We start from the raw sequence: 57671 nt of genomic DNA, 5'->3' as shown, positions 1-57671 counted from the left end.
GAAGCAAGTAAACATTACGCATTGCAAGTTGTGACACGTAAAGGCGAAAAAGATAGCGAAAAAATCAAGGTTTTAAAAGAAGCGATGACAACAAAAGAAGTTGCTGAATACATCAAGAAAAATTCTAAAGGTGCCAATATTCCTGCGTTTTAATGAATAGAAAAAATGAAGCCTCTTTTTTGAGAAGCTTCATTTTTTTCTTTTCCTTGATTTATAGTATAGTTAATAGGAAGGAGGTGCCGGTGTGGTCGAATTATTTATTTTAATGATGGAACGGGTGGGCTTAATTATTTTACTGGCCTTTCTTTTAGTGAATGTGCCTTATTTTAAGCGTGTTTTATTAAGTCGTGAAAAAATGTCTTCAAAAGTTCAATTGATTTTGATTTTTGGTTTATTTGCTATTATTTCTAATTTTACAGGTATCGAAATCGCTAAGAATCAGATTGTTCCCAATAATTTACTAACCTATTTAAGCAGCAATGCTTCCATTGCGAATACGCGTACGTTAGTAATTGGCGTTTCTGGATTAGTGGGTGGTCCGATTGTCGGCAGTGCGGTTGGTTTAATTGCTGGCTTTCATCGGGTTATTCAAGGCGGGGGGCATAGTTTCTTTTATGTGCCTGCTTCTTTAATTGTTGGCTTAATTGCCGGTTTTTTAGGGAGCCGCATGGCAAAGCAAACCGTTTTTCCGTCTGCCGGCTTTTCTGCCATTGTCGGAGCGTGCATGGAAATGATTCAGATGATTTTTATTTTCTTTTTCAGCGGTGATCTATCGGATGGGGCCACGTTGGTTCGTTTTATTGCGCTGCCGATGATTTTGTTAAATAGCGTAGGAACGTTCATTTTTATGTCGATTCTAACGACGACATTGAAACAAGAAGAGCAGGCCAAAGCGGTTCAGACGCACGATGTTTTGGAATTAGCAGCGGAAACACTGCCATATTTTCGAGAAGGCCTCAATAAAAATTCCAGCAAAAAAGTTGCGGAGATTATTAAGCATTATACAAAAGTCAGTGCGATTAGCATGACAAACAGTCATCAAATTTTAGCTCATGTTGGCGCAGGAAGCGATCATCATATTCCAGAGCTAGAAGTCATTACAGAGCTTTCTCGGGAAGTGTTACGGACGGGCCGAATGACCATCGCACATGCCAAAGAAGAAGTCGGCTGTTCGGACCCTAATTGTCCGTTGCAAGCGGCGATTGTGATTCCATTATTTTCCCATCAGCAAATTGTTGGCACCTTAAAAATGTATTTTACGGATCCAGCGCAGTTAACGCATGTCGAGGAACAGTTAGCAGAAGGTCTTGGGACAATTTTTTCTTCACAAATTGAATTAGGGGAAGCGGAAGTACAATCAAAATTACTTAAAGAAGCTGAAATTAAATCCTTGCAAGCGCAAGTGAACCCGCATTTCTTCTTTAATGCCATCAATACTATTTCCGCATTAATGCGGAAAGACAGTGAAAAAGCGCGGAAACTATTGCTCCAATTAAGCAAATACTTTCGAGGTAACTTGCAGGGAGCCGTGCAAACTACGATCCCAGTTTCACAAGAACTAGAACAAGTAAAAGCCTATTTGTCATTAGAACAAGCACGGTTTCCGAATCGTTATCAAGTAACATTTGACGTGGAAGAAGCGGTTGCTTCAGAAAAAGTACCGCCGTATGCGATTCAGGTGTTAGTGGAAAATACCATCAAGCATGCATTTGGCAGCCGGAAGGAGAACAATCAAGTTCGGGTAGTGGTCAAAGCAAAACAACATAAATTACATGTGGATGTGTATGACAATGGGCAAGGGATTCCTGAAGAACGCCGCTTGCTATTAGGAAAGACGACAGTGACTTCGGAAAAAGGCACCGGCACGGCACTGGAAAACTTGTCCCGCAGAATGGCGAACCTTTATGGATCAGAAGGTTGTTTTTTAATTGAAAATTTAGAGACAGGCGGGAGCCATGTTCATTTAGAAATCCCGATGGAACAGGAGGAATTAGATGCACGTATTAATCGTTGATGATGAGCCCTTAGCACGAGAAGAATTGAGCTATCTTGTTTCCCAACATCCGCAAGTGACGAGCGTTGCAGAAGCGGATTCTGTGGCGGAGGCAATGGAAGAGATGATGGATCAAAAGCCAGATTTGTTATTTTTAGATATTCATTTGACCGATGAAAGCGGGTTTGATTTAGCGGAAAAATTAACCCATCTTAAAAAAGCGCCCTACTTGGTCTTTGCAACCGCCTATGATCAATATGCGTTAAAGGCCTTTCAAGTGAATGCAAAAGATTATATTTTGAAACCTTTTGAAGAAGAAAAAATAACACAAGTCATTGAAAAAGCATCGAAAGAAATGGCTCAAGCTGTCCCAGAAAACACTGCTGAAAAAGGACCAAAATCTGAAGCAATACCTATTCAAGGGGAAGACCGCATTTATCTTGTGGCGCCAGAAGATATTTACCTCGTTTCTGTCGAAGAACGGCAACTGAGCATTTTTGTGGATCAACAGGTCTACAAGATGACAGGGACCCTCAACAGTATCGAACAAAAATTACCTGCCACGCTCTTTATTAAAACGCATCGAAGTTTCATCTTGAATCGAACAAAAATTCAAGAAATTCAGCCGTGGTTTAATAACACGTTGCAAGTAATTTTAACCAACGGCTCAAAAGTACCTGTTAGCCGTTCATACGTCAAAGAATTTAAAGAAAAACTTGGCTTAAGTTAAAAAATCACCACTTGAAATGTCGAATGCATTTCAAGTGGTGATTTTTGCATTTGGTGAAGAAATTCTGGCATTTCATGAAAAAAAGCCCTTAAAAAAACGTTTTCTTTATATACTTAACCCATAGAAAACAGACAAAAGGGAGCGAAGAAGAATGGAAAAGAAAGTATATTCATTTTTACAACAAGCAGCAGTTTTTGCCATTATTATGTTAATCGCCAACGGCTTGGCGTTCATTTCCCCAATACCAATGCCTGCTTCAGTAATTGGCATGGTGTTATTGTTCATTGGTTTATGTACAAAAGTTGTTAAATTGGAGCAAGTGGAAGGGCTAGGTAATAGCTTATCAACGGTTATTACATTTTTATTTGTTCCTTCAGGGATTTCCTTAGTTAATTCTTTAGGGATTATGCAACAATTTGGCGTTCAAATTGTTTTTGTTATTTTAGTAGCGACACTAGCGTTACTAGCAACGACTGGTTGGACGGGCGCCTTTTTATTGCATATGAAAGATGCTCGAAAAGAAAAAGAACCCGCAGCAACGAAGAAAGCGAAAGGAGAGGTTCGCGCATGAATCCGTATGTTGGCATTATTATTTCATTAGCTGTATTTGGCATAGGTACTTGGTTGTTTAAAAAAAGCAAAGGTTTCTTCTTATTTACGCCATTATTCGTTGCGATGATTTTAGGCGTTGTCGTTTTAAAAGTAACAGGAATTAGTTACGAGCAATACAATGAAGGTGGTAAATATATCAGCTTCTTTCTAGAGCCTGCGACAGTAGCGTTTGCGATTCCTTTATATAAAAAGAGAGACGTGTTGAAAAAATATTGGTTAGAAATTTTAACGGCGTTAACAATTGGTTCTTTTGGTTCGCTAGTGGCTGTTTATTTTGCAGGAAAAGTGATTGGCATGGATAATCATTTAGTGGCCTCAATCTTACCACAAGCTGCTACAACAGCGATTGCCGTACCTATTTCTCAAACTGTTGGCGGCATTGCTTCCATTACGGCGTTTACCGTAATCTTCAATGGTGTACTAACCTATGCCTTGGGTCGAATTGCATTGAAATGGTTTAAAATTAACAATCCAATCGCCAAAGGTTTAGCTTTAGGTGCGGCCGGACATGCCCTAGGTGTGGCAGTTGGCATAGAAATGGGCGAAACAGAGGCTGCTATGGCTAGTATTTCTGTCGTAGTGGTTGGTGTAGTTACTGTTTTAGTAGTTCCTTTCTTTGCAACGGTCATTGGTCTATAAAAAAGTGGGATTCCTCACTTTTTTATGAGTAGCTAATTTCTATCAACGAGCAGTCTCTGCTTATTCTGTTCCCGCCGTTTATCAATTTTTAAGCCTGGGACAAAAATCCAAAGTGATTTTTGTCCCAGGCTCTTTTGCGTTGTTCACAGGATTTTTTGAATATAGATAGGTCGGATTGACCAGTCTTTTTATAGAATGGTTGCTCCTAAAGTTTGTTTAAAGTGGCGTAACGCCCATTCGTGTCCTTGTTCATCAAAACTAGCAACGGCGCGTTCAGGAATCATTAATTGATAGCCTAAATTATAGGCATCGACAGCCGTATGCAACACGCAAATATCTGTACAAACACCAGTTAAACAAAGCTCTGTAATTCCTCGTTCTCGTAATCGAATGTCCAAATCTGTACCACTAAAAGCAGAATAGTGTCGTTTGTCCATCCAATAAACGCTTGCCTCATTTTTGTGAGCTTGATAAAAATCATCTAGCGAGCCAAACAGATTACGCCCGTCAGTTCCTAAGACATTGTGGGGCGGGAAAAGTTTATTTTCAGGATGATAGCGATCTAGGGGGTCATGCCCATCAATGGCAAAAACCACAAAATCGCCATTGTCAAAATAGTGCTTTGTTTGTTGAACAAGGGCCGTTTCAATAGCTTGTCCAGCGGCACCAGTGGTTAGTTTTCCGTCTGTGGCGACAAAATCATTCGTATAATCAATGGAAATCAGAGCTTTCATTTGGCAACCTCCTAAAGGTTAAAGTCATTTTGTTCATTTTACAGCTTTTAAGAAAGCATTTCAAATGATAAAAGTACATCAAATTCTAAAAAAGCTGTTTCAAAATAAACGCTTTGGCTAAAAAACATGCTATAATTTTGCTACAAATTAAAGCAGGTGAATAGAGTGAAAAGAAAAATCGTACGTTTTATCCTTTGGTTGTTAGGAATCCTTGTGGTTATTTGCTTAGGCGTGTTTCTCGCCTTTCAATTATCTCCTAAGCCAGGCGCTTGGGTCATCAACCAGTTATTCGCAGGTGAAGTTGAAATAAAAGATTCAGCTTCCTATGATAAAGCATTGCCCAATGTCCAATTGCAAGAAAATCAAACATACCCTTCTTCAAGAAAAAAGAATACCTTTGATTTGTATTATCCCCAAACGTCAAAACAAGCGGTACCAGTCGTTTTATGGGTCCATGGTGGTGGCTATGTGGGAGGAGATAAGTCTGGGATGAAAGAATTTGCGACACGTTTAGTGGCTGATTCCTCAGTTGCCTTTATTTCAATGAATTATGAATTAGCACCAGATGCACCTTATCCAAGCCAGCTCCAGCAGGTCAATGAACTTGTTCAATTTTTGTTAGAAAAGAAACAAGCGTATCCCATGTTAGATTTATCTAAGCTTTTTATTGGCGGGGACAGTGCGGGTGCACAGATTGCTCTACAATATGCAACAGTTCAAACCAATGCCAACTATGCCAAAGAACTAGGGATGACTGCAGCATTGCCGGCTAGCCATTTAAAAGGCACGCTCTCGTATTGTGGTCCGGTGGATTTGAAACAAATGGCCAACCAACAAAGTGATAATCGTTTTATGAAATTTTTCGTTAAAACAGTGGCTTGGTCCTTGCTCGGCACTAAAGACTGGCAGACGAGTGCGGAACTGCAAGAAGTGAGTTTAGTGGATAAAGTCACCAAAGAATTTCCCCCGACGTATCTAACAGATGGCAATAGTTTTTCATTCCAAGAGCAAGGACTAGCCTTGGTTCAGCGGTTAAAAACTTTAAATGTTCCAGTTTCAGCTCTCTTTTTCAAAGATAAGAAAGCAACGATCACCCATGAATATCAATTCGACTATCAAACAAAAGAAGCTAAACAATGTTACCAAGAAACAGTCCAGTTTGTGAATACGTATAAATAAACAGAGGCCTTAGAAATATTTCTAAGGCCTCTGTTTATTTATTTTTGTCATTTTTTTAGCTGGGAAATATGTATAAATTAAACAAAAATGTTTATTTAATGATGTTTACATGAGAAAAAATCCGTGCTATACTACGAACTCGTTTGTTAATTTTAATGTTAAAAACAACGTTTTTGTTATTTTTGTGAACAAATTAACATTTTTATCTTACAAAAACAGCAAAAAATTCGTTTAGTTAACAAAAAGAAAATTAAAAAATAAATTTTTTTTTTGAAATTAAGAAAATATCTTTAAAAAAATCAGAAGAAAACTTCGTATACTTGAGCCATAGGTTGGTTGTGGAAAGTTTACTTCGAGGGAGGAGTGATGAAGTTAATGAAAAAGAAAATCGCTGTTTTATTGGCAACTTGTTTACTTGTACAACCATTTTTATCTGTTTCAGCGTGGGCGATTGAAGGGGAGCAACAAACAGAACGTACGCAGACACAGCCAAAAACAGCAGAAACCAGTACAAGTGAAGCAACAAAAGAGAGCAGCGCACATTCTATAGAACAGTCATCAATGACGGAATCTAGTGCTATCACAGAAAAAGTAACCACCTCTTCCGCAGAAACAAAACCAAGCGAAGAGCAGAAGCAAATCACGTTGACCTTTGAAACAACGGATCAAGCTTTGTTTCTAAATGATGCCAAAAGTTATCAAGTGGTAAAAGAAAAAAATCAGCCACTTCGGACAGAAGAATTACCAAAATGGGCGAATAGTGAGGAAAATACGACTTTCGTTGGCTGGTCTTACCAAGGAAAAACATATACAAATGAAGAACTTCTTCAATTAGAGTTTTCAGAAGATACACAACTTACGGCTGTCTTTAAACAGAAACTGACACGCATGGCCAGAGCTGTTTCAGTTGATCAGTCCATTGCGGACACAATTGCCCCTGCGGATAAAACAAAAGTGATTGTTGTGCCAAGTCCTGCAGGAGATGGAGCAGCGTACAAAGAATATGCATCGACAGAGGCTGGCTTGAAAGAAGCCTTGTTTGATTTGTATCAACAGGGGAACAATGGCGATTTCACTCTTTATATAGGAAACAATATTACGACGAGTGCGGCGACCACCGCTAAAGTGATTCCTGACACCGTTACGGCAAGTAATATGACCTTTTACGCCTTGCAAGGCAAGGTCAATCATTTAGTGATTACTGGAAACAGCGCGGATCCGATTAGTATGGATCAAACGGCGCCAACGGGTTCTAAGACGTTAGGATTTAATCAAAATATCTTTTTTGGCTCAAACATCACTTTGAGAAATCTAAACTATACAGGTACGAATATGTATTTAAATGGTTACAGTTTGAACTTGAATGGCGGTTCTAGTGGAAACGGTCTGACCGTATACGGTGGAACGGATACAGGAGATGTTTCAGGAAACCCAACTTTAACAGTAAATAGTACAGGTACAGGGACATGGAATTTCTATGGCGGAAACCAAAATGGTGGTAATTTAGCTGGAAATCCTACGATTGTTATTAACAATACACGGAGCGGACTAAATACATTAAGTGGGGGCGCCAATATTGGGACAGTGACTGGGAATACTTCATTGGTTGTCAATGATTCTGGTGGCAGAATTGCTTCAATTTATGGGGGCGGTTATGGGACCAACGCAACCAACACAGCGAATGTTACTGGTAACGTCTCAACAAAGGTTGCAATTACGAATGCTGCTACAGGTTTCCAACTAAGTACGTATTATGGCGGTGTTCAATACGGAAATATTGGTGGAAAAGTAACAAACGATATTTCTGGATATGGCCGTTGGTATACAGCGGGTCAACGTTTTATTGGTGGCTCTTCCCGCGGCGATATAGGAACGAATCGTGCGACTGATGGAATTACTACAAATTTAAATACACAGTTGTATAGTGCGGGTCGTGCAGATTTTGAAGGAGGCAACCAATATTCTGGAACGATCATCGGAGATATTACGAATGTGGTTACAGCAGGAACGAATTCCGCTGGTGGTATTAATGATTTTAACGGCGGTGCTGGTAACAATGTTTCGAAATTTAACAAGAGTCAAATTGGGGCCTCAAATGAAGCAACGTATGATGCTTATACACCACAACAAAGAGCAGAATTAGCCAAATCAGCAGCAGCTTTTAAAGTTTTTGGAAATATTTCTTCTAAATTAGTCAGCGGTTCGTTTAATAATGGTGCAATTTACTCAACTGCAGCTGGCCGCGGCGGTTATATCGAAGGAAATACAACAATTGAAGTGGGAACAGCGAATGGTGATGGGTCCTTAGGTGGCGATGGTATGGCTTATTCAGGCGCAAAACCGACAAGCTTAGATTATTCAACGACCAATAAAAGTCGTGGTAATAATTCAGGTTGGGATATTGTTGGTGGCGGCGGCTATCCTGCTAGTAATGATACTTGGGATATCTATATAAAAGGAGATACTAAGACTGTTTTAAATAATACCATTGCTCGCTGGACATATGGTGGCTCTTTTTCAGGTGTCGTTGAAGGCAATACTTCTAACACATTGAATGGCGGGATTGCTGACACATTAGAAGGAACAGGCTATCAAGCAGCTCGAGTTTATGGAAACGGTCAAACAATCGTTAATAATGGTCAAGTCGATTGGTTTCTTTCAGGCGGTGGCTGGAATGATGCCAAAAATGTTGGGAATGTCGGTGTAACGGTTTATGAAGGAGTAATTAATGCTTCGATGGGCGCTTCTTATGGAGCAAGCGGTGGACATACAATTACTGGTAATTCAGACAACCGCATCTACGGAGGAAATTTCTCAGGAACTCCTCGGACAGGCGCGAACGGTTTTTCAGGTGGGATTACCAATGCGGGCTCACTTCTTGGAAATGCCAAACTCTTAATTGATTTAAGAAATTACAACGGAGAGTTTAAGTTGCCTGGTAATACCTACATTACTGGTGGTCGGCCCTATGGTCAAAATACGACACTAGGAACGGATGAATCAAACACAATTACTTTAAATATTTTCACTAAAACAGGTGTGGAATCTCTAAATGGGGCCAGCATTTACGGTGATGGTGGAACCAATGCTGCGTATACCAAGAACGGCAAGATTACAATGAATATTCAAGCAGCGGGTTCTAGTATTGGAAATTTATATGCGACACAGTATTCCAATATCAGTGGCGGAAAAATCTTACGTGATGTTACCGCAAATGTTCAAGGTGCAGTTAGTATTAACGGTTTATCCGGTGGTTCATCAACAGATAATTTCACTAATGCAATTGTGAATGCTAGTTCAAATAAAGTGGCCTTTAACTTTGGGACTAACGTTGACGGCACCAATAACTATCAAACAGAACCACTAAATGCGACAGGCTTAGGCGTTGTCAACTTTACGGAATTAAATGTCACCAATGGCATTAAATTAATGGCTAATGGTGGGAACATCAAAAATGGCGTTTCTGCTACTGCCGCGAACCATAGTACGACTTACAATGAATTCGGATCAATTCATCTATCTAAAAACGCTGGAATTGGGATCACCAACACAGCCAATTTAATTTCAGCTAGCAAACTAACGGTTCAGGATCATGCAACATTAGAAACAATTCCTGGTACAGGTAAAGTAAACATTGCGGATTTTGAAGCTGTCGATCCAACAAAAGATGAACTTTTATGGATTAAACCAACGACAGATACAACTGCTTTGGTGGATAGCACAGGGACTTGGTTTGGAAATGTCAAAGCCTATCAGGTCTTGACGATTAATCCAACGGTCAATAATGCTACAAAACTTACGCCAACAACGTTTCATGGGATTGAAAAAGCGACTGGAAAAACATTTATTGGCGATAACGATGTGACCAAGGGCGCCAATGGCTATGGAATAGCAATTCCTGGCTCTATCATCGATTATGAAGTGGAAACGCCTGGAATTGTGGCAGGTGCAGGTACTATTTCTCATGATGTAAAAGAGGTCAAAGCCGGCAATGCGCCATTAACCTTACAAGCGTGGGGCACCGAAGTAGCTGGACAAAAAGTTCAAAAAGGACGTTTGATGATTCCGACCTCAAGTGCTTTAACACCAACCCTAAGCTTCCTTCCTGACGAAGTAACAGGTTCTTGGTTGCACCAAGGAACGGTTAAGTCTAGTGAAGTTGGGAGCGCGATAGAGCAAATTCCAGAGCAAAAAGATACCACCCCGCTTTCATGGAAAGCGACGAATATGAACTACAGTTATCAGGTGAAAGTTCAATTTTCAAATAAAGTGGAACTTTCGGGGCAATCGGTGATTGTCACAGAAGATGAGGCAGCGCAACTAACGACTGTCGATAAAGTAATAGAAATGCTCGGTGCAAAAGGTCGGCCGTTTTTCAAGACCTCATTAAAAGAGACGGATTTACCACAAATTCAAGCGCCGTTAGCAGAAAAAACTGTATCGCGGACACATGATATTCAATTAGAAGCAGGGACGTCAGGAGATAATTTGCAAAACAAAACGGTTCATTTAGTTGTTGTGAAAAATGAAAGTGTCCTTGCCAAAGATCGTTCGTTTGCTTTGTATGCGACAAGTGCGCATTTGAAATTAAAAGAAGCAAATGGCTTAACGAATTCAGACGAGTTGGCACAATGGACACAAGCAACGGTGATTTTCGCAGATGGTCGGGCCAATCAAACACCAAGTCTTGATTCCGCAACCTTCCAAGCCATTCAGCAAGCGAAACCAGAAGAATTAGCCAAAACGGTGCCAGCCAATTATCAATTTACAGAAGCTGGTGAAACGTTAAATAAAAAAGTCAATGTGTCTATTTCAGGTGAATTAACGTTAGAAAAAGTACCTAAAACAATTGATTTTGGCAAACAAAAAATTTCTGCCAAGCCAGAAGTTTACTGGCCAACTCTTTCAGATGATTTAGTCGTTCAAGACACACGCGGGACAGAAAGTACGCCTTGGAAACTGAATGTTCAGGTAACGAATCCCTTAACGAACGGCACAGATCAATTGGAAGATTTGTCATTGGTTACAGACAAAGGAGAATTTTTACTCAATAAGGGAGATACGGTTGTTACAGAAAATGAAGGCTCAGGTTCAGGTAGTTATACAATTAACCAAGGTTGGGGTGCGGCAAACCAACGGGGACTTAAACTATCTGTGCCAGTCGAGAAACAAAAAGTTGGCGAATTCAAAGGGACATTGTCATGGTCATTAGTCATGGCACCATAACAAGGAGGAGAGAAGTGAGATGAAAAAATACCTTTTGCTTAGTTGTTTTTTAGGTCTTTTCAGCTTCTGTCATTCAGACACGGCGTTTGGGGAAGCAGCTTATGAAAATAGTGGTGTTGTCTCCTTTTATGGAACGTATGAATATCCCACAGAAGAGTCGACAACAGCGACAAGTAATTCTTCCACAACGACCGAACCCACCAAGCCAGCTGACGGAGGCGCTTCATCCGTCCTTTCTTCTGGCGTATATGGGTCGCGCCAAGGAAGATTACCAGCGACAGGTACCACCAATCAAGAACCATTTATTTATTTGGGAATCAGCCTTATCACTATAGGCATATTATTTATTAAAAGGAGAAGAGAAGATGAAAAAAACAGTATTAGCAGTAGTAGGGATTGTAGGATTTAGCGGTGTCCTAGCGACACAACAAGCATTTGCGGAAGACATTAACGTGAACTATACAAGTAATGGCGCCATTACATTTGAACCAGATACAGATCCAACGAAGCCAGTTAACCCAACCAATCCAGATGAAAAAGTTGAACCAGAAGATCCAACTGACCCAACTGGACCAAAACCAGGGACTGCAGGCCCCTTATCAATTGACTATGCTTCAAGCTTTCAATTTGGCGCCCAAAAAATCACTTCCGATACGAAAGATTATTACGCACAAATTCAAACATTTAAAGATGGAACAACAGGTCCCAACTATGTTCAGGTAACGGATAAACGTGGGACACAAGAAGGCTGGACGTTAAGCGCTGTACAAAATGGGCAATTCAAAACAGCCCAAAATGAAGAATTAGTTGGGGCTGCTTTATCGATTGCCAATGCAGGTGTGACATCGATTGTTGATGCCGCATACGCGCCAACACCAACAGCAGCACATACCTTTGTTCCTGGAACAGAAGTAGAATTAGTCAAAGCAGAAGATGGCAAAGGAATGGGGACTTGGGTCTATCGTTTTGGGAAAGATGCGACAGAAGGTGCTACTGCCGTGAAATTAAATGTCCCAGGTAAAGCGATTAAATTAGCAAAAGAATATCGTACGACCTTAACATGGACATTGAAATCTGTACCAACGAATGTTGGAGGCTAAGTAAATGAAAAAAACAGTCGTCTACTCCTTGTTATTCGGAACAATGTTGCTTGGCGCCACTGTTCCTGCTGAAGCGGCGACGGTCGTTTTTGATAGCGAACAGTCGATTGTTTTTACCCCAAGCACAGATGGGACGGATCCAGTGAATCCAGAAAATCCCGATCCAGAAAAACCAGTTCGACCAGTCGATCCAACGAATCCTGATGGACCTAATCCAGGCACCCCTGGGCCACTTTCCATCGATTATGCCTCAAGTTTGGATTTTGGGAGTAATGAGATATCGAATAAGGATCAAACGTATTTTGCCAGAGCGCAAACCTATAGAAATCCAGATGGTTCAGCAAGTGAATTAGCAACTGCTAATTATGTACAAGTAAGTGATTTACGGGGAACCAATGCTGGCTGGGTTTTAAAAGTGAAACAAAATGGTCAATTTCGTAATGCAGAAACATTACACAAAGAATTAACAGGCGCCACCGTTGCCTTTACTGAGCCCAGTGTGCGCTCAAATGCGACGGACGTATTGCCGCCAACTGCTACCGCAAACATTCAATTAGATGCTGCGGGCGCAGAAACTGTTGTCATGCAAGCCCCAGAAAAGACCGGCGCCGGAACGTGGATCACGCTGTGGGGGCAAGCAGAAAAAGTGACCGAAAAAAATCAACAAGGACAGCAAGTAAATGCCACAATCACACGGGCAATCTCACTAACTGTTCCCGGGAAAACCCCTAAGGATGCAGTACAATATAAAACAACTTTGACTTGGCTACTTTCAGATGTACCAGTAAATAATGGAGGGAAATAAATGAAAAAGACAAAAGTAATGACATTGATGGCAACCACAACTTTAGGCGCACTGGCACTTGTACCAATGAGTGCATTAGCGGTCGACGGTGGTGAATACCAAACAAACGGAGCGATTCAATTTGCACCAAATACGAACCCAACGAATCCAGTTGATCCGACGAATCCAGATCCGGATAAACCAATTACGCCAGTTGATCCAACTGATCCGACAGGGCCTAAGCCAGGGACAGCAGGCCCGTTATCCATTGACTATGCATCTAGCTTATCTTTTGGGGAACAAACGATTACCTCAAAAAATATGACCTACTATGCAGAAACACAAAAATACAAAGATAATGCTGGTGCCGACCAAGAAGGCCCGAACTTTGTTCAAGTCTCAGATAATCGTGGGACTGAAACAGGTTGGACGCTAAAAGTAAAACAAAATGGTCAATTCAAAACTGAAGCCAATCAAGAACTAACAGCGGCCAAAGTAACTTTAAGCAACGGACGCGTGGTTTCAGCTTCACAATCTGCAAAACCAACGACAGCGCCAGCTACGATTGAATTAAACCCAACTGGGGCTGAATCAGTGGTCATGGCTGCTGGCGATAAAGAAGGTGCGGGTACGTACTTAATGAGCTGGGGCGATAGTGTAGATGCCGCTAAAACAAGTATTTCATTAGAAGTACCTGGTTCAACCACAAAATATGCGAAAAAATACACGACAACTTTTACTTGGACTTTGACAGATACACCTGCTAACACAGGAAACTAAGAACGACAGCATACACGCAAGATCGGGATATAAGTCAAAAATTTTTGGCTTATCTTTCGGTCTTTTGGTGCTTATAATACAACAAAGAATGACAGACATAGGAGAATGAATATGAACAGATGGAAAGTATATGCAACGGTAATCGCTTGTATGTTATTTGGCTGGATTGGCGTGGAGGCGCACGCTTCTGAATTTAATTTTGCGGTCACACCAACAATTCCCGAAAATCAAGTGGACAAATCAAAAACCTACTTTGACTTAAAAATGGCGCCTGGTGCCAAACAAACCGTAGAAATTCAGTTACGCAATGATACAGATGAAGACATTACCATTGAAAATACGGTGAACTCAGCGACAACAAATTTAAATGGCGTAGTAGAATATGGCCAAAACGGGATCAAACCTGACAAAACTTTACGCTTTAACTTAAAAGATTATGTGGAAGCACCGAAAGAAATCATCTTGCCGAAGCATTCCCAAAAGACCTTACCTTTAACCATCACAATGCCTAAAGATTCTTTTGATGGCGTGATGGCTGGCGGTATAACACTCAAAGAGAAAAAGAAAGAAACCACGACTTCTGCGGATCAATCAAAAGGGTTAGCTATTAATAATGAATACTCCTATGTTGTGGCTATTATTCTTCAGCAAAATGAGACAAAGGTTCAACCAGATTTAAAATTACTGGGGGTTAAACCAGGCCAAGTCAACGCGCGAAACGTCATCAATGTTTCTTTACAAAACCCACAAGCGGCCTATTTAAACCAATTACATTTAATCAACACTGTTTCAAAAGGAGGCGAAACGCTTTACCAATCCGATACTGAGGATATGCAAGTGGCGCCAAACTCTAACTTTAGTTACCCAATTTCTTTAAAAGGGGAACGATTAACGCCAGGAAAATATGTCTTGAAATCAACGGCCTATGGTGTAAAAGATGAAAAGGGCACCTATCAAGTCAAAGGCGCCAATGGTGAAGAACGGTACCTGTACAAATGGGAATTTACAAAAGAATTTACTATTTCTGGGGACGTCGCTAAAGAATTAAATGAAAAAGACGTAACCATTAAAGGAACCAATTGGTGGTTGTATCTACTGATTGCATTAATCATTCTAGCGCTGCTCTTATTGATTTTCTTCTTGTATCGTAAAAAGAAAAAAGAGGAAGAACAACAATCTGAGTAATAAAAAGGGCTATCTATTGACAAAAAGGGTTTTCCTTGTAAAAGTAAAGGTACTTTTACAAGGAATTGCTTCCCATAAAGTAGAGGTAGAGAGAGTGAGAAGCCATGAGAAAAAAGTATCTTTTTTTATTTAGTTCTTTGCTAATTTTTACGGCTGTCGAAATAGAACCAATTCAAACATTGGCGACACCTATTTATAATCCCTTAGAACCAACGGAAGAAATTCAACCAAAACCAGAATCAATCACCCCTCAGGAAAAGTCAGAACCGGAACAACCTGCGCCGACCCCTCCGGAAGATCAAAAAACTACGGTTCCTTCTGAAGAAAAAAAGCCTTCACCCAAGAAAAAAGACAAACCTGTGGAGAAACCGGCAATGTCAAAAGAAAAAAAGAAACAAACAAAAGAAACAACGGCTCATCCCTTACAAGTGAATAAAGATTTTGTCTTTCCTAACGGACTTGGTGCAGGCGGCGATGAAGAATCTGAAAGCTATTTAGCAGCGGTTGGGTACTTTCTTTCAGGAAATGGATTGTATGGGAAAAAAATGGATGTGAGAGAAGTCTATGATATTGATGATGTTTTTAAATAAAGTTGATAAAAGAAAAATCGCCTTATTTCAGTTACTGGAAAATGCACCGATGTTAACAGAGTCAAAAGAAACCGTAATGCAGGAGTTAGAATTATCTGAATTTATCGTGAACAAAACGGTCGCTGAATTAAATGCCGATTTTATTGAATTTGGTTTATCAGAGGATTTTCAAATTGTGAGCGATGGTATTTTCTTAACTCTTAATGAATCAGGAACGGAAACTTCCGCTACTTTGATTGATTGCTATATTAAAGAGTCGTTACGTTTTGCTATGTTTCAAGATTTCTTTTTTCAGCGTTTTGATTCTGTAAATGAGTTTGCGTTAGAACACTTTGTTAGTCACACATTGGCTTATAAGGAGTTCAAGGAATTAAAGAAAATGCTGGAAAATTATCAAATTACAATTAATAAAGAATTTCACTTAGTGGGAAATGAAACCAATTTACGCGAAGTAACAACACTGGTTTTTTTACAATTATACCAACGTGATTTTTCATTGTACGGTAAAAAAGTTTTAGAGCAGATTCGGAACTTTGAGCTATTTTTTTCTGAGAAGGTACATCTTAATCAACGTGCGGGCTATGCACAAGCTAAATGTTTTCATTTTTTGGCGGTTTCTTTAGTACGAACGCAGCAACAGTTTTATGTAGAGAAAAAAGTAGATTCGCAAGTGTTAAAACAATTAGCCGGTGACAATCAGCAGAATGTTTTCAATTGGTTAGAGAGTCTTCAAATCCCAGAACCACAACGAACAAACGAAGGCAATTATTTACTCTTATTTTTAATTGCTGAAGAGTGGCTTCAAGTAGCTTCAGCAGCACTTTGCCAAAGATTTGCAGAAATTCAACAATTGAATCGTGACTTGTTAAGCTATTTAAAAATACAATTTCAGCTTTCCGAGGAAGTCCTGCAAGGTTTTGAACAAAAAGTAACAATCGTACATTTTAAATTGTTCCATTTTCCAATAGAAGCAAACTATAGTTATCGCAAAATGGATATAACCTACTTTGCAGAAACGTATACAGAGTATTTTTCTGCTAGTCGACAATTTATTCAAGAACAAAAAACGAATCCCGCTGTTTGGGATGCCAGACAGTTTTTATTTTATCGGTATCTGTTGTTAATGGTGGATGCGTTACCATTGAAAAAAGTTTTGGCTCCGATTACATTGTGTGTCGACTTTTCCTTTGGTGAAGCCTATAATCGTATGATACAAAAAAATATTGAAAAAATTACGGAATGGAATATCATTTTCAAAGCACATGTAGATGAAAGTGTACAATTAATTTTATCGGATATTCATTTTGTCGATTGGCCTGAGATTACTCAAATTATTTGGCTAGCGCCACCACGTCCTGTTGATTGGTCGCATTTTATTAAAACGCTGAGTGCACTAAGACCGCACTCGGGAGAAGAAAACAAGGTCGGGACAGCACCGCTTAGCTCCGAGAAATAAGAAGAAATTTCCGGAAATTGTTCTTTAATTTTTGGATAATTTCGGCTTATTTCCGAAGGAGCTGGTTCTGTTCCCGCCGTTTATCAGATTTTGAGCGTGAAGCAAAAATCCAAAGTGATTTTTGTACCACGCTTTTTCTTTTAGAATATAAAAATTAAAAATAATAAAAAAGTTGAAACTTTTTATGCTTGTGATTCGTCTATATAAGTGTACAGGAAAGGAGGTTCCAGAAATCGATGGTTTTCGATGGTTGGAAAAGAAAAAAACAAATTCGCGCGTTAGAAACGCTTGTGGATACCAAATATGAAAAAATGTATCGCATTGCCTTTAACTATACACATTCGAAAGAAGATGCCTTGGATGTGATTCAAGAAAGCTTTGAAAAGGCACTGAAGGCCATCCAAAAAGGACCCGATATTAAGGATTTTGAAGCGTGGTTCTTTCGAATTCTGCTTTCTGTAGCGACAGATTATTGGCGTAAAAAGAAACGAGAAGCTGTTCATATTGAAAAAGATGAACATGTGTTAGCCCTTTTAAATAATCCCCAACGCAGTTTTTTAGAAATTGAAGAAATTATTAATCAATTAGATAGTCCCAATCGTGAAATTATTCTATTAAAATTTTTTGAAGGATTTACGCTAAAAGAAATCGCCTTGATCCTGGATATTAACGAAAATACGATTAAAACGAAGATGTACCGCAGTTTGAATGAACTCCGAAGTCTATTGAATTAGTAAAAGAAAGGAAGCGAAAAAATAATGGAAGATTTTGTAAAAAGCGTTGTTAAAAACTTTTCAAAAGAATACCGCCAACAACCGTTGCCAACGGATCTACAAGCGGAAGTCAAAGCGCGTTTTCATAAAGAGAAAAAGCGGTACACCTGGCTTCGTTTTAGAAACCGCTCACTGCAAAGTAGTGTAGTGGTGGCTTGTGGCTTTGTCTTATCAGTCAATTTGTTTCCAGGTTTTAGTGAAGCAGCCCGCAACATTCCTGTGTTAGATAAAATTGTTCAATTAGTCACCATAAAAACGTTGACAGCGAAAAAACAGGAAAGTGAAGTAAACATCGATGTCCCTAAAATCCAAACATCCCAAGAATCTTCAGTAGCCGACACGCTCAACAAAAAATACTTGAAAGAAGCCCAAACAGAATTTCAACAAGTCAAAGGGCAATTGTTTGATGGTTCTCGTGTTTCAGTCACTGGAGATTATGAAAAAGTCGTGGACGACCGTCGCTTCCTAGTGGTCAAACGAACCTTCACAGAAATTAAAGGCAGCTCTGCGACGACAACGAAATATGACACCATCGACAAACGAGCCAATGTTGTCGTTTCACTCCCCTTAATTTTTAAAAATGATTTTTACATTGATGTCATTAGTAGTGAAATTAAACAACAAATAGCAGACCAAATGAAGAACGATAGCAATAAAATATACTGGTCCGAAAAAGAGGATGCCCCCAGTGATGTTCAACCCTTCAAAAAAATTAAAAAGGACCAACCTTTCTATATCAATGAAAAACACCAATTAGTGATTGTGTTTCCTCAAGGAGAGATTGCGCCTTACTATATGGGCACCCCTGAATTTGTGATTCCTAATCAAGTCATTGAGAATGAATTGGCAGCGCCTAATTATTTAAAATAAACTCAGTAAAAAACACGCGACATTTCTTAAAACTGTCGCGTGTTTTTTGCTGACCTAACCAAGTCAGTTGCGGTTTTACTGAGAGAAGCGTACACTAGAATTAAGCATAACAAGAAAGGGCGAATGGCAATGGAAAAATCAGAAAAAATTAGTATTTTACAAGATGTGGTTAAAATTAAATCTGTAAATGGAAACGAAGAAGAAGTGGCAATCTATTTACAAAATCTTTTGAAGAAATATGAGATCCCTTCTGAACTTGTTTCTTATGCACCAAATCGTAGTAGTTTGGTTGCTTATTTAGGTGAAAACCGAGAAAAAGTCTTAGGGTTTAGTGGCCACATGGACGTGGTTTCTGAAGGGGACGAAAGTCAATGGACTTTCCCGCCATTTGCGGCCCATATTGAAGGAAATAAATTGTATGGCCGTGGCGCAACGGACATGAAAAGCGGCTTAGTCGCAATGGTTCTAGCAATGATTGAATTAAAAGAAAAGGAAGTTCCATTAAATGGAGCGGTTAAATTTTTAGGTACAGTTGGTGAAGAAGTCGGTGAGCTAGGTGCTGGCCAATTAACTGAAAAAGGCTATGCGGATGATTTAAGTGCCTTAGTCATTGGAGAACCAACCAATTATAACTTGATGTATGCGCACATGGGTTCAATTAACTATTCTGTTGTGTCACACGGAAAAGAAGCCCACAGTTCGATGCCAGAAGAAGGCATTAACGCGATTAATAATTTGAACGAATTTATTACAGAAGCAAACCAACAAATGGCGGAAGTCACAGCAAACTATGAAAATCCTGAATTAGGTCGAACGATTCACAATGTAACCGTCATTAAAGGTGGCACACAAGTGAACAGTATTCCAGGTCAAGCAGCCTTGCAAGGGAATATCCGTTCAATTCCAGAATTCAGCAACGATCAAGTCATTGCATTATTACAAAAAATTGTCGATGAATTGAACAAAAAAGAAAAACATCAGTTAGAATTAACGATTGATTACAATAAAATTCCTGTAAAAGCTGAGAAAGATTCTGCGTTAATTCAAGCCATTCAAGCCCAATTTGATCAACCATTACCATTAGTGACAAGCGCTGGGACCACAGACTTAGCTGAATTTACTAAATCAGACAATACATTTGATTGCGTTGTCTTTGGACCAGGTGTGACCACTACTGCACACCAAGTCGACGAATATGTCGAAATTGATAATTATTTAGATATGATTGATAAGTATCAAGCGATAGCAAAAAGTTATTTAAATTAAAAAAATGTCGCGCCTGAATCGTAAAGTTCAGGCGTGACATTTTTTATAAGGTTTATTCCACCACAGTCCATTCATTTAAAGTTTTGCCGTTCTCATCAACTAGCTCTAACCAGCTGTTTGTTCCAGCAAAATAGAGAAACAAGCCGACTTCATTAACGCTTTTTAAGACGATATCTTCCGTTGTGACAAAGTCTTTAAATTGGCCCTTGCGTTCATCACGAAGTTTTTCACCAAATCTAGCGGAGAAACCGACAGACCCGTCTTTATTTAAAGGGGCTTCTGGCATCATTGTCGCGCCAGCTTTAATAAGCATTTCATTGCGCTTTTGCCAAAAAACAGTTGCTTTGCTTTGTCGAGTATCAATATAAAAAGGAATTTGGCTGACTTCTTTTGTCCATTTGTGGCGTGCTTTGGCTGGTCTGGCTTTCTTCGGCGCCGGTTTTTTAAACAGAGAGTAGCCAAAACGTTCCAAGATAAAGGTGACTGTTTCTTTATAGTTAGTCACTGTCGCTACCGCACTTTTCGGAATTTTGACTGTCGCTGGGGTTGCTTCCAATGTTAAACCACTTTCTTTCGCATCATCTAGGAAAGCTTGCGCTAAATAGGCAAGTTCTGTGTCCCAAGTCGGTTTCAATAAAATCGAGTGATCAAAAGAAACTTCTTTATATGTAGCTTTTTCTTCAGCAAGTCCTAAAGCAACTAGTTGGTTATCTCTTAGCAAGAAAAGAATCGCTGCCTCTTTTTTCGGTAATTTAGTTGTTTGTTCAATGATTAAGTGGGCCTGATCGGCTAAGTCAATGAGTGTCTTTGTTTTTTTTAGATCAACGGTTAAATGTAAGTCCATGAAGTCTGCTCCTTTATCGTTAGTTTCTTCATTGTATCATGAAACAGCGTCTTCGTCTTTTAACGAGTCAGCAACCTTACAATATTGTTTGAAACAAAAAGAAGCTTTCGTGGTATACTTACTCACATACATAATTTTTAATGAGGAAAGTAGAGGAACAAGAATGAAAACACTTGGCAATATTTTATGGTTCATCTTTGGCGGCTTTTTTGGTGGCTTATCTTGGCTATTCGCAGGCGTGATTTGGTGTATTACAATTATCGGTATTCCGATTGGTTTACAATGTTTTAAATTAGCGGGGTTGAGCTTTTGGCCGTTTAAAAAGCGAGTCGTGTATAGTGATAGCGGCGTATCTTTGGTGGTAAATATTATTTGGCTGATTATCAGTGGACTACCATTAGCAATTGGGCATTGTATTAGTGGCTTGTTGCTTTGTCTGACAATCATCGGTATTCCGTTTGGGCAACAATCCTTTAAATTGGCGAAATTAGCGTTAATGCCGTTTGGGGCCCGTGTTGTTTCAACAAATGATTTTTATTTTGAATAGTCAGAGGTTTCTCATTGACAAATAAAACGAAACAGCGTATTCTGTAAATGTAACAAATGACGTTACATTTAGTTTGGAGTGATTAGACATGGCCATGTCAACGAAATTAAGTGTTGCGATTCATATTTTAAGTTTGATTGAAACAGGTCCTCAAGAACAAGTGACTTCTGAATACATTGCTTCGAGCGTGAATACGAATCCAGTCGTTGTTCGACGACTAATGAGTCAGTTAAAAAAAGCCGGCTTGATTCATTCCATGCGTGGAGCCAATAAAAATACCTTATTAAAGAAACCAGAAGAGATCTCACTGTATGAAATTTATACAGCGGTTGAATTGGAACGAGAGATTTTCAATATTCATCAAAATCCTAATCCAAACTGTTCCGTTGGGGCAAATATCCAATCGGTACTAGAAACTGAATTTACTAAAGTGCAACAAAAAATGGAAGAAGAATTGAAAAGCATCACCTTAGCAGATGTGATTCATGAAATAGAAGTTAAGAGAGATAAGTAATCTCTCTACTTTTAAAGTATTAAATGTAACTATTTTAGTTCTATTTAAAAATGAAAGGATGATTTACATGAAAGTAGCAGTATTAGGAGCAACAGGAAAAGAAGGACAATTACTTTTAGCAGAAGCTAAACGTCGCGGGATGGACGTGACAGCCATCGTTCGTAATGCCTCAAAAATAACAGATGGCACACCGACCATTGAAAAAGATGTTTATCAATTAACAACAGAAGATATTCAAGCGTTTGATGTATTAATTAGTGCCTTAGGATTCCCTGATGTGCAAGATTTCCCCAAATCTACCCAGCATTTGATTGAGATTTTAACCAATCAAAAAACGCGCTTGTTTGTCGTTGGGGGCGCTGGAACCTTGTATGTGGACCCAGAACACACAACTCAATTAAAAGATACACCATCATTCCCAGCAGAAATTCAGCCATTAGCTTCGGCGATGGGCGAAGCTTTAAACTTATTGAAAGAAGCTCAAAACATCCACTGGACCTATATTAGTCCTGCAGCCATGTTTGATGCTGATGGTCCTGCGACAGGCCATTATGAAGTCGCTGGCGAAGAATTAACAACCAATAGTCAAGGTGACAGCTACATTAGTTACGCAGACTACGCCGTTGCCATGTTAGATGAAGTGGAAAGTAATGCACACCCAAATCAACGAATTAGTGTGTATCAATAAAAGAAACAAGAAAAATGGGGCCTCCGTTAAAACAACGGAGGCCCCATTTTCTTGTTTGATTAATTATTGCTAATGTATTTACTGTTTGGGTGCTCGGTATCCTGCTGCTTCTGCTTCTTCAACAGTAGAGAACCAAGCTACTGGATTCGTAGTTCTATTATAATATCTACTTCCAGGTACATGATAAATTCCATTACGTGACCCTTTAATTAAGGCGTTACCGCTTGGTGCTTCCGCAGCAGCCGTCTCGACTTCTGCCGGCGCCTGTGCGGCTTGTTGCGCCTCTGCTTCAGCTTGCGCTTTTGCTGCCGCTTCGGCTTGTTCTTTTTGCGCTTTTTCAGCGGCTAGTTTCTGAGCTTCTGCTTCTTTTCGTTGTTTTTCTTTGTGGGCATCTAATTGAGTTTTAACAACGGCTACCCGTTTTGTTAAAGCTTGATTTGGGGAGTTTAAAGCGTCAATTTGTTTGACCGCTTCATTATAGTAAGCTTCATTGGTTGGTTCTTGTTCAGCTTTTTCAACAGCGGCAGTTGCACTGGCGACTAATTGTTCATTTTTTTCTTTTTCAGCGATAGCGGTTTGAACAGTCGTTAATCGTTGTTGAAATCCTTCTTTACCAACTGGGGCAGCAGCTACTAATTTTTCAGCTGCTTGATAATCGCTTTTACTTTTAGATTTTTCAGCAGTTGTAACTGCTTCATCAACAGGTACTGCTTCTTTGATTTTTTCAAGGCGATCATTGTATTCCTCGTATTCTTGACTTAATGAAGATACTAAGGTTGCGGCTTCATCATAGTTTTTCTGAGAAGGTTGTTTTTCAGCGTAAGCTAAGGCTTTTTCTGTTTTGGCCAATTCTTGTTCAGAATCTGTGATGCTTGCAATAAATTCTTTTGATGGTGTGACTTCGACTGATTTTTCAACTTTGGTATCTTTCTTCTCAGCCACAAAGGTGATTTTTTGCGTTTTTTCATCGGACAGTTTTACTTTGTAAGCAAACGTTTTGTCTTTTGTTTTTACTTCCTTGCCATTGGCCGTTAGTTTGCTGTTGCCGTCGTATTCGCCTTTGATGGTGGCTGAGCCATTGGCATCGGTTTCAACACTCTCTGCATCAAGTGAAAGCGTTGGGGAAGAATCTGTCGTGGCAACCCCACCAATAAATAGAGCGGCACTTGCTAATGCGGCATAGCCATATTGTTTTTTCGGTTGTTTCTTGATTAATGCTTTGATAGTCAGACCCCCGCTGACAAGTAACCCTAATAGACCCAAAAGTACTAATACTACACTCATTCATTTCTCTCCTTTCGATATAACGTTATTATACAATGTATTGTGAGAAAATGAACATTTTTTTCGTAATAATTAATAAATTTCCTGATAAAAAAATTATTTCCTGAAGCTCAAATTCTTTTGTAAAAATTTTGTTGTGCTAAAATGGAAAGTGAGTTTAACTACGTATGTTATTAGAGAAGGGGAAATCAATGAAAGCAGAAATCATTGCAGTCGGAACAGAGTTATTACTTGGACAAGTAGTGAATACCAACGCCACCTTTTTATCAGAAGAGTTAGCTGCGCTAGGCATCGATGTTTACTATCAGACCGTTGTTGGCGATAACGGCGGCCGCTTAGAAACGCTACTAACAGAAGCAGAACAAAGAAGTGATTTAATTGTCCTTTGTGGAGGGCTAGGACCTACAGAAGACGATTTAACCAAGCAAGTTGTCGCACAACATCTCCATAAATCATTAGTAGAAGATCAAGAAGGATTGAACCGCTTACACCAGTTTTTCCAACAGTCTAAGCGGCCAATGACGGAAAATAATCTACGACAAGTGTTAGCCATTGAAGGTGGACAAGTTCTTCAAAACCCGACAGGATTAGCGGTTGGTTCTTTCGTAACAGAAGGCACAACAAGCTATTTGCTCTTACCAGGGCCGCCCAATGAATTAATTCCGATGTTCCAACAAGCGGCACGACCTTTATTGATTAATGCGTTTCCACAAGAAGAACAATTGATTTCAAGAGTCTTGCGTTTTTATGGCATTGGTGAATCACAGCTGGTGACCGAGATTCAATCGTTGATTGCGCACCAAACGAATCCAACCATTGCGCCTTATGCTAAGCCTAATGAAGTGACACTTCGTTTAACAGTTAAAACAAAAGACTTAGTAGCTGGCGAAGAATTATTAACAGCGACGGAAGAAAAGGTTTTAGCTAAAGTGGGAGACTATTTTTATGGGTATGGGGATGACAATAGTTTAGCCAAGGTAACAGTGGATTTGTTATTACAAAACGGACAAACCGTCATGGCTGCTGAGAGCCTCACCGCTGGCCTATTCCAAAGTACACTGGGGGAAATTGCGGGTGCTTCGAAGATTTTTAAGGGAGGCTTCGTGACGTATTCGCAAGAAACAAAAGAGAACTTTTTAGGAATTTCTCATGAACTTTTAGAAGAACATGGCACGGTAAGTGAAGCGTGTGCCAAAGAAATGGCAGAGAAAGCGCGTCAGTTAGCTAAATCTAACTATGGTTTATCATTTACTGGGGTCGCTGGTGACCCAATCGAAGGTCAACCGACAGGCACTGTTTGGATTGGGCTGGCGGAAGAAGGCCAACCAACCATTGCAGAATGTTTCCATTTTAACCGTGACCGAAATTATATTAGACAGAGTGCGGTTATGCGAGGGTTAGATCTTTTGCGGCGCCGAATCATTAATAAAAAATAAATACGCGAATGTTTGTTCGGTTTTTTCTTGCTTTTTTGGTACAAAAGAGATATGATAGACCTACTAACAGGAAATGAAAAATAAGTTTATATAAATTAAAGGAGGATTATCCATTGGCAGATGATCGTAAAGTGGCTTTAGATGCCGCACTGAAAAAAATTGAAAAGAACTTTGGGAAAGGCTCTATTATGAAATTAGGCGAAAAAGCTGATCAAAAAATTTCAACTATCCCTAGTGGTTCTTTAGCGTTAGATGTTGCATTGGGCGTAGGTGGGTATCCACGTGGCCGAATTATTGAAGTATATGGTCCTGAGAGTTCAGGTAAAACAACTGTTTCTTTACACGCAATTGCAGAAGTGCAACGAAATGGTGGAACAGCCGCTTTTATCGATGCTGAGCATGCATTGGATCCTCAATATGCGGAGAAACTAGGCGTTAACATTGATGAATTACTTTTATCTCAACCAGATACGGGCGAGCAAGGCTTAGAGATTGCCGATGCCTTAGTTTCAAGTGGTGCGATTGACATCGTTGTCATCGACTCGGTTGCTGCGTTAGTTCCTCGTGCAGAGATTGATGGTGAGATGGGAGCGAGCCATGTCGGCTTACAAGCTCGACTAATGTCTCAAGCACTACGTAAATTATCAGGCTCAATTAATAAGACAAAAACAATTGCTATTTTCATTAACCAAATTCGTGAAAAAGTTGGCGTGATGTTCGGAAATCCTGAAACAACTCCTGGTGGACGTGCATTGAAATTCTACGCAACGGTTCGTCTAGAAGTCCGTCGTGCAGAACAGTTAAAACAAGGAACAGACATCGTCGGTAACCGCACAAAAATTAAAGTCGTTAAAAACAAAGTGGCGCCACCATTTAAAGTGGCAGAAGTTGATATCATGTATGGCCAAGGGATTTCCCAAGAAGGCGAATTACTAGATATGGCTGTGGAAAAAGACCTTATCAGCAAAAGTGGTGCTTGGTATGGCTACAAAGAAGAACGAATTGGCCAAGGCCGTGAAAATGCCAAACAATACATGGCGGATCATCCTGAAATGATGGCAGAAGTGTCTAAATTGGTCCGTGATGCATACGGCATCGGTGACGGTTCAACCATTACAGAAGAAGCAGAAGGTCAAGAAGAATTACCCTTAGATGAATAAATAACGAGTGAATACGACTCGTTAAGAAGAAGGACAACACTTACTGAACAGGACAGGTGTTGTCTTTTTTTGTTTAGAACTAAATTGTTAAATAGACTGTTGTCCATGTCCGAACCCATCCACATCAAGCAGCTTAGTCAAACAGCAGACTATGCGGCGTTTGTTCTAAAATTTAAACAATTTGTGATGGCGGAAACCTAAAAATGTGACGTTGTCTAATATTTGCTGCCCTTTCCAAAAGAAAGGGCTTTTTTAAGTTGACACCTTTCGCGACAAACATTAGAATAAAATTGTGTGTATGCACAAATATGCAAGTAGGCATATTGATAATTGATTTTAGTTTATCAAAAAACTACAAGATATGAATTAACAAAAAGATAGTATGGAGGTGGAAATATGGTTTTAAATATTCTCCTCGCTATCGTCGGTTTGATTGTCGGTCTTGGTTTAGGATTTGTTATTGCAAAGTCACGTCATGATAAAGCAATAAATGGTGCAAAAATTTCAGCGTCGAGTATTCTCGAGAACGCTCGGAAAGAATCAGAAACACTGAAAAAAGAAGCATTGCTAGAAGCTAAGGAAGAGAACCAGAAGTATCGTTCAGAAATTGAAAGTGAGTTGAAAGAAAGCAGATTAGAACTTAAATCTCAAGAAAATCGTTTAATTCAACGGGAACAAACGTTGGATCGTAAAGATGACTCTCTTGAAAAACGTGAAGGCTCACTGGAAGAAAAAGAAGAGAAACTTGGTGCTAGACAGCAATTAATTGATGAGCGAGAAAAAGAAGTAGAAAACTTAATTAATCAGCAACATCAAGAATTAGAACGAATTGCTTCCCTTTCAAAAGAAGAAGCAAAATCGATTATTATGAAGTCAACAGAAGAAGAGTTGAATCATGAACTAACCTTGATGGTCAAGGAGTCAGAACAACGTGCCAAAGAAGAATCTGATCGCAAAGCGAAGAACTTGCTTTCCCTAGCAATTCAACGTTGCGCCGCCGATTCTGTTTCTGAAACAACTGTTTCCGTGGTCACTTTACCAAATGATGAGATGAAAGGTCGCATTATTGGTCGTGAAGGACGTAATATTCGTACATTGGAAACATTAACAGGGATTGACTTAATCATTGATGATACGCCAGAAGCGGTTGTGTTATCCGGATTTGATCCAATCAGACGAGAAATCGCTCGAATGACCTTGGAAAAATTAATCCAAGATGGTCGGATTCATCCCGCTCGTATCGAAGAAATGGTAGAAAAATCACGTAAAGAAATGGATGAACGGATTCGTGAATACGGAGAACAAGCAGCCTTTGAAGTAGGTGCTCATACGTTACATCCTGATTTAATTAAAATTTTAGGCCGTTTACGTTTCAGAACAAGTTATGGTCAAAATGTCTTGAACCACTCAATCGAAGTAGCAAAACTGGCTGGCGTTTTAGCCGCCGAATTAGGCGAAGATGTTCAATTAGCCAAACGTGCAGGTTTACTACATGATATTGGGAAAGCATTAGATCATGAAATTGAAGGTTCTCACGTTGAGATTGGCGCAGAATTAGCTGCGAAATATAAAGAAAATTCAGTAGTTATTAATGCCATTGCCTCGCATCATGGTGATGTGGAAGCAACCTCAGTTATTTCTGTTTTAGTGGCAGCCGCAGATGCGTTATCTGCAGCCCGTCCAGGTGCACGTAGTGAATCGTTAGAAAACTACATTCGCCGCTTAGAAAACTTAGAAAATATTTCTAATAGTTTTGAAGGCGTTGATTCAAGTTTTGCTGTTCAAGCAGGACGTGAAGTTCGTGTCATGGTGAAACCAGAAGAAATTTCTGATTTAGAATCTGTTCGTTTAGTTCGAGACATTCGGAAGAAAATTGAAGATGACTTGGATTATCCAGGACATATCAAAGTAACGGTTATCCGTGAAACACGTGCCGTTGACTATGCGAAATAAAATAAAAAGCGAATAAGTATCGCGTGTAGTGTCTCAACGAACAATTGCAAGGATTGTTCGTTGAGACACTTTTTTTAATCTTTTAAAACCAAAACTTTCTTTTCAAAGCGAAAACAACTATAATAAACAAGAGATGTTAAAAAGAGAAGAGGAACCTTTTTGCGTATATTATTTATAGGAGATGTTGTCGGTTCTTTAGGAAGAGAAGCCCTAGCAACGTATGTCCCTAAATTAAAGAAAAAATATCGTCCACAAGTGACCATTGCCAATGGTGAAAATGCGGCATCTGGTCGGGGAATTACTGGCAAGATTTATAAGAAATTTTTGCAAGATGGTGTCGATGTTGTTACGATGGGTAACCATACGTGGGACAACAAGGATATCTTTGAATTCATTGATGATGCGAAGAAAATGGTTCGTCCAGCGAACTTTCCAGAAGATGTGCCTGGTCAAGGAATGGTTTTTGTGAAAGTCAATCAATTGGAACTAGCGGTGATTAATTTACAGGCCCGCACATTTATGGTGCCATTGGAAGATCCTTTCAAGAAAGCCGCCGAGCTAGTGGCTATCGCTCGCAAACGGACACCGCTCATTTTTGTGGATTTTCATGGCGAAACGACAAGCGAAAAACAAGCCATGAGCTGGTTTTTAGATGGCCAAGTTTCAGCCGTTGTTGGAACACATACGCATGTTCAAACAAATGACGCTCGGATTTTACCGAAAGGGACAGCCTTCTTAAGTGATGTCGGTATGACCGGACCTTATGATGGGATTCTAGGAATGAAGCGTGAACCGATTATTGAGAAGTTTATGACAGCATTGCCGAAGCGCTTTGAGGTAGTCGAAACAGGGCGGACAATTTTATCTGCCTGTATTTTAGAGATTGATGACCAAACGGGCCAAGCGAAGATGATTGAGCCGATTCAGATTAGCGAAGATCGCCCGTTTCAAGAATAATAGAAGAAAAGTTAATCTCGGATCATTAAGAGGTTAACTTTTTCTGCTCTTATAGAAAAAGTGCCGGTGAAAGATGAAGGTGAAAAAATGGAGCCGTTGAATTTAGATGCACAAAGTAATAAAGAATTAGAAAAATTGTTACATTTAATTGGACAAGATGAAGTCATTCAGCGCTACCAAGCGATTGAAGAAAAGGTAAAGAAAAACAAAAAGCTGACAGAATTAGTGGAAGAAATTAAAGCTGCGCAAAAAGATGCGGTTCAATTTGCTCACTATGGCAAACCAACTGCTGAAAAAGAAGCCATTCAACGAGCTGATGCGAAAACAAAAGAGTTTGATGAGCACCCACTCGTTGTAGCCTACCGCGAACAACTGATCGAAGCCAATGACTTAGTCCAACATGTCACGGCGCTCATTCAATACCGCGTGAACGAAGAGCTAGAGAAGGAAGGGAATTAAATGCCACAAAAGACAAAAAATACACCCATGATGGAACAATATTTATCCATTAAGGCCCAATACAAGGATGCGTTTTTATTTTATCGCTTAGGTGATTTTTATGAATTATTTTATGAAGATGCTATCAATGCAGCGCAAATCTTAGAATTGACGTTAACCAGTCGTAACCGCAATGCGGATGATCCGATTCCTATGTGTGGCGTTCCTTATCATGCCGCGCAAGGCTATATTGATACGTTGATTGAGCAAGGCTATAAAGTAGCGATTTGTGAGCAAGTGGAAGATCCAAAGACTACCAAGGGCATGGTCAAACGAGAAGTGGTCCAGTTGGTAACGCCAGGGACGGTGATGAATAGTAAAGGCTTGGAAGCCAAAGACAATAATTACTTAACCGCTGTGCTAACAGATGGTAATCAGTTCGGTTTTGCCTATGTAGACTTGAGTACAGGCGAATTAAAAACAGCAGTCTTGGCTGATGAAGAGGGCGTTTTAAACGAAGCTTCTGCGTTGCAAACAAAAGAAATGGTCCTAGGTTCAGGGATTCCTGAATCGTTAAAAGAGAACTTAAGTTTACGTTTAAACATCATCTTTTCGACACAAGAAACGGTGGAAGAAAATGCCGAGTTTAGTTTTTTAACCAATGAACTGATTAATCCATTAGAAATTGAAATTACAGGCAAATTATTATCTTATTTATCCGTTACCCAAAAGCGGAGCTTGTCCCATATTCAGAAAGCTGTGGAATATCAGCCAGATCATTTCTTGAAAATGGATCATTATTCTAAATTCAATTTAGAATTGAGTCAGTCGATTCGAACAGGACAGAAAAAAGGGACTCTATTGTGGCTATTAGATGAAACGAAAACAGCTATGGGCGGCCGTTTGTTGAAACAATGGTTGGATCGTCCGCTAATTCAGGAACGTCAAATTAAGGAGCGTCAAGAAATGGTGCAATCCTTATTAAATGCCTATTTTGAACGCTTGGATTTGCAAGCAGCATTGACGAACGTGTATGATTTAGAGCGGTTAGCAGGACGCGTGGCATTCGGCAGTGTGAATGGGCGTGATTTAATTCAATTACGGACCTCTTTAGAACAAGTACCAACGATTCGACAGTTAATTGTCGGGATCAATCAAGGGGAATGGGATGATTTGTTAGTCGACTTAAACCCTGTTGAAGATTTAGTGGCATTGATTGCGACGGCGATTAATGAAGAAGCCCCTTTACAAATTACTGAAGGAAACGTTATTAAGGACGGCTATAACGACCAATTAGATGAATACCGTGATGCCATGCGCAATGGTAAGCAATGGTTAGCGGAGTTAGAAGCGAAAGAACGCCAAGAAACAGGGATTAAAAACTTGAAGATTGGCTACAATCGTGTCTTTGGTTATTTCATTGAAATCACTAAGTCAAATTTAGCGAATTTAGAAGAAGGAAAATACGAGCGGAAGCAAACATTAGCTAATGCGGAGCGCTTTATTACGCCAGAACTAAAAGAACTAGAACGTTTAATCTTAGAAGCCGAAGAAAAATCAGTTGAACTAGAATATCAATTGTTCTTGGCCGTGAGAGAACAAGTGAAAACGAACATTGATCGGTTGCAAACACTGGCTAAAACCATTAGTGCGGTTGATGTTTTACAATCTTTTGCAACAATTAGTGAACGGTATCAATACGTTCGACCAACGTTAAGAAGTAACACGAAAAATTTGGCGATTGTCGAAGGACGACACCCAGTCGTGGAAAAAGTTTTAGGGCATCAAGAATACATTCCAAACAGTATCCGCATGAACCCAGAAACAGATATTCTCTTGATTACTGGACCAAACATGTCAGGGAAAAGTACCTACATGCGTCAATTGGCTTTGACGGTGGTCATGGCGCAAATTGGCTGTTTTGTACCAGCGGAAAGTGCTGAAATGCCAATTTTCGATCAAATTTTTACACGGATTGGGGCCTCTGATGATCTAATTGCAGGGCAAAGTACCTTTATGGTAGAAATGATGGAAGCCAACCAAGCACTGCGGCACGCCACGCCTAACAGCCTAATTTTATTTGATGAATTAGGACGCGGCACGGCAACCTATGATGGAATGGCGCTAGCGCAAGCCATCATTGAATATATCCATCGTGAAGTACAAGCCAAAACGCTATTCTCTACACATTATCATGAACTAACTGTTCTAGATGAAACCTTAAAAGGCTTGAAGAATATTCACGTGGGCGCTGTCGAAAAAGATGGCGAAGTGGTCTTTCTTCATAAAATGATGGAAGGACCTGCTGATAAGAGCTATGGGATACATGTTGCTAAAATCGCTGGTTTACCAAGCCCGCTTTTAGAACGAGCAGCCACCATTTTATCCGCTTTAGAAGCGGAAGAAACAACGATTCCAATTTCAGTTCATCATGAAGAAGTTTCAGAAGTACATGAAGAAACCGAGCAACTTTCATTATTTAAAGAAGTTTCAACAGAAGAATTAAGTGTCATTGACACATTGAAGAAAATGAATCTATTAGAAATGACACCACTAGATGCGTTAAACATGCTTCATCAATTGCAAAAACGTATCTAATTAGGAACCGAACCGGTTAGGAGGTCGTGAAATGGGGAAAATTCAAGAACTATCCGAACAACTAGCCAACCAGATTGCTGCTGGTGAAGTTGTTGAACGTCCCGCTTCTGTCGTCAAAGAATTGGTGGAAAATGCACTGGATGCAGGAAGCACTCAAATTGATATTTTTATTGAAGAAGCTGGCTTGAAAACCATTCAAATTATTGATAATGGTGAAGGAATTGCCAAAGAAGATGTACTGAATGCCTTCAAACGCCATGCCACAAGCAAAATTCATACAAGAGATGATTTGTTCCGAATTCGCAGCTTGGGGTTCCGAGGCGAAGCCTTACCAAGTATTGCCTCAGTTTCTGAAATGATTGTCGAAACTGCCACAGCTGAGGAAGAAGAAGGCAGCTATGTGATTCTAAAAGGGGGCAAGGTCGAAGAAAACCGACCAGCAGCCCTCCGTAAAGGCACAAAAATGACCGTTTCTAATTTATTTTATAATACGCCTGCTCGTTTGAAATACGTCAAAACGATCCAAACGGAATTGGCCAATATCGGTGACATTGTCAATCGTCTGGCGTTAAGCCACCCTAAAGTCGCTTTTCGCTTAGTTCATGACGGCCACAAAATGATGAGTACAACAGGCAATGGTGATTTAAAACAAACGATTGCCGGGATTTATGGCATTAGTACCGCAAAGAAAATGTTGAAAATTGAAGGAAAAGACCTTGATTTTACTTTGACAGGGTATGTTTCATTGCCAGAAGTCACACGGGCCAGCCGCAACTATTTATCAACGATTATCAATGGTCGTTATATTAAAAATTTCGCGTTAAATAAAGAAATTGTAGCCGGCTATGGTTCGAAACTAATGGTGGGGCGTTTTCCAATTGCTGTGTTAGAAATTGAAATGGATCCGCTGTTAGTCGATGTCAATGTCCATCCTACTAAGCAAGAAGTTCGTTTAAGTAAAGAAAAAGATTTAATGGCATTAATTGAACAGGCGATTCAAGAAGTGTTGAGCCAAGAACAGTTGATTCCCAATGCGGCAGACAATTTGCGTTTTAAAAAGAAACTACCGCCAGAACCTAAAGCCGAACAAATGGAAATTCCTCTATCGACTGAACAACCTGCGGTAAAACAACGACCGGGCAGCTTAAGCTATAATCCCGCAACAGGCCGCTTCTATGCGGAACATGCGACAGACGAAACACCAGCCTCAAGCGCCCCTGAAGCTGTCAACCAGACAGAAAGAGCAGTGGACCCAATGGACGACCCATTTGCGCCGCCAGTGCCAGAATCAACGAGTGTAGCGGAAGAAACATCAGCTTACGAAACCTCTTCGGCAGCTGTTGATTCCGAAAATCATTGGGAAACAGCTAGTAATGAGCAACAGGTAATAGCCGAAGAAACGAAAATAACTGAAGTGCCTGATTCAGAACCTTCTCTGCGTTCATCAGAGGCTGCTGACGAGGTTTTCCAAGAAGAAATGAAACTTCACCCAGAATTCGATGCCAATAGCGCTACGAGTCAAAGAGAACTGAAACAAGCCCTGAACAAGTTGGAAGAAGAACGACCGACAGAACGTTTTCCTGAGCTAGAATACTTCGGTCAAATGCACGGAACTTATTTATTCGCACAAAGCAAAGATGGCCTGTTTATTATCGACCAACACGCTGCCCAAGAACGAATTAAATACGAGTACTTCCGTGAAAAAATTGGCGAAGTCAGTGATGATTTACAAGAACTATTGGTACCAATCGTTATTGATTATCCAAATAGCGATGCCTTGAAAATTAAAGAGCAGAAAGAAACCCTTGCGGAAGTCGGCATCCATTTGGAAGACTTTGGACAAAATAGTTTCATTGTGCGGGCGCACCCAACTTGGTATCCTGCAGGCGAAGAGGAAAGCATTGTTCGCGAGATGATTGACATGTTGCTAACAACTGGCTCGGTCAGCGTGAAAAAATTCCGTGAAGCAACTGCCATTATGATGAGCTGTAAGCGATCCATCAAAGCCAATCATTACCTCAATGAGCAACAAGCACGCGTGCTATTAAAAGATTTAGCCTTGTGCGAAAATCCGTTTAATTGTCCGCATGGACGTCCGGTGCTGATTCATTTTACGAATTCAGATATGGAACGAATGTTTAAACGCATTCAAGACCCCCATTAAAAAGAAACGAGGCGTCATCAATTTATGCAAATTATTTTAGCATCCCAATCTCCTCGCCGTCAGGAGTTATTAAAGCGTGTGGTCCCAGCTTTTACGATTGCACCAGCCGATATCGATGAAACTGTTGGCAAAGACGGCTTACCAGCAGAATATGTGGCGCAAATGGCTGCCCAAAAAGCAGCGGCTATAGCAGAGCAATCCCCCGAAGCACTAGTCATTGGCTGCGATACAATTGTGGCATTGGCGGGAGAGATCCTCGGCAAACCGACTTCTCGGGAAGACGGTTATCGCATGTTGCGCCTCCTAAGTGGCAAAACACATGACGTGTATACAAGTGTGACGTTGAAACAAGGGGAAAAAGAACGCTCCGCGACAGTTCATTCAACCGTGACGTTTTATCCACTGACAGACACGGAAATCCATGCTTACTTAGATACCGCAGAATATGCCGACAAAGCAGGCGCTTATGGTATCCAAGGACAAGGAGCATTACTAATTGAAGCAATCGCTGGCGATTATTACGCCATTATGGGTTTACCAATTGCCAAAGTAGCCCGACTACTAAAAGAATTCAACTAATAAAAGACAGTCCTTTTCATTCGTCAAAAAGAGAAAGGACTGTCTTTTACTATGCAAACTATTAGGTGCCTGTTTGGCAAACGTGGTATCATTGAACCCAATAAATTGAACAGAAGAAAAGGAGTGGACAGAATGACAAAACCAACAGAAGAAGAATTAAAACAAACCTTGACGGATCTTCAATATGCCGTCACACAAGAAAACGCAACAGAACGCCCTTTTTCAGGAGAATATGATGACTTTTACCAAGACGGAATCTATGTAGATATTGTTAGTGGCGAACCGTTGTTTAGCTCCCTGGACAAATACGATGCTGGTTGCGGCTGGCCATCCTTTACCAAACCAATTGAAAAACGTGGCGTCAAAGAAAAAGCTGATTTTAGTCACGGCATGCACCGAGTAGAAGTTCGTAGTCAAGAAGCGGATTCACATTTAGGGCATGTTTTCACTGATGGCCCACTCCAAGAAGGCGGCTTACGTTATTGCATTAATGCGGCAGCTTTGAGATTTGTGCCAGTGGCAGATTTAGAAAAAGAAGGCTATGGCGAGTACCTTTCTTTATTCAAATAATCCTCATTTTTTAGACAAATACGATAAAATAGTTAGAAGAAAGCGACTTTTGATGAATATCTTGTATGAAATACAGAAAATCTCTTGATTTATTTGGCTAGGACTACTATTATTTTAGAAGGAAAGTATTGTTCAGTTTTAACGAATTGGCTGAAATAGAAAGTGGAGGTTCTAATGTCGAAACATTATTTTGATCCAAGATTGAAAATCTTTTCTTTGAACTCTAATCGTCCCTTAGCAGAAAAAATTGCGGATGCTGTGGGTGTGGAGCTAGGAAAGTGCTCTGTAACACAATTTAGTGATGGCGAAATTCAAGTGAATATTGAAGAAAGTATTCGTGGTGCACATGTTTACGTCATTCAATCAACAAGTAGCCCTGTTAACGATAACTTAATGGAACTATTAATCATGATTGATGCGTTAAAACGTGCGAGTGCTAAAACAATTAACGTGGTTATGCCTTATTATGGGTATGCACGTCAAGACCGTAAAGCACGTGCCCGGGAACCAATCACTGCTAAACTTGTTGCAAACATGATTGAAAAAGCTGGTGCAACAAGAATGTTGACATTGGACTTACATGCGGTCCAAATTCAAGGATTCTTTGATATTCCAGTGGATCATTTGATGGGTGCACCATTAATTGCCGATTACTTCATCGAACACGGCATTCAAGGCGATGACGTCGTTGTTGTTTCCCCTGACCATGGTGGTGTAACGCGTGCACGTAAATTGGCAGAATTCTTAAAAGCACCAATTGCGATCATTGACAAACGTCGTCCAAAAGCGAACGTAGCAGAAGTAATGAATATCATTGGTCATGTGGAAGGCAAAACATGTGTCTTAATTGATGACATGATTGACACAGCGGGGACAATTTCTCTTGCTGCAAACGCATTGAAAGAAGCCGGAGCAAAAGACGTTTACGCTTCTTGTACACATCCCGTTTTATCAGGACCAGCCTTACAACGTATTGAAGATTCAGCAATTGAACGCTTAGTTGTAACAGACTCTATTTACCTATCTGATGATCGTAAAATTGCTAAAATTGACGAAGTCAGCGTTGGTGAATTAATCGGAGATGCGATTAAACGTATCCACGAAAACAAACCAGTTAGTCCGTTATTTGAAACAAAAAATAAATAATTACAAAAAACCGCCCACATCATTTTTCTGATGTGGGCGGTTTTTTTTGTGTATTATAAATTATTTAATAGCAAATGAATCGCAAGAGGATACGTGAGATTGTTATTACAGAAATAATAGGTAGAGGCTAAAACCCAGCCCATTCCACAATAAAAAAGCATGGAAATTGATGGTAATAGTCCATGGCTAAGACCAAAAAAAAGACCAGAAAAAAATATTTTACATAAGACACTTCGAGAGGTGTTTTTTTCTTTGTAGATAATTTTGTCTCGATACTATAACAACCACCTTTCCTATTTTATCAGAATGATATGTTTACAAATTGAACTACTAATCAAGGGATAAAAAGGAAATGAAAAAATGATGCTTCCTCTATTGTGAGTTTTATTATAATTAGATAAAATATAGATGTCAAAAAGATTAAAAAGGTTGGAGCTTTAAAAATATTGGAAAGGAGTATACAAATGAAAAAGATAACTGAACGACCAATTGTCAAAATCTTAATTAAGATTTTGATGTTTGCCCTATGTTTTTATGCGGGGATAAAATTCGTTGATTTCATTTTTCCGTTAGTAGGATTTAAACAATAAGCAAAAGAAATGAACGTGGAGACAAGCACAAAGGACCGTGAACTTCGTTGCTAATAGTAAAGTATTGGTCCTTGGAAACTAAAAAGCTGTTAAAGAGGAGAAAAACCTCTGGGCTTTTTCTCTTTGCCTATAGTCTATTTAGCCCGCTTTTTTGTTAAAATTTATCGTAAACTTCAATTACTGAGGTGCTATTCAGCTCAGACTTACTTATTTTAATTACTTCATGGGATTCAGTTAAAGATTTCGATTGGCTCTTTCGTGGCTGATTTATTAACGATAATAAAGATTGTGGAACGTACTTTTTGTTATTCTCTTTACATGTTAACGCCACAATCATTTTGCCTGAACGAATTGCTTTTTCATACTGTAAATTATAAAATTTTCCTCCATCGCATATTCGTACACCTGGAGAAATAAGCATTTCTAATAGAGGAATTACTTGTAATTTTTGGCCTGTGGTTCCATCATCTTTAGGTTTAATCCCGCGCAGTGAAACTTTATTATTTTTTAAAGCTCTGTAAAATTGAGTAGCCTTAAAACGAAATTTACAGCTCCCTTGTTTATCTATTTGATAATAGTCAACTCCGCATAAATGCATAAAATTCCCAGCTTCAAATTGAACGTTCATTTCTAACAATTTCTTTGTTTTCCGATGTTGATATGTATAAGTGAACATATGATTATTGAAGTTGGTGTCATAAATTAAGAACGCCTTTCTAATTGTGTCAAAATCTTTTTTCTCAATCATTAGTTTCTCCTATAAATAAAGAAGCCAAGCTTAGCTTGCCTTCTTTAAACTTCAAATATAATTCAGGTTTTTCTGTTGCTCACCAACTATTGGCTCTACGTCCAATTCTATATCGAGTTTTTCTGTTGCTCGCCAACTATCGGCTATTACTTCCGATTTCAGTATTGAGTTATTATGATGCCTGATCATCAAGAAACATCTACTTGTTTCTAATAAAAGTCTACCACAGAACCACGTTCAACTCAATCCTTTTTAATCCAATAATGGAGTGTAATGACAATAAAAAATAACCGTCAACTTTGATCAAGTACGGTTATTTTTAATTAATCCAAAAGGTCACCGTCTCAAACGGCTCTACACTAGAGAGGTGTGTTGACGCATCTCTCTCTTTTCATCTACATTCTAGCATAGATACAATGTAGATGAAAAGAGGTGCCTGCTACTAAAGGTTCTTGTCCTTCTTTAGCGATTGAGCAGTGCATCAACGCTTAGTTCAGTCATTTCAGAAACTTGCATGTCGGCTCCGATTAAGGGTTGGCTGGCCGACAAGCCGACGGCATAGATGCCCGCGGCTTTCAAGCCGTCAATGCCTGATTGTGCATCCTCAAAGCCAATGGCGTTTTGCGGTAGCACGCCAATACTGTCAGCGGCGGCTAAAAAGATTTCAGGATCAGGTTTGCCTTTGCTTAATGAGTCGGGATCGACAATTGTGGCGAAGTACGCGCGCACGCCTAATTTTTCCAAAATCAGGGGCGCGTTTTTTGAAGCCGAAGCCACGGCACAGGGAATGTGACGTGCTTGGGCTTGCTGTAGCAATGGCACGACACCAGGTAAAACATCTTCTGTTGTTAAATGTTCTAATAATTGAACGTAGTGGTCATTTTTTTGCTGAGCTAAGGCTTCTTTTTCTGCTGGAGTAAACGCATTTTCACGGTGGCCATGGGCTAAAATGCGGTCCAAGGAATCCATCCGACTAATGCCTTTTAATGTTTCGTTGAAGGTTTCGTCAATGGAAATGCCTAGCGAATCGGCCAACGCTTTCCAAGCTTGATAATGAAATTTGGCGGTGTCAGTAATGACACCATCCAAATCAAAAATAAATCCAATCGTCATTGTGGTTCGCTCCTTTATTGATAATGTACTTCTTTTGGTCGTTCGGCGGTTAACGGAATCAACGCGCCCTGAACCAATAATTGTGTGTCTTTATCTGCTGTAATCGTGACACTGGTTTGTGTTAATGAAAATTGATACGTCACGCCTTGATGAATAAACTGGAACGCCAGCGCTTGCCAATGTTCAGGTAAGTTTGGACAAATTGATAACTCGTTCTGGCGCGTGTCAACGCCTGCATACGTCGCTAAAGTAACGTGGATCGTCGCAGCCATGACCCCTGTATGAATCCCTTCAGCGGTCGTGCCACCTTGAATGTCACGATAATCGGAATACAACGCTTCTTGATAAAGTTGCCAAGATAGCTCATGGAATTGCGCCATTTCTGCCAATTGGGCATGAACAATTCGTGACAAAGTCGAACCATGAGACGTCCGTTTTAGATAATACAAAAGATTTTTTTCTAAATAATCCGCAGGCAACTGATACCCTAAATCTTCTAAAATTTGATCCACCCGAGTTTTGTCTAAGTTGTAGAACAACATTAACGTGTCGGCTTGTTTCGCCACTTTGTAATCATCGGGAGATTCCCCTTCGGCTTTTAAAATTCGATCCATGCGGTAAATATTGCCGTATTTCTCTTTCATCGCTGCCCAGTCAATCTCTTTTAAGCCGAAATACCCTTCATATTGCGCAATAATGCCGTCAGAATTAACTTCAATTTCCAGTGAATTTTGAATTTGCTGCATGCGGGCTAAATCAGCCGAAGTGGTCTGAGTTTTGGCAAAAAGTTGTGCCTGTTCTTCCTCAGAGAAAAGTGCCAAAATGTTGGTTAATTCTTCGAATAGCCAAACCACCATCAAATTCGTATAGGCGTTGTTTTTCAAGCCGCTTTCCGCTTGGTCTGGATAGCCCTCGTGAAACTCATCAGGTCCCATCACTTTATCAATAAAGAACCGTCCTGTTGCGTCATCTAACGTCGCAGCGCTGTTCCAAAATTGAGCGATTTCTAACAACATTTCGCCGCCATATTGTTTCATAAATTCATGATCCTGTGTACTATGCCAATACAACCAAGCATTGTAAGCAATCGCCAAGGAAACATGCCGTTGCAAAATACTATGATCTTCGCCCCAATGTCCATTCAACGGATTTAAGTGAAGTTTTTGCGTGGTTTCACGCCCATCACGTCCTGATTGCCACGGATACATTGCGCCACGATACTGGCTGGCCGCCGCATTTTCCTTCGCTTTCTCTAATCGGTGGTAGCGATACAGCAACAATTGTTTCGCTGTGTCAGGATAATGTTGAATATAAAAAGGTAAAATAAAAATTTCATCCCAGAAAATATGTCCACGATACGCTTCACCATGCAAGCCTCGGGCGGTAATCGAGACGTCCAATGCTTGGGCTTGGTTACTAAAAGGCGAAGCCGAAGCCAGCAAGTGATAACTGTGAATCCGTAAAAGTTTTTGAGACATCAAATCGCCTGTCACGGTAATGTTGGCTTGTTGCCAAAGGGTTTGCCAAGCGCGGGCGCTTTCCTGAGCGGCGGCCGCAAAAGAGTCCTTCGGCGTAAACGGTACTTGCCAACTTTGTTCGGCGTGGCTGGCTTGCACAAAGACTTGTTTTTCTAGCGTATAGCGCGTTCCTTGGTGCGCCATCACGGTCACCACTTGGGCGATTTTTTCCGCTTCTTCTTGAATCATAATGGCTTCTTTTTCAAAAAAATCACCAGTTATCAAGGCCGTTTCTCGGACGCTCAAGTTGGATTGATTGGTACAAACCTCAATCACGGTTTTGTTTTCCTGCGCGCTTAATGCTGTCACCTGAAAATGTTTCGCTGTTAAGTTGCGATACCGCGCCACGTTGTAGTTGTAGACACTGCCATCAGTGACGGTTTTCAAAGTAATCGGGGCCGAAAAGTTTAACGGCTCAAACGTATATTGCAGATGATAGTCATTCGGCTGTGCCATATTGGCGATTTTTTTCGTCGTTAATTTAATTTGCTGATTGTCCGCATCTTTCAAAATCATTTCTGCGACAAACAATCCCGTTTTCAAGTTCAATTGACGATGTAATTGTTGTAGCGTGTCTGGGGAAATCGTTAACCAGTCAGTGGCATCGCCAATTTTTAAAGCGATGTGTTGGTTGTCAGGAGCATTGACGAAATCTTCATTTTCCACTACTTGACCCGCAACTTCCGAAGCCGCTGTATTATAAAGCCCCGCAATGTAGGTTGCTGGATAATGATCATCAGAAATCGTCATCTCAGGTGTCGTGCCGCGCAAGCCTAAAAAGCCATTGCCGACAGTTAACAGGGACTCCACCGCATATTCATTTTTCCCAGGCACGTAGCCATAATAATCTAAATGCCAAGCCAGATACTGCCGTTTTTCTTCAAATGCTGCCAGCAGATTCGGTGCCGCCGCTTGTTCGGCTGCCGTTAAAAGTGGCGTGTTCAACTGTTCCGCGAATGCTTGAATCACCGCTTGCGGAACCAGCGCCAACGTTTCCTCTGGCGAAAAGAAGTCCTCTGGGAAATCAGCCACAATCCCCCCCAGAATCGGCGCAGCCTCTGCCACAATCAATTGGCACAGTTCAGGAACCGTTTCTTCGATAGTCAAAGCTTCAAAAGGGAACGTTTTTTGATGAAGCGGTTCCAATTTATGGTTAAAAAAAGTCGTCGTTAGTTGGTTCGTTGCGAATGTTAATTCTAAAATAGTCATGTTTGGCGCCTCCTTGTGAACTTGTATAGACATGTTGTGTTTGACTACAGTATAGTATGAACGAATCAGAATTACAAGGATTTTCCCTAGATTCTTGGGAAAAGTTTTCCAGAAGGGGGCTGTAACAGACTGCGCTGGTTCCGAAAAAAGGCGGTCAAGCAGTGGTTTGGCTGGGGGAGTTTGTGGCGTAAGCAAGGCAGAAAGTGCGGGGGATTTTTCTGACCAGCTCTAGGTTTTTCGGAGGGAATATGCTATGCTTTTAGAAAAGAAATTGTTGGTAGAGGAGGATCGGCATGAACAAGTTTCATGACATATTTTTAGAATTAGAACAACAAATTGTCCAAGGCGACTATCAGCCAGGCGATTTATTACCTAGTGAAAATCAATTAGTGGAAACTTACAATGTTTCCCGTGAAACAATTCGGAAAGCCTTGAATTTACTGATTAACGCTGGCTACATTCAGAAAAAACAAGGCAAAGGCTCGATTGTGCTCAACTTTAAAAAGTTTAATTTTCCTATTTCAGGGGTGACCAGTTACAAGGAGTTACAACAAACGCAACATATTGAAAGTCATACTCATGTGGTTTCCTTAGAAGAAATTCCTGTGGAGCGCAACTTGGCTCAGTTGACTGGCTGGACGGAAGGGGCCCCTGTGTGGCGCTTAGTTCGGCAACGGGAGATTGAAGGGGAAGTCGATATTTTAGATATTGATTACTTGATTAAAGAGATTGTCCCAGAACTGCCGAAACACCGTGCCGAAGATTCGATTTTCGATTATCTTGAAAACGACCTTGGCTTGGCGATTAGTTACGCCCAGAAAGAAATTACCGTGGAACCGCTCACAGAGATGGACAAGCAGCTGATTGGTGAAGTGGAAGGCAATCATGTTGTCGTGGTCCGCAGTATCATGAACTTGGAAGATACCCGCTGTTTTGGCTATACGGAATCTCGTCACCGCTTAAACAAATTTAAGTTTGTGGAATTCGCTCGTCGCCGTAAATTGTAAGTCTTAGTGACGAACAAATATAAAAACGGCTGTCATTAAATAAAAAATTACGGTTTTTTCGCTGTAACTGCGAATAAATGTATAAGATTTTAGGAGAAAACGTCACAAAGTTAGAGTTTAACCTCTACTTTGTGACGTTTTCTCGTTGTTTATTAAAGTGTTTTCTCGGAAAAACCATTAAATAACAGCCAAAAATATCAATAAGTGTTGAAAAAAAGCCTTTAAACTAAGGGGAAACGTTGCTTTTAAAGGAAATGTTGTTTTTTTGCAAGAACTGTTCAATATTTAAAATCACAGACAAGGGGGAATCTTGTATAATAAAGCCATAGCTTCAGCAGCGCCGAAGAAACAACTAGGGCGCACTGGGAATTCAAGATGTTAAAGGAGATGTACATATGAAAAAGAAAATAATGGCAAGTTTATTGGTTGGTAGTGCCGTAGTAGGCGCAAGTTTGGCACCACTTTCGGCACAGGCGACTACGACAGGGAATACGCCTGTATCTGTGGGGGTTGAGGGAGGTGTATTGCCAGAAGGGAACTACGGTGGTGCAATAGATCCAGATCCTAACACGTTAAACAGTGATTTTGATTTGCTTTATATCCCTAGAAGTATTTCATTTGCTAAAACGGCTATCTCTGATGATTTATCTTCTATTAAGTCATCATCTTATGCTAATTATGCGGTTGGTGACTTAAGAGGAACGAAGGAAGGCTGGCATGTTACCGCAACGATTCTTGAAATGGTAAATGGGGGAGATAAATTAGCAGGTGCCGTTTCTTTTAACCAAGTAGGATATGTAGCTTATTATGATGAAGTAGATAATAGATTTAAAGTAGAATCTGTAGGTAGTTTCAATAGTAGTCCAGTTGCCCCTGAGTTTCCAACTTCAAGAAGTATTACAATTGGCGGTGGCGCATTATTAGTGGGAAATGCAGTGAGTGGAAAAGGCCAAGGTATGTGGAATTCTTACATGACTGACCCAACGTTAAATATCACAACTCCGTATCAACAAATCAAAGCAGGTACCTACACAGGAGAAATCGCCTGGAACCTCGTCGCAGGACCATCTGTCTAAATACAAGACATGAAAGAATCAAGTACAGAACAGCAATAGTCACTTTTGCTGTTCTGTACTTGATAGACGAATTGAAAGCAAAGGAGCGTACATAGATGAAAAAGAAAATCATGGCAAGTTTATTGGTTGGTAGTGCCGTAGTTGGCGCAAGTTTGGCACCACTTTCAGCACAGGCGGTGACGACAGGGAATACGCCTGTGCAGGTTGAGTTTGGTGGGGGAACATTGCCAGATGGGAATTCTAAAGACGGTAATTCAGTTGATCCTGATCCAGAAGGTTCGAATAGTAATTTTGATTTACTTTTTATTCCAAGAGAATTCGACTTTGGTACTTTATCTATTTCAGATGATTTAACACAACCAATTTTTAATAAAGCAGATCATTTAAATGGAGAAGATAGGGAAGGAGTAGGTGTTGGTGATCTGAGAGGGACTAAGGAAGGTTGGCACCTAACTGCTCAATCAAGTGGTTTGACTCAAGGAAGCGAGAATCTTCAAGGGACCATCGCAGTTCGTCAAGTATATTCTAATGTTTTAAGATATGATGAAACAACGAATGAATTTACTTCTTATGGTTCAATTCTAGAAACAGCACCCAATATACCTATCCGTAATAATTGGACAATGGATTTAGGTGGGGACGCGAAGTTGTTAGCTAATGCTACCGCAGGAAATGGACAAGGTTTATGGAAAATTGGGATGTGGTCTACGTCGTTAACTATCACTACTTCAGCCTATGGTATCAAAGCTGGGAACTACACAGGCAACATCACCTGGAACCTCGTTGCAGGACCATCAATCTAAGTTCAAACAAAAAAGTCATCCCCTCAGGATGACTTTTTGCTTATTTTTCTGTGAAGGTGCTGTCTGTTTTGACAGTTTCAGCAGGCGGTGTTTGCGCCGCTAATAAGTCGCGAATTTCTTTTAAGTAATCTTCGCTCGTTGGTACCACTTCTTCTTCTGCCGCTTCTTCTTTTTTGCCGCGGTTTTTCATTTTGTTGGCCGCTTTGACAATCAAGAAGAGGACGAAGGCCGTAATTAAAAATGTAATAAGTGCACTAATCACGCTACCAATATTGAATTCAACGCCTTCGACTTTATAGACAAGGGCACCCAATGCATCGTCGGCACTCTTTTTCCCAGTCGTCAAGACAAAAATCAGACTAATTAACGGGGTAATCAAGCCTTCCACCACTTGTGTCACAATCGCTGTAAACGCACTACCAATGACAACACCAACGGCTAGGTCTAAGACACTCCCGCGCATGATAAACTCTTTAAATTCTTTAATCATTCTTTTTTCCCTCCTCACTTTAAAAACAGTATACCGAATCTTCTTGAAAATTTGAACTGAAAAACTCTTATCATTCAGAAAGCACCTGAAGCTGTGTTATAATGGAGCTATTGGAAAAAACATTAAAAAATGCTTTAGAATTTACGCGATACATATATTTCACAGCATTCTTTAGGTAAGATGAAGCAAATGAAGGAGCGATGCGGCAATGTCTGTTCAATTAGTTAAAGGCGTGAATTTACACGTCATTCCTACAGAAAAATATAAAACGGTGCGTCTTTTAGTCCGCTTTAATACACGATTAAATCATGAAACCATTACAAAAAGAACGCTGTTGTCCAGTTTGATGGAAACCAACAGCTTGAATTACCCGAATCAAGTCAAGTTAAGTGAGCGTTTGGCGGAACTTTACGGCGCCAGCTTCGGGATTGGCGTTTCCAAAAAAGGCAATCAACATTGGTTTAATATTTCTATGAACATTGTCAATGATCATTATTTACAGGATAGTCAGGTTCTCGCCGAAGCGGTGGACTTTTTGAAGGAAATTATTTTTGCCCCCAATATTCAAGCGGGCCAATTCGAGGCGGAAACCTTCCAACGGGAAAAAGAGAACTTGAAAGCGTACTTGGAAAGTATTGTGGAGGATAAGCAAACCTATGCTTCTTTGGCGCTTCAAAGTGTCTATTTTAATCAATCGGAGGATCAAAAAATCCCTAGTTTCGGGACCGTTGCGGCGTTAGCTGAGGAAACAGCGGCGTCATTAGCAGCGTATTATCAAAAAATGCTGGCGGAAGATCAAGTGGATATTTTTGTTTTAGGCGATGTCAATGAGGCGGAGCTAGTGCCGTTATTCAAGCAATTACCGTTTACGCCTCGTGAAGAAGGCAAAGCCGCGATTTTCTACAATCAACCAATTCGCAACGTGATTGAAGAGCGGACCGAGCGTGAGGTGCTAGCCCAATCGAAATTAAACTTGGCTTACAACACGGATATTTATTATGGCGATAGCTATTATTTTGCGTTGCAAGTGTTTAATGGAATTTTTGGCGGTTTCCCGCATTCTAAATTATTTATGAATGTCCGTGAAAAAGAGCATTTAGCGTATTATGCTTCTAGTAGTATCGACACTTTCCGTGGCTTCATGACGGTTCAAACAGGAATCGATGGCAAAAATCGGAATCAGGTCTTGCGTTTGATTTCGACAGAATTGGAAAATATTCGCTTAGGTAAGATTAGCGAATTAGAAATTGAACAAACGAAAGCAATGCTAAAAAATCAGTATATCTTAGCGTTAGATAATGCAGGCGCGTGGCTGGAAAAAGAATACTTGAACCAATTAATGCCACAGACGATGCTAACGGCGGAGGAATGGATTGCGCGGATTAATGCCGTGACCATTTCAGAAATCCAAGAAGTGGCCAAACGCTTGGAACTTCAAGCGATCTTCTTTTTGGAAGGAGAAACGGAAAATGATTAAAAAAGACTATGCACAAATTAAAGAAACATTGTACACAGAAACACTGGCGAATGGTTTAAAAGTTTACCTATTGCCGAAAAATGATTTCCAAAAAACGTATGGCTTGTTTACGACCGATTATGGTTCCATCGACAATACGTTCGTGCCAATTGGTCAAGAGGAAATGATTGAAGTGCCTGACGGAATCGCCCACTTTTTAGAACATAAAATGTTTGAAAAAGAAGATGGCGATGTCTTCCAAAAATTTGGGCAACAAGGGGCTTCAGCGAATGCCTTTACCAGTTTTACGAAAACGAGTTATTTGTTTTCAACGACGGATCAAGTGACACAAAATCTAGAAACGTTGCTTGATTTTGTGCAATCGCCGTATTTCACGAAGGAAACGGTCGAAAAAGAAAAAGGCATCATCGGACAAGAAATTCAAATGTATTTAGATGATCCTAACTGGCGCTTGTTCTTTGGCATTTTAGGCAACCTTTATCCGAAACATCCATTGCATATTGATATTGCCGGCACAGTGGCAAGTATTGCGGAGATTACCGCAGAAGATTTGTATACATGCTACAATACGTTTTATCATCCAAGTAATATGACCTTATTCGTGGTAGGGAAAATGGACCCTGAAGCGTTAATGGCGTTCATTCGTGAAAACCAAGCGGCGAAAGAGTTTCCTGCCGCCCAACCTATTCGTCGGCATTTCCCTGAAGAAACAGCTGCTGACATTGTCAAAGAGAGCGCCATTGAAATGGCAGTCACACGGGCAAAAGTGCTTGTTGGCTTGAAAGGCTTAGATGAAGTGCCAACAACGGGTCGTGACTTAATGAAATATCAAGTCACCGTGAACTTGTTGTTACAATTATTGTTTGGTAATACCTCTCAAAACTATTTGGCTCTTTATGATGAAGGCTTGTTAGATGATAGTTTTAGTTATGACTTTAATTTAGATCGCAGTTTCCATTTTGCGGATATTGGCGGCGATAGTGAGCAACCAGAAGTCTTAGCAGAACGAATTGAAGCTATTTTATTATCTGCCACAACAAGTCCAGAATTAACGGAAGAAAATTTGTCCTTATTGAAGAAAAAAATGATTGGTAAATATTTCCAATCCTTAAACTCTTTAGAATATATCGCCAACCAATTTTCACAATCATTGTTTGGGGAAACCACGCTGTTTGATAAGATTGAAGTCATTGAAAGCATTCAATTAGCCGACGTCCGCCAAGTAGCAGAGACCTTGATTCGTGAAGAAGGATTGAGCCGTTTCTACATGTATCCTAAAGGAGAAACCGAGCAATAAACCAACTGTTTAAGAAAAAGAAAAATCTTTGAAATCTTTCAATTTTGTTATCCTCAGTTGGCTTCTTTTGTGGTATTCTTAAAGGACGGGAATGTTTTCCTTGGCAATTGAAAAAGACTGATGAGACAATCGATAAATTAACAAAATAGACTGGAGAAGATGGACGAGTGGCCAGCGTAAATATTGGAGAAACACTAAAAGAAGCAAGATTGCAGAAGAACATCTCAATTGATGAACTGCAACAAATGACAAAAATTCAAAAAAGATATTTAGAAATTATTGAACAAAACGATTTTGAGTCCTTACCAGGCACCTTTTATGTGCGGGCGTTTATCCGCCAATATGCAAGTGCGGTCGGCTTAGATGGCAATCAATTGGTAGATATCTATGATGGCAAAGAACCAGCAATTGTCGAAGAACCCAAGCCAGTGTATGAAGAGCTTGAAGGATCACGTAAGCAATTGCATGACGAAGAAAAGCAATCCAGTTGGTTACTGCGGAACTTACCGGCCATTGCCTTTTCGTTAATTGGTTTAGCCATTGCGGTCGTAGTGCTGTATATTATGTGGCAAGATCAAAAAGCCGAACCGATTATTCAAACACCGGCAACTAGTGCCAGTGTGGAAAAACCCAAAGAATCAAGTCAAGCCCCAGAAAGTAGCACACAAAGTAGTACACCGCCGTCTTCTTCAAGCGAACCAGAGAAGAAAACAGCTGTGGCTGTGGTGAGCGATGCTAACAATCAAGTGACTGCAACGGTTAAAGATGCGAATAGTCCAATCAACATTACCTTTAAAGGGACTGAAGGCTCTTGCTGGATTGGCGTGATGGTCGATGGCAACTATACGTACCAACACACCCTGCAAGCAGGAGAAACAGAAACAACAGCTTTACCTGCGAATGCCGCCAATGCGACACTGATTTTAGGCGCCTCAAATAACGTCGCCATTCAAGTCGATGGCGCCGATTTAACACTGGAAAAAACGCCAGTTTTAATTCGTAAGGATGTTACATTAGGGATTACGTATCGTTAGAAATGGTGTAAGAAGAATCTGGATAAACTGTCAAACGGCAATTATTCCAGATTCTTTTCTTTTATAATTAACAGCGAATGGTTAAAAAGACGACAATAATAATTCAAGAGAGAAGGGGTTATCAATGCTTAAAATAGTTAATAAAAAATTTAATCTTATCACCATATTTTCAATCGCTCTGTTGGTCATGGGCTTCTTGATTGTTGGCTTACAACTGTATTTCTACTTTATCTATGGTTCTAAATTTTTAGACAGTATCACATTGATTGGAATGATTAATTTAGGTTTAGGCTATTACCAGCTCTTTCTAAAAAAAGGCAAGAATATTTCTGAATAAACGGTCAAACGGCAATTATTCCAGATTCTTTTCTTTTTTTCGTGACACTGCCAGCAAGATAACGTAAAATAGAACAGGAGAAGGAAGGGGCAATTGAAGTGAATTTACCAAATAAATTAACAGTTTTAAGAATATTTATGATTCCGATTTTTATTATTATTGTGTCGGTGCCGATGGACTGGGGAACGATTAGTTTTGGCGACACAACGTTAGCCGTTACCCAATTAGTGGGCGCGATTATTTTTGCAGTTGCTAGTTTTACAGACTGGTTGGATGGCAAAATTGCCCGTGCACAAGGCTTGGTGACGAACTTCGGAAAATTTGCGGACCCATTAGCGGACAAAATGCTAGTGATGACCGCCTTTATCGTCTTAGTTGGTCAAGGCAAAGTACCTGCTTGGATTGTAGCAATTATTGTTTGTCGTGAATTGGCAGTAACTGGTTTACGGTTGTTATTAGTCGAACATGGCGAAGTAATGGCAGCAGCTTGGCCAGGAAAAGTAAAAACAGCTACCCAAATGGTTGCAATTATTTTACTATTCATTAACAACATTCCATTTTCAGCACTTCATCTACCACTAGATCAAATCATGCTATATGCCTGCTTGATTTTCACCATTTACTCTGGTGTTGATTATTTTGCTAAGAATAAAGATGTTTTTAAAGGTTCGATGTAAAGAGAGAATCAAAACGCTTGGCTTGTGCCAAGCGTTTTTTTAGTATTTTCTTTGAACCAATTGATGGGTTGCAAAATAAAGCAGAGCGGAAAAATTTTTATTTAGCGAAATCTAAAGATAAAGAAAAAAGTAACTAGTAGCGTACAAAAAAATTTAGTTAAGAGACCTACAGAAGAGGCAATAATTTTTATGTTTTTAAAGAAGTGTTGCAATAGCTTATGCTTATGTAATAACTCTAATTATTTTTTATATAAAATTTTGTGTAACAGTACTTTTAATAGTAAAATTAACATGTAAGATAATTGTAAAAAGGAATCAAGTAAATAAATATGGTAAAGGAGAAGTTGTATTCATGGAAATGACATTTATTTATATCGATGCCCCAGATATTGATCTAAAAAATTTTAGTCTGGATGATTTTTATACAGTAACAAAGGAGCTGGATGATGATGATTCAATAACAGATATAGCTAGAGATATAGCTAAGAGGTGTACTGAACATAAAATGAGTAATTTTAAAGGAAAGATAATCAACCAATTTGTTTATCTTTCTCTTAATCCAATAAAAGGACAAAATTTTTATGATAGTATGCTTAACTATTATTTTAACGAAAAAAATGAAGTGATATTTCTTGATATTTTTGATAACGTCAAACATAATTGGAAGCTAAAAGAATTAAAGAATTTGAAGGAAAAAGGACATATAAGAAACGATATTTCTGTCGTATATATATATGTACCAAAAGGTATGGGGGCAGCGGCAGGGGCAGGTTCTTTTCTTGAAGTAATAATAAACAATCTTAGTAATATAATGTTTCAAGTTTTTTTAGCATTAGCGGTTGATTATGTAAAAGATAACTTGAAGAATTTGCAGTATAAATTAAAATATAAAGATATTCAAAAAATAGCTGAATATTGGGTAAATAAACAAGGAATACGATCTTCAAGGCAACTAAGGGAGTTTATTATAAATAAAGGGAACTGGGAACTTAACGAATTAGCAATCAATTTGAATATTTCTCAGGAGTATGCAATGATCCTTCTGGAGTCTTTAGGATATGAATTAAAGGATAATCAATTTGTACCTAGTTATTCTGAAGAAGCGATTCGAAGGAGAAAGATTTGGGAAGAAAGAGAAAAATTACAATAGTAAATTTAATACCTAGAGATTAATGAGAACGGAGCTTTGTGGAGTTGATACTGTTTAACACTCTCAAAGGCTTAAATACATTGAATAATTATACATGTCATCTATTGTTCCATAAATAGTGAACTACTGTTTATCTTAAAATTTAAGGTTATGAAAGTAGTCATGTAAGTTCTTTTTTCTAACTTATTTTTACCCACAAGATAAAAAGCGACCAAAAAATTGGCCGCTTTTTAAATACCTCCATGGTAGTTCACTTGCTTCATAAAATGTAGAGTCACGGTATAAAGCCAATTTGCGAGGACCGATATTACAAAAATAAGCACCATTCAGATCTTTACGACAAATAATGCGGATCTGTCTTAGTCGTGCTAATGTTATCACGGATTTTTTTCAAGGAATCGGCATTTTGATCAAAATTGTGATACATCGTATTTGTATATAAAATATCCATTACCGTTAAGTAACTAATCCGTGAAGCCAAGGATTCCGCACGAAACAAGCCTTCTTCGGTGACGACAATAATTGCTTCGTCGGACAAGCCTGCCAATTCTGAACCGCTGTTACCAGTTAACGTAATCATTTTTGCGTTGGTTTTTTTAACTTGTCGTGCTAGGTTGATTGATTCTTTGGTTTTGCCTGAATGGGAAAAAATAAACACGCAATCTTCACTGGTTAATTTTGTGACAAAACTTAACTGCATGTGGTAATCAAAAATGTAGTTGCACCGATAGTTGGTCCGAATGAATTTATGGAAACTATCAAAAGCCACAATCGAGGAGCCACCTTGCCCAAAAAAATGAAGCGTTTTGGCAGAGTACATCAAAGCCAACACGTTATCTAATAGCTCCTTTGTTAAGAACTGTGTGGCGTTACTGAGGGAATAAATATTGGCTTGTAAGACTTTTTTAGCAATGGTAATACTATCATCATCTGGTGAAATATCATCGGCGCCATTCACGCTATTGACGTTTTGAAAAGTCGGCTGATAATTAGAATTTCTGGCGATATCAATTTTAAATTCTTGGAACCCAGAATAGCCAATCTTTTTTACAAATTGATACACGGAAGATTGGGAGACGCCAATTTCGTTGGCCAGACTTTCTAACGTCATTTGTGTCAATAATGATTCAGAATGAACAAAGTAATCGGAAATTTTCTTTTCTGTGAGGCTCAAATTCGGTTTTTTGATCCGAATCCGTTGATCCAAATAGTGGTTTTTCATTAACACGTTCCTCCAATCTTATTTTTTAAAATAGAATGAATGCCTTTTCATTGTTGGTATAGACTGATTATAGTGGAAAAAGAGGACAAATACAATTTCTCTTTTTCTCCACAAAAAAGAAATTCTTTAAAAAAAGCCAAAAAAAAATAAATAATCTTTTTTCTGAAAAATGAAGGGGTCTTGAAAAGACTTCTCTCAACTAAAGAAAGTAGCCAGTAAAAAGAACGTGATACCAAGAGATTTACTTGTGTTTTTTGTATGAAAGCTCCTTAAAAATAAAAACGTTTTACCTTTTGAGCAGGCAAGATTTTTGCTAAAAAATAAAAAATATTTTTTAATTAGTGTAATCGTTTACATTATTTTTTTTATCCTTTATGATTGAAGTATCAAAAGAGGCAGGTGAAAGAAAAATGGACATTGGCTTTATTGGACTTGGGAAAATGGGTTTGAACATGGCATTAAATGTTCACGAACAAGGCTGGCCCATTATTGGCTTTGATGTGACAAAGGAAGCAAGAGCGACTGCTAGAGAGCAGGGGCTTTCCGTTGTAGATTCGTTGTCAGAATTATTGAAAGCGCTTAACAAAAGGAAGGTGATTTTTTTAAGTACCCCCGCTGGTCAGATTACCAATCAATTAGTGGCAGAATTGGTAGAGCAATTAGCACCAGAGGATATCATTGTGGATAGTGGCAATTCAAATTTTCATGATAGTGTCGCGAATGCTCAACTTGCTAAGGAAAAAGGAATTTATTTTATTGATTGTGGTACTTCTGGTGGCATCAAAGGAGCGCGGGAAGGAGCGTGTTTAATGGTTGGCGGTGCGCCTGAAGCTGTCAAGGTGTTAACCCCATTTTTTGAAGATTTAGCTTGTGAACAAGGGTATCTTTATGCTGGGAAATCAGGAGCTGGTCACTATTTGAAAATGGTGCATAACGGGATTGAGTACGTCATGATGCAAGCCATGGGCGAAGGATTCAATTTATTAGAAGCTGCCGAATATGATTTTGCGTTGGAGAAAGTAGCCGATGTGTGGAATCACGGCTCGATTATTGAAGCTCGCTTGATGGGCTTAGCGAAAGAGGTTTTTGCGGAAAATCCTACGTTAGCCAATCTAGAAGGGAAAGTGGCAGCAAATGGCGAAGCCAAATGGATGATTGAAGAAGCATTGCGTTTGGAGATGCCCGTCCCAACTACGGCGTTGTCCTTATTTACTCGAAATGAAAGTATGCTAGCAAATCATTTTTCAAACAAAGTGGTCGCTTCTTTGCGACAAGGATTTGGCGGGCATGAAGTCGTAAAAAGTCAGTAAAGGAGTTTAGTCATGTTAAAAAAACAAAAAATTGCCATAGTGAATTCCAGTAGTTTTGGTCAAATTTTTCCTGAACACTTGACGCGCTTAGAAAAAATAGGCACCGTGAAGCATTTTACAGTCGACAGTGAAATTGGTGGCAAAGAGTTAGCGGAACGTTTACAAGGATATACGATTATTATTGCTAGCGTGACGCCATTTTTCACGAAAGAATTTTTTGAACATAAAGATGAATTGTTGCTGATTTCTCGCCACGGCATTGGGTATAACAACATCGATTTAGACGCTGCAAAACAGCACGACACAATTGTTTCCATCATCCCAGCTTTAGTAGAACGAGATGCCGTGGCGGAAAACAATGTCACAAATTTACTAGCTGTTTTACGGCAAACCGTGGCTGCAGATGCCAGCGTTAAAGCAGATCAATGGGAAAAACGAGCGAATTTTGTCGGTCGGACATTATTTAACAAAACTGTGGGTGTCATTGGTGTTGGGAACACAGGAAGTTGTGTCGTGGAGACGTTGCGAAACGGATTTCGCTGTGACGTGTTAGCGTATGATCCCTATAAATCCGCCACTTATCTGCAAAGTTATGGAGCCAAAAAAGTAGACTTAGATACGTTGCTAGCTTCAGCTGACATCATTTGTTTATGTGCCAATTTAACTGAAGAAAGTTATCACATGATTGGCTCGGCGGAAATTGCCAAGATGAAAGACGGCGTCTATCTTTCCAATAGCGCACGAGGCGCCTTGATTGATGAAGAAGCCATGATTGCCGGCTTAGAATCGGGCAAAATTGCTGGGCTTGGGACAGATGTTTTAGAAGAGGAACCAGGTCGGAAAAATCATCCTTATCTTGCGTTTGAAAATGTAGTAATGACGCCGCACACCTCCGCTTATACCATGGAATGCCTGCAAGCGATGGGAGAAAAATGCGTGCAAGATGTGGAAGACGTGGTGCAAGGTATTTTACCTCAACGGGCAGTGCAAGAAGTCAGTCGTTACGTTAGTTAAGAAGGAGGAGGAGCATGTTAACTGATTTAAAAGTGAAAGTTGGACCGCAATTTTATCGTTACCACGAAGGCGCCTTAGCTTCGGTGCCGTCACTTTTCAAGGAATATCACGCCCAACGAATTTTGGTGGTGCATGGCACCGTATCCTTTGAAAAAGCTCAGCCATTTTTGCCCTTCTTGGCAGATTCAGAGTATCAATTCTTCTATCACACTTACACAGGAGAATGTAGTTATTTTGGCGCCGAACAAATTTCACAGCAAATAAAGGAACACCAGATTGACTTTCTTCTGGGAGTCGGCGGCGGTAAGTTAGCCGATTTAGTGGGCTACAGCGCCCATTTAAACAATCTGAATTTTGGCTTGGTCCCTACTTTGGCTAGTAACTGTGCGCCGTGGACACCATTAGCTGTGATGTATCAAGAAAATGGCGCGGCCGAAGGCAAAACGGAACATTTCTTTCGCCAAGCTGCGTTTTTAATCACTGATCCTAAGTTGCTTCTTGATGCGCCCCGTGATTATTTTGTCGCTGGTTTAGCTGATACGTTAGCGAAATGGTATGAATCAGAGACCATTTTACGCCAAGCCCATTTGCAAGGGGAACCCTTTTTACAATTAGCGGGAGCGACCGCCAAGCTTTCGCAAGAAGCGATTATGCGGGACTCAAAATCAGCCTTAGCAGCGATGGACGAGGGCAAACTCACGCCTGAATTTGTCCATCTTTCAGAAATTGTTTTCGCTGTTTCTGGATTAGTCGGCGGCTTCGGCGACAAATACGCCCGCAATGCAGCAGCACACGCCATGCATGATGCTATGAGTAAATTTTTACCAAAAAGTCATGACTATTTACATGGCGAAAAAGTAGCTTACGGCATCTTCTATCAATTAGCATTGGAAAAAAGGTGGGCCATCATAGACGCATTAATCCCCTTTTATCAAGAGCTAAACTTGCCCATGTCGTTACGACAAATGGGCCTTTACCCAGAAGAAGAAGCAGTACTCGATGCAATGGTTCGATTTATTGATTCAAAAGAAAAGGTTCATTTAATTCCTATTGAGATTTCGGAAGAACGTTTACGTCAAGGGATTGAAGAGCTAGAAAAGTATATCCAAAACCAAGGATAAGAAGGAGGAACTATGGAAACGTTAAGTGTTTTACAAAGTTTGATAATGGCGCTTTGGGTGGCAGCAATTATGTCCAGATGGCTTGGAGGAGGAGCAACGTTAACGTTGCGTTTCTCGCCCTTAATGACAGGGTTAGTAGCAGGTTTAGTGATGGGCGATGTCCCGAAAGCGATGATTGTCACCGCAGCATTACAAATGATTTACATGGGTGTTTTTTCACCAGGTGGCTCTATGCCAGCAGAACCATCAATTGCGGCAGCGATTGCTGTGCCAGTTGCGTTGCTAGGAAATTTGAAGCCGGAAGCGGCTATCGCCGTAGCGGTTCCTGTCGGTCTTTTAGGAAGTTATTTATATCAATTCCGTTTCTTTATTAACACGTTTTTAGGGAAGTATACCGATCGTGCGGTGGCTGAACTAAATTCTAAAAAAATTGCCCGCTCAATTATCTGGTATCCAACGATTGCCTCATTTATTTTATTCGTTCCATTAGTCTTTTTTGCTCTTTATCTAGGGGCACCAGTCATTGCCGATATTATTAAAGCATTAGAAGGAACCGTTGTGATTCACGTGTTAGAAGTAGTCGGTGGTGGTTTAGCCGCAATTGGGATTGCGACAACGGTCTATGTCATTGGTCGAAAAGATTTCTTGGTTTTCTTTTTCCTTGCATACTTCATGAGTATCGTCTTTAAGTCATTGGAAATTACCATGGTAACGTATGCCATCTTTGGCGTAATTATTGCGTTAATTTTTGTGCAAGTCCAAAAAGGCAAACCTGTAGCAGAAAGTGCTGGTTCCGCCAGTACCACCACTGATTTTGATGATGATGACGATTACGATGACGGGTTTTAAAAGAAAAAGGAGGAACTGAAATGACGGAAACAACAGAAAAAGTCGTGCCGAAAACAACGAATTTAGCACCAGAAGAAATTACCAATAAAGATGTTACAAAAGCCTATCTCCGTTGGCATTTTGCCAATGAAATTCCCCATTCCTTTGAACGTTACTTGGCGCCTTCGTTATTGTACGCAATGATGCCACTTTTAAAGAAATTATATAAAGACGATGAACAATTAAAAGCCGCTTATATGCGTCAACTGCTGTTTTTCAATACGCAATTAAGCTGGGGCGGCGGGGTCATTACTGGGTTGATGGCTTCTATGGAACAAGAGCGGGCCAAAGAAGAACATGAAGGCCGCGAAATCATGATGCAAGATGATTTAATGTATAACACCAAAGCTGGCTTGATGGGCGCGTTAGCTGGGATTGGTGATGCGATTGACTCAGGCACGGTTCAATATATTTTTATTGCGATTGCGGTGCCGTGGGCGCAACAAGGTAGCGCATTAGGTGCGATTTTCCCATTTGTGGCGTTTGCCCTTTATCAAGTACTGTTAGGCGTGTTCTTTGCGAGACAGTCCTTCAAAATGGGGCGGAATGCCACAGGTTTAATGCAAAGTGCTGGGATTCAAAAAGCCATTGAAATGTTATCTGTTTTAGGGTTGTTCATGATGGGGATTTTAGCTGGTAATTATGTCAAAGTTTCTTCAACCCTTCAATTTAAACTTTCTGGCCGTGAGTTTGTGGTCCAAGATATTCTTGATCAGATTGTCCCAGGACTCTTACCGCTAGCTGTCGTAATGGGCGTGTATTGGTTCTATACGAAAAAAGGCTTGAAAGTTACGCA

At 39.9% G+C, this 57671-nt stretch carries 54 protein-coding genes (2 of these 54 only partly in view); 45 read left to right on the top strand and 9 right to left on the bottom strand.

The features are described from left to right. The 5 genes from IGL13_RS12540 to lrgB all read left to right on the top strand — a co-directional run. A protein-coding gene (locus tag IGL13_RS12540) for a MetQ/NlpA family ABC transporter substrate-binding protein (protein ID WP_002354826.1) crosses the window boundary here: on the top strand, positions 1–153 show its 3' end. The gene continues 666 nt to the left of window position 1, outside the view; the window shows 153 of its 819 coding nt (coding positions 667–819); the start codon falls outside the window, past its left edge; it ends in the stop codon at positions 151–153. 91 nt (positions 154–244) lie between these two features. Beyond that, positions 245–2014 carry a sensor histidine kinase gene (locus IGL13_RS12535; RefSeq protein ID WP_002354827.1) on the top strand — a complete coding sequence of 590 codons (1770 nt, stop codon included), beginning with the start codon at positions 245–247 and terminating at the stop codon, positions 2012–2014. Continuing rightward, entirely contained in the window at positions 1995–2723 is a 729-nt protein-coding gene (locus tag IGL13_RS12530) for a LytR/AlgR family response regulator transcription factor (protein WP_002354828.1), read from the top strand. Before IGL13_RS12535 ends, IGL13_RS12530 begins: the two co-directional genes overlap by 20 nt. Positions 2724–2874: 151 nt before the next feature. After that, on the top strand, positions 2875–3294 hold the full coding sequence (gene lrgA, locus IGL13_RS12525; RefSeq protein ID WP_002354829.1) for an antiholin-like murein hydrolase modulator LrgA: 420 nt from the start codon (positions 2875–2877) through the stop codon (positions 3292–3294). After that, a complete protein-coding gene (gene lrgB / locus IGL13_RS12520; RefSeq protein WP_002365411.1) occupies positions 3291–3974 on the top strand; it encodes an antiholin-like protein LrgB in 684 nt (227 codons plus the stop codon). Before lrgA ends, lrgB begins: the two co-directional genes overlap by 4 nt. A 188-nt stretch (positions 3975–4162) precedes the next feature. Here the strand turns inward: lrgB and IGL13_RS12515 are convergent, their stop codons facing one another. Continuing rightward, on the bottom strand, positions 4163–4708 hold the full coding sequence (locus tag IGL13_RS12515) for a cysteine hydrolase family protein (protein WP_002378837.1): 546 nt from the start codon (positions 4706–4708) through the stop codon (positions 4163–4165). 165 nt (positions 4709–4873) lie between these two features. Between IGL13_RS12515 and IGL13_RS12510 the strand changes: the two genes are divergently transcribed. The 12 genes from IGL13_RS12510 to IGL13_RS12455 all read left to right on the top strand — a co-directional run bounded on the left by IGL13_RS12510 (position 4874) and on the right by IGL13_RS12455 (position 19917). Next, on the top strand, positions 4874–5887 hold the full coding sequence (locus tag IGL13_RS12510) for an alpha/beta hydrolase (RefSeq protein WP_002370135.1): 1014 nt from the start codon (positions 4874–4876) through the stop codon (positions 5885–5887). A gap of 366 nt (positions 5888–6253) precedes the next feature. Beyond that, positions 6254–11113 (top strand): hypothetical protein, encoded by a 4860-nt coding sequence (locus IGL13_RS12505; protein ID WP_010710240.1) that lies wholly within the window; start codon positions 6254–6256, stop codon positions 11111–11113. Positions 11114–11132: 19 nt separating this feature from the next. Beyond that, positions 11133–11522 (top strand): LPXTG cell wall anchor domain-containing protein, encoded by a 390-nt coding sequence (locus IGL13_RS12500; protein ID WP_002378834.1) that lies wholly within the window; start codon positions 11133–11135, stop codon positions 11520–11522. Continuing rightward, the gene (locus IGL13_RS12495) at positions 11479–12213 is read left to right on the top strand and encodes a WxL domain-containing protein (RefSeq protein WP_002365407.1); all 735 of its coding nucleotides are present in this window, start codon (positions 11479–11481) and stop codon (positions 12211–12213) included. Before IGL13_RS12500 ends, IGL13_RS12495 begins: the two co-directional genes overlap by 44 nt. 4 nt (positions 12214–12217) lie before the next feature. Then, a complete protein-coding gene (locus tag IGL13_RS12490) occupies positions 12218–13018 on the top strand; it encodes a WxL domain-containing protein (RefSeq protein ID WP_002386238.1) in 801 nt (266 codons plus the stop codon). After that, positions 13019–13777: a WxL domain-containing protein gene (locus IGL13_RS12485; protein WP_002383195.1), complete on the top strand. Its 759-nt coding sequence runs from the start codon at positions 13019–13021 to the stop codon at positions 13775–13777. A 105-nt stretch (positions 13778–13882) separates the two neighbouring features. After that, on the top strand, positions 13883–14962 hold the full coding sequence (locus tag IGL13_RS12480; protein ID WP_002354842.1) for a DUF916 and DUF3324 domain-containing protein: 1080 nt from the start codon (positions 13883–13885) through the stop codon (positions 14960–14962). Between the two features lie 104 nt (positions 14963–15066). Continuing rightward, complete coding sequence (locus IGL13_RS12475; RefSeq protein ID WP_002354843.1) at positions 15067–15552, top strand: hypothetical protein; 486 nt, start codon at positions 15067–15069, stop codon at positions 15550–15552. Continuing rightward, complete coding sequence (locus tag IGL13_RS12470; protein WP_002378832.1) at positions 15527–17008, top strand: helix-turn-helix domain-containing protein; 1482 nt, start codon at positions 15527–15529, stop codon at positions 17006–17008. The genes IGL13_RS12475 and IGL13_RS12470 overlap by 26 nt, the downstream gene beginning before the upstream one ends. A 236-nt stretch (positions 17009–17244) precedes the next feature. Beyond that, positions 17245–17742 carry an RNA polymerase sigma factor gene (locus IGL13_RS12465; protein ID WP_002354845.1) on the top strand — a complete coding sequence of 166 codons (498 nt, stop codon included), beginning with the start codon at positions 17245–17247 and terminating at the stop codon, positions 17740–17742. A 24-nt stretch (positions 17743–17766) separates the two neighbouring features. Beyond that, positions 17767–18651: an RsiV family protein gene (locus IGL13_RS12460; RefSeq protein ID WP_002370130.1), complete on the top strand. Its 885-nt coding sequence runs from the start codon at positions 17767–17769 to the stop codon at positions 18649–18651. Between the two features lie 129 nt (positions 18652–18780). Next, positions 18781–19917 carry an ArgE/DapE family deacylase gene (locus IGL13_RS12455; RefSeq protein WP_002367472.1) on the top strand — a complete coding sequence of 379 codons (1137 nt, stop codon included), beginning with the start codon at positions 18781–18783 and terminating at the stop codon, positions 19915–19917. Positions 19918–19969: 52 nt separating this feature from the next. Here IGL13_RS12455 and IGL13_RS12450 read toward each other — a convergent pair whose 3' ends face one another. Beyond that, entirely contained in the window at positions 19970–20761 is a 792-nt protein-coding gene (locus IGL13_RS12450) for a hypothetical protein (RefSeq protein WP_002354848.1), read from the bottom strand. Between the two features lie 163 nt (positions 20762–20924). Between IGL13_RS12450 and IGL13_RS12445 the strand changes: the two genes are divergently transcribed. The 3 genes from IGL13_RS12445 to IGL13_RS12435 all read left to right on the top strand — a co-directional run bounded on the left by IGL13_RS12445 (position 20925) and on the right by IGL13_RS12435 (position 22510). Then, positions 20925–21308 (top strand): YccF domain-containing protein, encoded by a 384-nt coding sequence (locus tag IGL13_RS12445; RefSeq protein ID WP_002358999.1) that lies wholly within the window; start codon positions 20925–20927, stop codon positions 21306–21308. An 88-nt stretch (positions 21309–21396) separates the two neighbouring features. Beyond that, a complete protein-coding gene (locus IGL13_RS12440) occupies positions 21397–21822 on the top strand; it encodes an Rrf2 family transcriptional regulator (RefSeq protein WP_002383201.1) in 426 nt (141 codons plus the stop codon). Positions 21823–21880: 58 nt separating this feature from the next. Next, positions 21881–22510 carry an NAD(P)-dependent oxidoreductase gene (locus IGL13_RS12435; RefSeq protein ID WP_002365397.1) on the top strand — a complete coding sequence of 210 codons (630 nt, stop codon included), beginning with the start codon at positions 21881–21883 and terminating at the stop codon, positions 22508–22510. Positions 22511–22588: 78 nt separating this feature from the next. Here IGL13_RS12435 and IGL13_RS12430 read toward each other — a convergent pair whose 3' ends face one another. Then, on the bottom strand, positions 22589–23794 hold the full coding sequence (locus IGL13_RS12430) for a hypothetical protein (protein WP_002367468.1): 1206 nt from the start codon (positions 23792–23794) through the stop codon (positions 22589–22591). Between the two features lie 191 nt (positions 23795–23985). Here IGL13_RS12430 and IGL13_RS12425 point away from each other — a divergent pair, with 191 nt between their 5' ends. The 10 genes from IGL13_RS12425 to IGL13_RS12380 all read left to right on the top strand — a co-directional run bounded on the left by IGL13_RS12425 (position 23986) and on the right by IGL13_RS12380 (position 36795). Further along, positions 23986–25230, top strand: a complete 1245-nt coding sequence (locus IGL13_RS12425) for a competence/damage-inducible protein A (protein ID WP_430604609.1) — start codon at positions 23986–23988, stop codon at positions 25228–25230. A 113-nt stretch (positions 25231–25343) separates the two neighbouring features. Then, entirely contained in the window at positions 25344–26390 is a 1047-nt protein-coding gene (recA, locus tag IGL13_RS12420; RefSeq protein ID WP_002354860.1) for a recombinase RecA, read from the top strand. A 396-nt stretch (positions 26391–26786) separates the two neighbouring features. Continuing rightward, positions 26787–28343 (top strand): ribonuclease Y, encoded by a 1557-nt coding sequence (gene rny, locus IGL13_RS12415; RefSeq protein WP_002354863.1) that lies wholly within the window; start codon positions 26787–26789, stop codon positions 28341–28343. Positions 28344–28502: 159 nt separating this feature from the next. Then, positions 28503–29300 (top strand): TIGR00282 family metallophosphoesterase, encoded by a 798-nt coding sequence (locus IGL13_RS12410; RefSeq protein ID WP_002354864.1) that lies wholly within the window; start codon positions 28503–28505, stop codon positions 29298–29300. A gap of 87 nt (positions 29301–29387) precedes the next feature. Then, positions 29388–29759 (top strand): RicAFT regulatory complex protein RicA family protein, encoded by a 372-nt coding sequence (locus tag IGL13_RS12405; protein ID WP_002354866.1) that lies wholly within the window; start codon positions 29388–29390, stop codon positions 29757–29759. After that, a complete protein-coding gene (gene mutS / locus IGL13_RS12400) occupies positions 29760–32336 on the top strand; it encodes a DNA mismatch repair protein MutS (protein WP_002378828.1) in 2577 nt (858 codons plus the stop codon). A gap of 31 nt (positions 32337–32367) precedes the next feature. After that, positions 32368–34500: a DNA mismatch repair endonuclease MutL gene (gene mutL / locus IGL13_RS12395; RefSeq protein ID WP_430604608.1), complete on the top strand. Its 2133-nt coding sequence runs from the start codon at positions 32368–32370 to the stop codon at positions 34498–34500. A gap of 24 nt (positions 34501–34524) precedes the next feature. After that, complete coding sequence (locus IGL13_RS12390) at positions 34525–35079, top strand: Maf family protein (RefSeq protein ID WP_002378827.1); 555 nt, start codon at positions 34525–34527, stop codon at positions 35077–35079. A 132-nt stretch (positions 35080–35211) separates the two neighbouring features. Beyond that, positions 35212–35649 carry a peptide-methionine (R)-S-oxide reductase MsrB gene (gene msrB / locus IGL13_RS12385; RefSeq protein ID WP_002354871.1) on the top strand — a complete coding sequence of 146 codons (438 nt, stop codon included), beginning with the start codon at positions 35212–35214 and terminating at the stop codon, positions 35647–35649. Between the two features lie 174 nt (positions 35650–35823). After that, positions 35824–36795, top strand: a complete 972-nt coding sequence (locus IGL13_RS12380; RefSeq protein WP_002381060.1) for a ribose-phosphate diphosphokinase — start codon at positions 35824–35826, stop codon at positions 36793–36795. 53 nt (positions 36796–36848) lie between these two features. Here IGL13_RS12380 and IGL13_RS12375 read toward each other — a convergent pair whose 3' ends face one another. Beyond that, a complete protein-coding gene (locus tag IGL13_RS12375) occupies positions 36849–37055 on the bottom strand; it encodes a CPBP family intramembrane glutamic endopeptidase (protein WP_224561207.1) in 207 nt (68 codons plus the stop codon). A 204-nt stretch (positions 37056–37259) separates the two neighbouring features. Between IGL13_RS12375 and IGL13_RS12370 the strand changes: the two genes are divergently transcribed. Continuing rightward, positions 37260–37385 (top strand): hypothetical protein, encoded by a 126-nt coding sequence (locus tag IGL13_RS12370; protein ID WP_002383214.1) that lies wholly within the window; start codon positions 37260–37262, stop codon positions 37383–37385. 154 nt (positions 37386–37539) lie between these two features. On the opposite strand, the gene IGL13_RS12365 is transcribed toward IGL13_RS12370, so the two are convergent. The 3 genes from IGL13_RS12365 to IGL13_RS12355 all read right to left on the bottom strand — a co-directional run bounded on the left by IGL13_RS12365 (position 37540) and on the right by IGL13_RS12355 (position 42005). Beyond that, positions 37540–38133 carry a PBECR4 domain-containing protein gene (locus IGL13_RS12365; protein WP_002385181.1) on the bottom strand — a complete coding sequence of 198 codons (594 nt, stop codon included), beginning with the start codon at positions 38131–38133 and terminating at the stop codon, positions 37540–37542. Positions 38134–38595: 462 nt separating this feature from the next. Continuing rightward, positions 38596–39246: a beta-phosphoglucomutase gene (pgmB, locus tag IGL13_RS12360; protein ID WP_002354875.1), complete on the bottom strand. Its 651-nt coding sequence runs from the start codon at positions 39244–39246 to the stop codon at positions 38596–38598. Between the two features lie 14 nt (positions 39247–39260). Then, positions 39261–42005: a glycoside hydrolase family 65 protein gene (locus IGL13_RS12355; protein ID WP_002378825.1), complete on the bottom strand. Its 2745-nt coding sequence runs from the start codon at positions 42003–42005 to the stop codon at positions 39261–39263. 260 nt (positions 42006–42265) lie between these two features. Between IGL13_RS12355 and treR the strand changes: the two genes are divergently transcribed. From treR to IGL13_RS12340, 3 genes are all read left to right on the top strand, one after another. Next, positions 42266–42979, top strand: coding sequence for a trehalose operon repressor (treR, locus tag IGL13_RS12350; protein ID WP_002354877.1), 714 nt, complete (start codon positions 42266–42268; stop codon positions 42977–42979). Positions 42980–43374: 395 nt separating this feature from the next. Further along, complete coding sequence (locus IGL13_RS12345; RefSeq protein WP_002401680.1) at positions 43375–44055, top strand: WxL domain-containing protein; 681 nt, start codon at positions 43375–43377, stop codon at positions 44053–44055. A 95-nt stretch (positions 44056–44150) separates the two neighbouring features. Continuing rightward, positions 44151–44858, top strand: coding sequence for a WxL domain-containing protein (locus tag IGL13_RS12340; protein WP_002378823.1), 708 nt, complete (start codon positions 44151–44153; stop codon positions 44856–44858). Between the two features lie 40 nt (positions 44859–44898). On the opposite strand, the gene mscL is transcribed toward IGL13_RS12340, so the two are convergent. Next, positions 44899–45348: a large conductance mechanosensitive channel protein MscL gene (gene mscL / locus IGL13_RS12335; protein ID WP_002354883.1), complete on the bottom strand. Its 450-nt coding sequence runs from the start codon at positions 45346–45348 to the stop codon at positions 44899–44901. Between the two features lie 208 nt (positions 45349–45556). Here mscL and yfmF point away from each other — a divergent pair, with 208 nt between their 5' ends. From yfmF to IGL13_RS12305, 6 genes are all read left to right on the top strand, one after another. Continuing rightward, positions 45557–46825, top strand: a complete 1269-nt coding sequence (gene yfmF / locus IGL13_RS12330) for an EF-P 5-aminopentanol modification-associated protein YfmF (protein WP_002368461.1) — start codon at positions 45557–45559, stop codon at positions 46823–46825. Further along, positions 46818–48122 (top strand): EF-P 5-aminopentanol modification-associated protein YfmH, encoded by a 1305-nt coding sequence (gene yfmH / locus IGL13_RS12325; protein WP_002354885.1) that lies wholly within the window; start codon positions 46818–46820, stop codon positions 48120–48122. The genes yfmF and yfmH overlap by 8 nt, the downstream gene beginning before the upstream one ends. Positions 48123–48289: 167 nt before the next feature. Further along, positions 48290–49156 (top strand): RodZ domain-containing protein, encoded by an 867-nt coding sequence (locus IGL13_RS12320; protein ID WP_002360992.1) that lies wholly within the window; start codon positions 48290–48292, stop codon positions 49154–49156. 124 nt (positions 49157–49280) lie between these two features. Continuing rightward, positions 49281–49493, top strand: a complete 213-nt coding sequence (locus IGL13_RS12315) for a hypothetical protein (RefSeq protein ID WP_002359021.1) — start codon at positions 49281–49283, stop codon at positions 49491–49493. Positions 49494–49591: 98 nt separating this feature from the next. Continuing rightward, entirely contained in the window at positions 49592–50170 is a 579-nt protein-coding gene (pgsA, locus tag IGL13_RS12310) for a CDP-diacylglycerol--glycerol-3-phosphate 3-phosphatidyltransferase (RefSeq protein WP_002365382.1), read from the top strand. A gap of 352 nt (positions 50171–50522) precedes the next feature. Continuing rightward, positions 50523–51320 (top strand): hypothetical protein, encoded by a 798-nt coding sequence (locus tag IGL13_RS12305; protein ID WP_002378822.1) that lies wholly within the window; start codon positions 50523–50525, stop codon positions 51318–51320. 334 nt (positions 51321–51654) lie between these two features. On the opposite strand, the gene IGL13_RS12300 is transcribed toward IGL13_RS12305, so the two are convergent. Continuing rightward, positions 51655–52542: a MurR/RpiR family transcriptional regulator gene (locus tag IGL13_RS12300; protein ID WP_002383224.1), complete on the bottom strand. Its 888-nt coding sequence runs from the start codon at positions 52540–52542 to the stop codon at positions 51655–51657. 374 nt (positions 52543–52916) lie between these two features. Between IGL13_RS12300 and gnd the strand changes: the two genes are divergently transcribed. The 5 genes in view from gnd to IGL13_RS12275 are tightly spaced (at most 20 nt apart) and all read left to right on the top strand, a layout consistent with a single transcriptional unit that may run on beyond the window. Further along, a complete protein-coding gene (gnd, locus tag IGL13_RS12295) occupies positions 52917–53852 on the top strand; it encodes a phosphogluconate dehydrogenase (NAD(+)-dependent, decarboxylating) (RefSeq protein ID WP_002378821.1) in 936 nt (311 codons plus the stop codon). 12 nt (positions 53853–53864) lie between these two features. Then, complete coding sequence (locus IGL13_RS12290; RefSeq protein WP_002368455.1) at positions 53865–54866, top strand: D-isomer specific 2-hydroxyacid dehydrogenase family protein; 1002 nt, start codon at positions 53865–53867, stop codon at positions 54864–54866. Positions 54867–54880: 14 nt separating this feature from the next. Continuing rightward, a complete protein-coding gene (locus IGL13_RS12285) occupies positions 54881–55987 on the top strand; it encodes an iron-containing alcohol dehydrogenase family protein (RefSeq protein WP_002378820.1) in 1107 nt (368 codons plus the stop codon). Between the two features lie 12 nt (positions 55988–55999). Next, positions 56000–56836 (top strand): PTS mannose/fructose/sorbose/N-acetylgalactosamine transporter subunit IIC, encoded by an 837-nt coding sequence (locus IGL13_RS12280; RefSeq protein ID WP_002378819.1) that lies wholly within the window; start codon positions 56000–56002, stop codon positions 56834–56836. A gap of 20 nt (positions 56837–56856) precedes the next feature. Next, positions 56857–57671, top strand: the 5' portion of a protein-coding gene (locus IGL13_RS12275) for a PTS system mannose/fructose/sorbose family transporter subunit IID (protein ID WP_002354903.1). Its footprint extends 58 nt past the window's final position; only the first 815 of its 873 coding nucleotides appear in the window; it begins with the start codon at positions 56857–56859; the stop codon falls past the right edge of the window.

This window comes from Enterococcus sp. DIV1937 (genome assembly GCF_050535975.1).
In the GTDB taxonomy this organism is placed as follows: Bacteria; Bacillota; Bacilli; order Lactobacillales; family Enterococcaceae; genus Enterococcus; species Enterococcus faecalis.
Note: the sequence above shows the minus strand (reverse complement) of the source record. Positions and strands in the feature narration are given on the sequence as shown.

What these genes read in the sequence shown, in the direction of transcription:
- IGL13_RS12530 (WP_002354828.1), top strand. Translation starts at nt 1,995, where the DNA reads ATGCACGTATTAATCGTTGATGATGAGCCCTTAGCACGAGAAGAATTG.
- lrgA (WP_002354829.1), top strand. Translation starts at nt 2,875, where the DNA reads ATGGAAAAGAAAGTATATTCATTTTTACAACAAGCAGCAGTTTTTGCC.
- lrgB (WP_002365411.1), top strand. Translation starts at nt 3,291, where the DNA reads ATGAATCCGTATGTTGGCATTATTATTTCATTAGCTGTATTTGGCATA.
- IGL13_RS12515 (WP_002378837.1), bottom strand. Translation starts at nt 4,708, where the DNA reads ATGAAAGCTCTGATTTCCATTGATTATACGAATGATTTTGTCGCCACA.
- IGL13_RS12505 (WP_010710240.1), top strand. Translation starts at nt 6,254, where the DNA reads ATGAAGTTAATGAAAAAGAAAATCGCTGTTTTATTGGCAACTTGTTTA.
- IGL13_RS12500 (WP_002378834.1), top strand. Translation starts at nt 11,133, where the DNA reads ATGAAAAAATACCTTTTGCTTAGTTGTTTTTTAGGTCTTTTCAGCTTC.
- IGL13_RS12495 (WP_002365407.1), top strand. Translation starts at nt 11,479, where the DNA reads ATGAAAAAAACAGTATTAGCAGTAGTAGGGATTGTAGGATTTAGCGGT.
- IGL13_RS12490 (WP_002386238.1), top strand. Translation starts at nt 12,218, where the DNA reads ATGAAAAAAACAGTCGTCTACTCCTTGTTATTCGGAACAATGTTGCTT.
- IGL13_RS12485 (WP_002383195.1), top strand. Translation starts at nt 13,019, where the DNA reads ATGAAAAAGACAAAAGTAATGACATTGATGGCAACCACAACTTTAGGC.
- IGL13_RS12480 (WP_002354842.1), top strand. Translation starts at nt 13,883, where the DNA reads ATGAATATGAACAGATGGAAAGTATATGCAACGGTAATCGCTTGTATG.
- IGL13_RS12475 (WP_002354843.1), top strand. Translation starts at nt 15,067, where the DNA reads ATGAGAAAAAAGTATCTTTTTTTATTTAGTTCTTTGCTAATTTTTACG.
- IGL13_RS12470 (WP_002378832.1), top strand. Translation starts at nt 15,527, where the DNA reads ATGATATTGATGATGTTTTTAAATAAAGTTGATAAAAGAAAAATCGCC.
- IGL13_RS12465 (WP_002354845.1), top strand. Translation starts at nt 17,245, where the DNA reads ATGGTTTTCGATGGTTGGAAAAGAAAAAAACAAATTCGCGCGTTAGAA.
- IGL13_RS12460 (WP_002370130.1), top strand. Translation starts at nt 17,767, where the DNA reads ATGGAAGATTTTGTAAAAAGCGTTGTTAAAAACTTTTCAAAAGAATAC.
- IGL13_RS12455 (WP_002367472.1), top strand. Translation starts at nt 18,781, where the DNA reads ATGGAAAAATCAGAAAAAATTAGTATTTTACAAGATGTGGTTAAAATT.
- IGL13_RS12450 (WP_002354848.1), bottom strand. Translation starts at nt 20,761, where the DNA reads ATGGACTTACATTTAACCGTTGATCTAAAAAAAACAAAGACACTCATT.
- IGL13_RS12445 (WP_002358999.1), top strand. Translation starts at nt 20,925, where the DNA reads ATGAAAACACTTGGCAATATTTTATGGTTCATCTTTGGCGGCTTTTTT.
- IGL13_RS12440 (WP_002383201.1), top strand. Translation starts at nt 21,397, where the DNA reads ATGGCCATGTCAACGAAATTAAGTGTTGCGATTCATATTTTAAGTTTG.
- IGL13_RS12435 (WP_002365397.1), top strand. Translation starts at nt 21,881, where the DNA reads ATGATTTACATGAAAGTAGCAGTATTAGGAGCAACAGGAAAAGAAGGA.
- IGL13_RS12430 (WP_002367468.1), bottom strand. Translation starts at nt 23,794, where the DNA reads ATGAGTGTAGTATTAGTACTTTTGGGTCTATTAGGGTTACTTGTCAGC.
- IGL13_RS12425 (WP_430604609.1), top strand. Translation starts at nt 23,986, where the DNA reads ATGAAAGCAGAAATCATTGCAGTCGGAACAGAGTTATTACTTGGACAA.
- rny (WP_002354863.1), top strand. Translation starts at nt 26,787, where the DNA reads ATGGTTTTAAATATTCTCCTCGCTATCGTCGGTTTGATTGTCGGTCTT.
- IGL13_RS12405 (WP_002354866.1), top strand. Translation starts at nt 29,388, where the DNA reads ATGGAGCCGTTGAATTTAGATGCACAAAGTAATAAAGAATTAGAAAAA.
- mutS (WP_002378828.1), top strand. Translation starts at nt 29,760, where the DNA reads ATGCCACAAAAGACAAAAAATACACCCATGATGGAACAATATTTATCC.
- mutL (WP_430604608.1), top strand. Translation starts at nt 32,368, where the DNA reads ATGGGGAAAATTCAAGAACTATCCGAACAACTAGCCAACCAGATTGCT.
- IGL13_RS12390 (WP_002378827.1), top strand. Translation starts at nt 34,525, where the DNA reads ATGCAAATTATTTTAGCATCCCAATCTCCTCGCCGTCAGGAGTTATTA.
- msrB (WP_002354871.1), top strand. Translation starts at nt 35,212, where the DNA reads ATGACAAAACCAACAGAAGAAGAATTAAAACAAACCTTGACGGATCTT.
- IGL13_RS12380 (WP_002381060.1), top strand. Translation starts at nt 35,824, where the DNA reads ATGTCGAAACATTATTTTGATCCAAGATTGAAAATCTTTTCTTTGAAC.
- IGL13_RS12370 (WP_002383214.1), top strand. Translation starts at nt 37,260, where the DNA reads ATGAAAAAGATAACTGAACGACCAATTGTCAAAATCTTAATTAAGATT.
- IGL13_RS12365 (WP_002385181.1), bottom strand. Translation starts at nt 38,133, where the DNA reads ATGATTGAGAAAAAAGATTTTGACACAATTAGAAAGGCGTTCTTAATT.
- pgmB (WP_002354875.1), bottom strand. Translation starts at nt 39,246, where the DNA reads ATGACGATTGGATTTATTTTTGATTTGGATGGTGTCATTACTGACACC.
- IGL13_RS12355 (WP_002378825.1), bottom strand. Translation starts at nt 42,005, where the DNA reads ATGTCTATACAAGTTCACAAGGAGGCGCCAAACATGACTATTTTAGAA.
- treR (WP_002354877.1), top strand. Translation starts at nt 42,266, where the DNA reads ATGAACAAGTTTCATGACATATTTTTAGAATTAGAACAACAAATTGTC.
- IGL13_RS12345 (WP_002401680.1), top strand. Translation starts at nt 43,375, where the DNA reads ATGAAAAAGAAAATAATGGCAAGTTTATTGGTTGGTAGTGCCGTAGTA.
- IGL13_RS12340 (WP_002378823.1), top strand. Translation starts at nt 44,151, where the DNA reads ATGAAAAAGAAAATCATGGCAAGTTTATTGGTTGGTAGTGCCGTAGTT.
- mscL (WP_002354883.1), bottom strand. Translation starts at nt 45,348, where the DNA reads ATGATTAAAGAATTTAAAGAGTTTATCATGCGCGGGAGTGTCTTAGAC.
- yfmF (WP_002368461.1), top strand. Translation starts at nt 45,557, where the DNA reads ATGTCTGTTCAATTAGTTAAAGGCGTGAATTTACACGTCATTCCTACA.
- yfmH (WP_002354885.1), top strand. Translation starts at nt 46,818, where the DNA reads ATGATTAAAAAAGACTATGCACAAATTAAAGAAACATTGTACACAGAA.
- IGL13_RS12315 (WP_002359021.1), top strand. Translation starts at nt 49,281, where the DNA reads ATGCTTAAAATAGTTAATAAAAAATTTAATCTTATCACCATATTTTCA.
- IGL13_RS12305 (WP_002378822.1), top strand. Translation starts at nt 50,523, where the DNA reads ATGGAAATGACATTTATTTATATCGATGCCCCAGATATTGATCTAAAA.
- IGL13_RS12300 (WP_002383224.1), bottom strand. Translation starts at nt 52,542, where the DNA reads ATGAAAAACCACTATTTGGATCAACGGATTCGGATCAAAAAACCGAAT.
- gnd (WP_002378821.1), top strand. Translation starts at nt 52,917, where the DNA reads ATGATTGAAGTATCAAAAGAGGCAGGTGAAAGAAAAATGGACATTGGC.
- IGL13_RS12290 (WP_002368455.1), top strand. Translation starts at nt 53,865, where the DNA reads ATGTTAAAAAAACAAAAAATTGCCATAGTGAATTCCAGTAGTTTTGGT.
- IGL13_RS12285 (WP_002378820.1), top strand. Translation starts at nt 54,881, where the DNA reads ATGTTAACTGATTTAAAAGTGAAAGTTGGACCGCAATTTTATCGTTAC.
- IGL13_RS12280 (WP_002378819.1), top strand. Translation starts at nt 56,000, where the DNA reads ATGGAAACGTTAAGTGTTTTACAAAGTTTGATAATGGCGCTTTGGGTG.